The sequence below is a fragment of the Sphingomonas sp. genome (assembly GCF_039594485.1).
GTDB lineage: Bacteria > Pseudomonadota > Alphaproteobacteria > Sphingomonadales > Sphingomonadaceae > Sphingomonas.
In genome coordinates, this window is the sequence record NZ_JBCNNI010000013.1 from 55274 (window position 1) to 112944 (window position 57671).

Here is a 57671-nt window from a genome sequence, read left to right on the forward strand (position 1 = left end):
ATTGGGATCGCGCTGAGCCAGCCTCTCCGGCTTGACGCGCGAGGTGACGACGGAAAGCAGATCCGGCCAGTCCGCCGCTACGGGGTAGGGATAATTGTAAGCCACCACACCGTGCCGCAGTTCCGCGGCTCTTGTCTCTTCCGACTGCCGAAACCAGTCTTCGCCGGCTTCACGGCGCTGTAACGGAAATTCGGAAAAGTCGATTGTATAGCGGTGATGCGAAAATGTTGGTGAATTGTTGATCTCTTCCCCACCGAGATATGGCTTGATGCGATCGGCATTGCGGGGATCGGTGCGAATGAGCCGATGCATCTCACTGAGCGTGGATGCCTTGCCCTTGGCGGCATTCACATCATCGAAGGTGAATCCCATGCCCAGCAGGAAGGACCCGATGAACGCCTTGCCCGCATTCTCCCGCAACGCCGCCGGTGATCCGTCGAGGTCGCCCTCCATCAGATAGGCCGAAATCCGCCGCACCGGCCGCCCGTCCAGTATTACTGGCGTCTGCGTATCGCCCTTTCGCACGAACACCTGCGCGACGACCACCGCCGCTTCGCCTTCCCATGGGTGACGGCTGACCGCGCGGAAGATGGTGCCGCCGTCCGCGAGGATCCGGGTCAGCCCGGTATCGCGCGTATCGCCCTGGCGGATGGTGTTGGTCGCGATCAGGCCGAACGTGCCGCCTTGTCGCAACAGGCTGAACGCGCGGAGGAAGAAATGCGCCGCCAGATCGGCATTGCCATGGGCGCCCATGTGCAGCGTCTTCAGCCAATCGGGATAGGCGGCGCTATGCCCGGCCGCGATCGTGTTCTTGCCCGCGAAGGGCGGGTTGCCGATGATCGCGTCGAAACCGGGATTGGGACGGTTGAAGACGTCCTCGAACTCCAGTTCCCAGTGGAACGGCGTGATACCGATCGGGTCGCCGTGCAATTCGGTGCGCCACGCCGCCAGCCGCGCCCAGCCCTCGGGCGTTGGCGCGAGCACGCATTGCTGCACCTCCGCCAGCCGGGCTGCGCGGTCGCGGGCGCTGCTCCCGGTGAAATAGGCCCAGAGCACACCGTCTGCGACCCATTGTGCCCGCTCCAGCGCGGCGGCGGCGGCCCGGTGGCGATGGTCCTGCGTCGCATAGGAGGCGATCTCCGCCTCGACGCGCATCAGGCGGCGCAGTTGGGCGGCGGCGTCGATCCCCTCGCGCACGATCGCCTCGATAAAGCCGTGCTGCCCTGACACCTTGTCCCATGTCACCGCGACGATCTTCGGATTGGGCAGCCCGACCAGGCTGTCCCCGCAACGCAGCACCGCGTCGAGAAAGGTGAACTCATGCGCGCTCGCCAGGGTCTCCAGCCAGAGCGAGAGCTTGGCCAGGTCGATCGCCAGCGGATTGCGGTCCACCCCGCGCAGGCAATGCTGCGCCACCAGCCTTTTGGCATGGAGCAGTTCGTCCTCGTCGGCCGGAATGGTCGGGCGTTGCGCGGGCCAGCGGGCCCAGGCCGCGACCAGCCGCTCGCCGAGCTGGCGGCACGCCTCGACCAGGAAGGCGCCCGATCCGGCGGCGGGATCGCAGACCTTCAGGTCCAGCACCTCGCTGGGGCCGGCGTCCGGGCCGATCCGGGCAAAGGCGGGGGCCAGCGCATGCTCGACGATCGGACGGGTCAGCGTGGATGGGGTATAGTGGCTGCCGGTGCGCCGTCGTTCGTCGGTGGGTTGCAGGATCGGGGTGCCCGCCGCCACCGGTGCCCCGCGCGGGGCGGCGCGAACGTCCGCGATGGGGGAGAGCGCGGCGGCCACCGCCTCCACCCCGGTCGCGGTGCGCAACGCGCGCGAGACGGCGGCGGGATAGGCCCCGCGCCCCGTCCAGGCCTTGAGCTGCTTTTCGCGCTCGCTCGCTCCGGCCGCCGCCAAGGCTTCCAGGTCGACCCAGACGGGCACCCGGTTGGCCTTGCCCGCCCGGATCGCCAGCATCGTGGCGGGGGCGCACTGGGCGGTGAAGCCCATCACCGCCTCGTAGACCGAACCGATCTGCTCGACGCTGAGCGCGCGGTACGCGACCCGCTCGCCCTTCAGCATCAACAGGCTGTCGAGCACGCGCAGCACGCATCCGTCGCCGACCGGCAACACCTGTTCGGGGTCGTCCGGCGTGTCGCGGCCGAGCAGGAAGGGGAAGCTCCTCTCGTCGAACAATTGCCCGCCACGGGCCTGCATGAAGCCCGAAGGGTGGCCGCGATCGACCAGCCGGAACAGCGCCAGCAACCGGCCCCAACCGCCGCGCCGCTCGTCCATCATATCGGGATAGAGGGCGGCATCGTCGCGCAACCGGACATGCAGTCCGCCCAGGGCATAGCCCTGTTCGTAGAGCGCCGTCGCCATCCCGCCGCCGACCGAGGGCATCAGCCCGCGATCCTCGGCATAGAGGATGAAGATCAGGCGGAGGAGGACGGTCAGCAGCCCCTTGTAGAGATGGTCAGGATCGTTCGTCGCCAACGCGCGGATACGGGAAGGGTCGGCGGCGTCCAGCCCGCGCAGCAATTCGTGCAGGCCGGCGATCACCTGTCGCGCCAGATGGTTCGACACATCGGCCTGCGCGGCCTGGCTTTCGGCGAGGATGGCGGGCAGGCGGTGCGAGGGCGGCCCGCTGAACAGCGCATGGGCGTCGAGCAGCAGCTTCAATCCCGCCAGCATCCCGCGACCGCCGACTTCGGCCAGCGCGGCCAGCGGCCAGCTCATATGCCCCGACGCCGCGCCACGCGGGGCGACGACCAGGCGCAAGACCGGTTCGGTGGCCTGATCGCCCGATCGTCCGGTTTCCTGCGCGCCGATGATCAGTCCGGCGGAGACGCCGGTTTCGCGCAGCAGCCGCTCGAACCGCTGCTGCGCGGTCGCTTCCCATCCCGACAGCGTGCCGCGCCGGTCGAGGACCAGGCCGGGCCGTTCGATCCGCACCAGCAATTGCGTCGAGCCATCGGCGGCGGCGACGGCCCAGTGCGGCTCCAGCAGCGTATCCAGTTCGGGAAAGGCAACGCGCAGCCCGTCGGGAATCGCGTCGCCGCGCGACACCCGGTCGGCGGGCCAGCCCAGTATGTCGCGGAAGAAGGGCCAGGGATCATCGGCGAATCCCGCCAATGCGCGGGCTACGGCGTCATTGTCGGCGGGGCCCTGGGGTGTAGGCCAAAGGCCGATCCGGGCCAGGGCGGCGGGGGCGACGACCAGGCCCACCGGCTGGAGATAGCCGATCCAGTCATGCCGCCCGCCGACGATCGGGCCGCTCATGCGGCGGGCCAGAGATAGACGATGCCGATCGGCTCCAGCCGGGTGGCGTGGATCCGTGCGGCGGCGCGCAGGCGTTCGGGTTCGCGGATCAGTTCGTCGTCCAGCCGGGTTGCGGCGCGGTCCCAGGATCGCCGGTCGGCGGCGCGCTGCCGCGCCTCGGCGGGATCGAGCAGCAGCGCGAACTGGCGGTCGTCCTCGCCCCGCTCGCGGCGGATGCGTGCGATCCGCTGCTCGAGCAGCGTCTCCAGCCCGCGCGCCTCGGCGGCGGCCCGGCGGGTGAGTTCGGCGGCGACCCGCTCGGTCCGCGCGGCGGCCCGCTCCTCCAGCGCGGGGCGGAGGTCGGCGACATCGCGCGCGGCATGGGCGGTCGCGGCCCTCGCGGTATCCGCATCGGCATCCTGGGCGGTGCGCAGCGCCTCGATCAGTTCGTCAAGCACCCGCGCTTCGGCCTCGCGTCCCTCCGCCAACGGACGAAGCGGCGGCGTATCGCGCCAGTCTGCCGCGACGCTCAGCACCTCCTCATGCAGCCGGGCCGCCTGTTCGCCATAAAGGGCCAGCCGCCCCAGCAGGATGACGCGCGGGGCGGTGACCGCGGCGGTCCGAATGACGCAGGCGCGCTCCAGCCCCTGGCGGAATCCGGCTGACAGGAACCGTCCGAGCAGTCGGCGCACCAGCCGATGTTCGAGATGCAGTTGCACGACGTCGCCCGCATCGCGCCCATCGGGCAGGATGGCGGGGGCGAAGCTGATCCGCCGGACGGCGGCATCGGCGCTCATGCGCCATTCGCCGGGGCGTTCCTGCGGGCGTGGCGGCCGGGCGCGCAGATCGTCGAGCAGGGGTTGCCAGCTCGGATCGCTCGCCAGGGCCGCCTGGTCGAGGTCAAAGACGGGGATGCCGCCGACCGCCGCCGGGTTCGTCCAGCCGCCGCCCGCGCGGGCCAATGCCAGTCCAACGACCGATTGCAATTCGCCCGGATCGACGCCGACCCTTGCCCGCGCCTTTTCCAGGGTCGCGGCAAGATCGGCCTGTTCGCGGCGCAACCGGGCGATCCGTGCCTCTGCCCCATCGTCCATGTCGCGCATGGCCGCGCGGACGCGTTCATCGGCTTCCTCGTCCTCGATCCGCGCCGCCAGATCGCGCGCCGCCGCCCGGTCGATCCCGCCGCCGCCCAGGCGATCGGCGATCCGTGCCCCCAGCACCTGGCCCGCAGAGCCCAGTTGCCGTCGGATCAGTTCGGTCTTGCGCACCAGGGCGTCGAGCACGACGTCCTCGGGCCGCTGGGCATAGACGAAATAGCGGCAGGTGACGGTCGGGCTGGGTTGCAGCTTGCGGTCGATCCGCCCGTTGCGCTGTTCCAGCCGCGATGGGTTCCAAGGCAGGTCGACATGGATCAGGTCATGGCATTGCGCCTGAAGGTTGATCCCCTCGCGCGCGGCGTCGGTGCAGATCAGGATGCGCAGGGGCGCGGCGGGATCGTTGAACGCGCGCTTGATCGCGTCGCGCCGTTCGGTCGAGGTGATGCCGGTGAAGCTGTCGATCCGCCGATCCTCATGGGGGTCTTCCGGGTCGAGCAGGACCGACAATTGCCGCTTGAGCCAGCGGCGCGTATCCTCATATTCGGTGAACAGGATCAGCCGCCGTTCGCGCCAGGCCCCGCTTTCATCGATCAGGTTCGCGCGGGCCCAGTCGATGATCCAGTTCACCCGCGCATCCGGGGCGGTCCGGGTCCGCTCGGCGCGATCGAGCATCGCGGCCGCCAGGGCGCGTTCCTCCAGGAGCTGCGAACGGGACGATCCCATGGCCCCGGTCACGGCGCGCGATTCCGTGTCGGCGGCATCGGCGCGGTCGAGCAGGTCGGCTGCTGCCGCCTCATCCTCCGCGCGATCGGGGGCATCGGGCTCGGCGACGGACATGGGCGTGGCGGCTTCACCCGCGATCGCCCGGTCGAGCCCGGCGATATGCACGCGCAGCGTTTGGGCGAAGGCGGGGATCGAGGACAGCAGCCGCTGCTGCAACCCCACAAAGGCCAGTCGCGCGCGGGCCGCCTGTGCCCCCGACAGGTCGCCGATCCGCCGTTCGCGCAACCGTCGATACTCGGCCAGCATCCCGGCGAGGATGAGTTCGGGGGCGTCCTCGGGCAGGGCGTCGATGACGACCGGCTCGACCAGACGTTCGGGAAAGGCCTCGCCCAGCGCGCGCAGGTCGCTCTTCAGCCGCCGGACCATCACCGGCTCCAGATCGGCGGGGCGGACGGGCACGCCGCGCGTGAAACGCTGCGGGTCGAGCAGTTCGAGCAGCGTCGCGAAGCTGTTGGGGTGGCCGTTATGCGGTGTGGCGGACAGGAACAGCCGATGCTCGAACCGATCGGACAGGTCGCGCAGGCTTCGGGTGAACTGGCTTTCGATCGCATAGCGCCCGCCGCCTGCCGGGGCGGCATGATGCGCCTCGTCCAGGATCAGCAGCGAGCGGGCGCGAAAGTCCTCCAGGACGTCGCGTAGCCCCGCGACATAGTTCTCCTCGCCCAGCAACCGATGGGACAGGATGAAGCGCGATCCCGCTGCCCAGGGATTGGCGCCATAGCCGCGTCGCCGCCGCAGGTCCTCCAGATGGCGGGCGTCGATGATCTCGAAGGACAGGCCGAACTTGGTCTGAAGTTCGTCGCGCCACTGGCCGGTCATCGCCGCCGGGGCCAGCACGACGCTATAGTCGACCCGGCGGCGCAGCAGCAGTTCGCGCAGGACCAGTCCGGCCTCGACCGTCTTGCCCAGCCCCACATCGTCGGCGATCAGCAGGTTGACACGCGGCAGGCGCAACGCCTTTCGCAGGGGAAGCAGCTGATAGGGATCCAGCCGGATGCCCGCGCGGAACGGCGCCTGGAACAGGTCGCGTTCCGCGGCGGTCGCGGTGCGCCAGCGGACCGTGCGCAGATAGGCGGAGAAGGTCGCCGCATCGCCGCCATCGGTGCCCAGTGTCGCCCAGGCTTCCTCGTCATGGAGCCGCGCGTCGATCTCCGCGCCCCAGAGGATCTGCGCATCCTCGCCATTGGCGTCGTCGTCGATACAGGCCAGTCGATGCCCGGAAAACGGCCCGTCGGGCTGCGCCTCGACCATCCAGAGCCGGCCCCGCAGCGACACGAACTGGCCGACCGACGGTCCGGGCCCGTGCGACAGGGACATGCGATGGCGGCGCGTGTCGGTCATGCGATGTGATCGATCCTCCCGCCCGCGAGGATGCGGGGCGGGACGCGCGCTGCCAATCGGGGGACGGGGGTGTTGCATCCATTACGACGCAATCCCTTCGGTTGCGAACTTGCCCCGACGCGCTAGCCTGAGCCGGTACAGGGGAGCCTGAGCCGGTACAGGGACAGGGAAAAGCGCGATGTCGAAACAGGAGCCATGGGCCAAGCTGGAGCATGACATGTCGGGCGCGATCATCGCCGCCCTGCCGTTGCTCGACCATTGCCTCGATGTCGGTGCGGCGATGGAGGCGGTTCTTCCCGCCTGGCTGGCCAGCCTGTCCGCGGCGGCGGGGCGGCCATTGACGGACCAGGATATCGTGCGACTGATCGTGCTGGCGGCCCTCCATGACGTGGGTAAGGCCAATCATGGCTTCCAGGCGAGGAAGGATTCGGAACGGCCCAGGATCGGTCATACCGGGCCGGTCGCGGCGCTGCTGCGCCATCCCCCATTTCGTCAGAGTGAGGCGGGGCGAAGCCTGCTGGACCTGATCGTCCCATGGGGCGCGGTGGAGCTGTTCGCCGCCGTCATGGCCCATCACGGCAAGCCGCTGCGCGAGTTTCACAAATCAGCGGGGCAACAGACTGACATCTGGACCCGTCATATCGAACACTGGCTACCCTCTGGCGGCCATGACCCCAAGGCGGATGTCACGGCCCTGCTTGCCGCGCTTCGGGGGCGCTGGCCCCTGGCATGGGAAACCGGGCCGGGGCTTCCCGATGCGCCGCGTTTCGTGGCGTTGTTCGCGGGGTTGGTGACGCTCGCCGACTGGCTGGGGTCGGACACGCGGCGCTTTCCGGTGGCGGGGGGCCATGGCGCGGCGCGTGATGCCTGGCGCCTGTCCCAGGCCCGTGAAGCAGCGACGGTGCGTGGCCTGGTTCCGCTGGCGACACCGCCGGTCGATTTCGCGGCCGCGCTGGACCATGCCCCGCACGGCTTTCAGACAGAGGCCGCCGCCGAGGACCTGGGCCCGATCGCGCTGATCGAGGCGGAAACCGGATCGGGCAAGACCGAGGCGGCGTTGTGGCGCTGGCTGGCGCTTCGCGCGCGCGGCGAGGTCGACGGGCTGTTCTTCGCGCTGCCCACCCGCTCGGCGGCGGTCCAGTTGCACGGGCGGGTCAATGCCATGCTGGGCCGGGTCTGGGGTAGCGGGGCACCCGAAGCGGTGCTGGCCGTCCCCGGCTATCTCCGCGCGGGGGAGGCCGATGGGCAGGCGCTGCCGGGCTATGCCGTGCGCTGGGATGGTGGCGAGCCCGGCGGGGCGGAGGATGCGCGCTGGGCGGCGGAACGGGCGAACCGTTTCCTGGCGGCACGGGTGGCGGTGGGGACGATCGACCAGGCGTTGCTGGGCGTGTTGCCGGTCAAGCATGCATTGTTCCGCGCCGGGGTGCTGGCGCGCAGCCTGCTGGTCGTCGATGAGGTGCATTCGTCCGATGCCTATATGACCGGGCTGCTCGAACGGCTGCTGGTCCAGCATGTCGCGGTCGGCGGGCGGGCGCTGCTGCTGTCGGCGACGCTGGGCGCGCAGGCGCGGTCCCGGCTGCTTGGCCACCCTGCGCTTTCGCGAGTCGAGGCGGAGGCGCAGCCCTATCCGGCGCTGTCGGGCACGGATGCGGCCCCGCGACCCGCCACCGGCGCGGAGACGGGCGGCAAGCGGGTCGCGGTGGAGACGGCGGGGCTGATCCACGACGCGGATGCGATCGCCGCGCGCGCCGTGGCGGCCGCGCGGGCGGGGGCGGCGGTGCTGGTGGTGCGCAACAGCGTCGGCGGCGCGGTGGCGGTGGCGGAGGCCGTGGCGGCGCTCGCTCCCGAGCTCTGCTTTCGGGTGGGTGAGGTGGCGACACTGCACCATGGCCGCTTCGCGCCCGAGGACCGGCGGCGTCTGGACCGTGCGGTGGAGATGCAGTTCGGCAAGCGTCGGACGGGCGGCGGGCGCATCCTGGTGGGGACGCAGACGCTGGAGCAGTCGCTCGACATCGATGCCGATCTGCTCATCACCGATCTTGCGCCGATGGACGTGCTGCTCCAGCGGATCGGGCGGCTGCATCGCCACCGGCGGGACGATCGCGGGGCTTTTGCCCAGGCGCATGTCGTCGTGCTGCACCCGGCCGAGCGCGACCTGACCCCGCTGCTGGGGAAATATGGCGGTACGCGGCACGGGCTGGGCAATGTCTATCCCGACCTGCTCCAGATCGAAGCGACGCTGCGCCTGCTGGAGGGGGCACCGATCATCGCGATCCCCCGAGACAATCGACGGCTGGTCGAAGGCGCGGTCCACGGGGAGTCGCTGGCGGCCCTGGCGGGGGAACTCGGTGTCGAATGGACCAATCATGCGAACACGCTGGCCGGTGGCCTTCACAAGGATGGCCAGCAGGCGGCGACCGTCGCGCTCGACCTGTCGCGTCCCTTTTCGGAACTGGTCTTTACCGAGGCTAGCGAGGCGTTGGTCACCCGGCTGGGCGCGCGCGACCTGCTGGTCGATGTCGATCCGCCACTGGCCGGGCCGTTCGGCGGCACGGTCGGCCGGTTCGCCATGCCCGGCTGGATGACGCGCGGCGTGGCGGCGACCGAGCAGCCGGTGCGGCTGGACGATCGCCGGTTCCACCTGGGCGGCCGCGCCTATCGCTATGACCAATGGGGCCTGCGCGCGGATGACGGTGGCGCAGGCGCGTGATCCCGGTCCGTCTGGCCCGCGCCTGATCCGCATCGTCAGGGCCTGCTCGTCACGTGCGCTCAGGACGGCAGCATCGTTCCCGTTTCCATGAAGCGACGATGCCACGACAACGCCTCCGCCGGCAGCGAGGGGGCATGGAGGCCATAGGAGCCGCCTTGGGCGCGCATGGCATAGTCGGTGAGCATCGGGCGATAATCGGGATGCGCACAGCGGTCGATTACGGCCCTTGCCCGCTGTCGCGGGGACAGGCTGCGCAGATCGGCCAGCCCCTGTTCGGTGACGATCACCTGCACATCCTGCATGATGTGATCGACATGCGAGGCCTGCGGCACGATGGCAGAGATCTTGCCGCCCTTGGCGGTCGAGGGAGTCATGAAGATCGAGACATAGGCATTGCGCGCGAAATCGCCCGATCCGCCGATGCCGTTCTGGATGCGCGATCCCATCACCAGCGTCGAGTTGACGTTGCCGTAAATGTCCGCCTCGATCAGCCCGTTCATCGCGATGCACCCCAGGCGGCGGACCAGTTCGGGATGGTTGCTGATTTCCTGCGGCCGCAGGATCATGCGCTCGCGATAGCGGGTCATCTCGGCGTTGAGCCGTGCCGCGGCCTGTGGGCTGAGCGAAAAGGCGGTGGCGGAGGCCATGCGCAGCTTGCCCGAATCGAGCAGGTCGAGCATCCCGTCCTGGATCACCTCGGTATAGGCGGTCATCGGATCGAACGGCGCGTCGATCAGGCCCGACAGGACGGCATTGGCGATATTGCCCACCCCCGACTGGATCGGCAGCAGCGCCGGCGGCAGGCGGCCGCGTGAGACCTCATGGGTCAGGAACTCGATGATATGCCCGGCGATGGCGCGCGCGGTTTCGTCCGGCGCGGCGAAGGGCAGGTTGCGGTCGGGCGCGTCCGTCTCGACAATGGCGACGATCTTGTTCGGATCGCAGGCGAGATAGGGCGTGCCGATACGATCGTCGGGGCGGACCAGCGGGATCGGCACGCGATCGGGCGGCAGGCGGGTGCCGTAATAGATGTCGTGCATCCCCTCCAGTGCCGCATCCTGCCAGCGATTGACCTCCAGGATGACGCGCTTGGCCCGATCCGCCCAGGTCTTGTTGTTGCCGACCGAGGAGGAGGGGATCAGCGACCCGTCCGCGCGGATTCCCGATACCTCGATGATCGCGGTGTCGAGCGTGCCGAGCACACCTTCCCACGCCATCGGCGCGACCTGGCTGAGATGCATGTCGAGATAGTCGATCTCGCCGCGATTGATCTTCTCGCGCGCGACCGGATCGCCGCTATAGGGCAGGCGCTGCGCGATGCCGTCGACCGCGGCCAGCGCACCGTCCAGCTCCGGCCCGGTCGAGGCGCCGGTCCACAGATTGACGCGAAACGGCCGCCCGGCGGCGTGATCGGCCGCCATCCGCCGCGCCAGCGCCTGCGGCACGGCCTTGGGATAGCCCGAGCCGGTGAAGCCGCTCGTTGCCATCGTCTCGCCGGGGCGGATCAGGGCGGCGGCGGTATCGGCGTCGGTGATATGTGAACGCAGGGTCGGGCAGGCGATACGATCGGTCATTGTCACTCCCAAAGCGGCGGGCGGCGCCGAAACCGCCGCCCGCCCCGATATCAGGCGGCGAGGTCGAGGACGACGCGGCCCTCGATCTGGCCCCGGCGCATCCGGTCGAACACCTGATTGACCTCCGCGAGCGGTGCGGTGGCGACGGTCGCCCGAACCTTGCCGTCCGCCGCGAAGTCGAGCGACTCCTGAAGGTCGAGCCGGGTGCCGACGATCGATCCGCGCACCGTGATGCCGTTCAGCACCAGCCCGAAGATGTTGAGCGGAAAGTCGCCGGGCGGCAGGCCGTTCAACGCCACGGTACCGCCGCGCGCCATCATGCCGACCGCCTGCGCGAAGGCCTTTTCACTGACCGCGGTGACCAGCGCCCCTTGCGCGCCGCCGCCGGTCTCGCGCTTGATCGCCGCTGCCGGGTCCGGCTCGGTCCGGGCATTGACCGTCACCTTCGCGCCCAGGCGCCTGGCGAGGTCGAGCTTGGCATCGTCGACATCGACCGCCGCGACGTTCAGGCCCATGGCGACCGCATATTGCACCGCCATATGGCCAAGCCCGCCGATGCCGGAGATAACCACCGTATCGCCCGGCTTGGTGTCGGTCATCTTCAACCCCTTATAGACCGTGACCCCGGCGCAGAGCACCGGCGCGATCTCGGTGAAGCTGATATTGCCGGGCAGATGGCCGACGAAATTGGGGTCGGCGATGACATAATCGGCAAAGCCGCCATTGACCGAATAGCCGGTGTTGAGCTGGCTCTCGCACAAGGTTTCCCAGCCGCCCAGGCAATGCACGCAGTGGCCGCAGGCGGTGTAGAGCCACGGCACGCCGACCCGGTCGCCTTCCTTGATGTGGCGGACGCCCTTGCCGACCGCCGAGACATAGCCGACGCCTTCATGGCCCGGAATGAAGGGCGGGTTGGGCTTGACCGGCCAGTCGCCCTCGGCGGCGTGCAGGTCGGTGTGGCAGACGCCCGACGCCTGGATCGCGACCTGGATCAGGCCGTCGCCGACCTCGGGAACGGGGACTTCATCGATGGTGAGCGGGGCACCGAATTCGCGGACGACAGCTGCCTTCATGGTCTTGGCCATGGATATTCTCCTCTCGGATGATGATGGAGCGGGGATGGGCGTGATCGACCGTCCCCGCTTTGACGGGGATCAAAAGAAGCCGAGCTTCTTGGCGGAGTAGCTGACCAGCAGATTCTTGGTCTGCTGATAATGGTCGAGCATCATGCGGTGCGTCTCGCGCCCGATGCCGGAGCGCTTGTAGCCACCGAATGCCGCATGGGCCGGATAGGCGTGGTAGCAGTTGGTCCACACGCGGCCCGCCTGGATCGCGCGGCCCATGCGATAGGCGCGGGTGCCGTCGCGCGTCCACACGCCAGCCCCCAGGCCGTAAAGCGTGTCGTTGGCGATGCTCAACGCCTCCTCATCGGTCTTGAAGGTCGCGACCGAGACGACGGGGCCGAAAATCTCCTCCTGGAACACACGCATCTTGTTGTTGCCGCTGAGCACCGTGGGCTTCACGTAATAGCCCTCCAGACCCACCGGCCGGTTCCGTTCGCCGCCGGTCAGCACCTTGGCCCCTTCGTCGCGACCGATGTCGAGATAGCCGAGGATCTTGTCCATCTGCTCCTGCGAGGCTTGCGCGCCGACCATGGTGGCGGGGTCGAGCGGATCGCCCTGGATCATCGCCTCGACACGCGCGACCGCCTTTTCCATGAAGCGGTCATAGATGGACTCGTGCACCAGCGCCCGGCTGGGGCAGGTGCAGACCTCGCCCTGGTTGAGCGCGAACATGGCGAAACCCTCGATCGCCTTGTCGAAATAGTCGTCGTCCGCCGCCGCGACATCGGAAAAGAAGATGTTGGGGCTCTTGCCGCCCAGCTCCAGCGTGACCGGGATCAGGTTCTCCGAGGCATAGGACATGATGAGCTGCCCGGTCGTCGTCTCACCGGTAAAGGCGATCTTGGCGATGCGCGGGTTCTGCGCCAGCGGCTTGCCGGCCTCGACGCCAAATCCGTTGACGATGTTGAGTACGCCCTCGGGCAGCAGGTCGGCGATCAGTTCGGCCAGCACCATGATCGAGGCGGGGGTCTGCTCGGCGGGTTTCAGCACCACGCAATTGCCCGCCGCCAGCGCGGGCGCGAGCTTCCAGCAGGCCATGAGGAGCGGGAAGTTCCACGGGATGATCTGTCCCACCACGCCCAACGGCTCATGGAAATGATAGGCGACGGTGTCGTGGTCGATCTCCGAAATGCCGCCTTCCTGCGCGCGGATGCACCCGGCGAAATAGCGGAAGTGATCGATCGCAAGCGGCAGGTCGGCGGCGGTCGTCTCGCGGATCGGCTTGCCATTGTCCCAGGTCTCGGCGGTGGCGAGGAGCGACAGGTTCTCCTCCATCCGGTCGGCGATGCGGTGGAGGATCAGTGCGCGCTCGGCGACGCTGGTGCGGCCCCAGCCGTCCTTGGCCTTGTGCGCGGCGTCGAGCGCGAGCTCGATATCGGCCGTCTGGCTGCGCGCGACCTGGCAGATGACCTGCCCGTCGATCGGCGAGCGGTTGTCGAACCAGCGTCCGTCGACCGGATCGACCCAGCGGCCGCCGATGAAATTGGCGTAGCGTTGCTTGAACGGCGCGGTGCGTGCCTTGATGGCTTCCTGAATCGTCATCGGACCTCTCCTTCGTTTCGTATGAGACAAAGGCTCTGCCTGTGTTCGGCCGGGGACAAGCCGGTCCGCGACGAAGTGCGCGTGCGACGATGGACTTTCTCCGTACGAAGCGTAGCATGTGTCGCACGGCGCGACGCGCGATACGCGCCGGTGTCGCAATCTGCGACGGTCGGAGAAGGATGCGGCGATGGACGGCGCCGGAATAGAACAGGGGCGGCGAGCCTTTTTTGACGAGGGGCAATTGCCCCTCGAAACCGTGCGTCAGCCGGTGCTGCGATCCTGGCTGCGATGTACCGATATGGGCCTGGTGCAGGGACGTCGCCGGGATGGCGGCCCGCTGACGGAGGGCGAACTGGCCATCCTGCGTCAGCGTCGCGAGTCGCTGCGCCGTCTCTGCCGCCCCGAACTGGAGATGCTGGCGGGCGAGGCGCGCGACACGGGCAGCGTCGTGATCCTGGCCGATGCGGACGGCATGATCCTGGACAGTATCGGCGATACCGGCTTCCTGTCCCGTGCGGCGCAGGTGGCGCTCCGGCCCGGCGTGTCCTGGACCGAGGCGAGCACCGGCACCAACGCGATCGGCACCGCCATCGCGGAACGTCGTCCGATCGCGGTCCATGGCCCGGAGCATTTCTTCGCCGAACATGCGGTGCTGAGCTGCGCCGCGACGCCGATCCTCGACCCGCGCGGGGCGATCGTCGGCGCGCTCGACATCTCCGGTCCCTCCGCCGGTGGGCATGGCCATGCACTGGGGCTGATCCGGCTGGCGGTCGACCAGATCGAGCATCGGCTGTTCCGCTCCGGCTTTGCCGATTGCCGCGTGCTGCGTCTGCATGACGATGCGGCGATGCTGGGCACCGCGCGCGAGGGGATATTGGTGTTTCGCGAGGATCGCCTCGTCGCGGCCAACCGGCGGGGCCTCTCGCTGGTCGGTCGGAGCTGGGAAGCGCTGGACGAGACCGCGCTGGGCGAGGTGCTGGACATGCGGGGGCAGGAGATGCGGGGCCGCCTGCGCCTGACGAACGGCTCCACGCTGATCGGCGGCTGGGACTCGGAAAGTCGGGGCGGGGGTGTCGAACTTCCGGTCACGGCGCGTCCGCTGGCCGACGACCGGGCAGAGGCGATCGACGCGGCGCTGGCGGCGCATGGCGGCAATGTCACGGCGGCGGCACGCCAGCTCGGCGTCCACCGCAGCACGATCCACCGGCATCTCGCCCGCCAGCGCTGACCTACACCGCCCGCCTTTTGACCTTCGTCAATGCCGGGCGGTGTTCTCCTGCGTCACGAGAACGGCGAAGGAGACCAAGCGCGATGGATCGCAACCCGCTTCAAGGCAGCGTCGTGCCGTTCGCGCGTCGCTGGCACGTCATTCAGGAAATCGACCTGATCCGCCTGATGCAGGAATATCGCAACAGGCTGGCACTCTGCGACCAGGCGGAGGCGATCGCGGATGGCCTGCCCGCTCGCCCGAGCCAGCCGGTGATAACCGCATTCCTGACGGAATTGGCGGACCGGGTGACGAAGGGGGAGCGAGCCGATGGCGATTATCTGCGCGCGATGCTGCTCAACGGGCGTGACGACGCACTGGCCTGGATACTGCTCGACCATGTCCGCCATCGTCATATGGCCGATGGTGCGGCGGCCCGCGAACTGATCGCGGCCTTCGAGGAGGGACATGCGTTTTCGGCCCCCGAAACCCTGGGCCATATGCTGCGGTGCTTCTTCAGCAGTTGCCGCCGCGCGGTCGATTTCGAGCAGCTGACCATCATCGCGCTGGCGGGGCATCGCCTGACGGCGGAGGCGCGTGCGTTGCTGGTCGACGCGCTGGCGGATGGCGTAGCGGCTTGACCGATCAGGCCGCCTCGGCACGTGCGGCGAGCGCCTCGCGGTCGCTGATCGTAATGGCGCGGCCGCCGGGCAGCCCGATGACGCCGCTCTGTTTCATCCGGGTGAGCTGGCGGCTGACCGTCTCGATCGTCATGCCCAGCACGTCGGCGATCTGACCGCGCGTCAGCGGCAGGTCGAAGGTGACCGGCCCGTCGCGGCTGGCCCGGCATCCACTCGCCCCGGCACGTGCGGCCATGTCGAGCAGGAAACCGGCCAGCTTCTCCCCCGCCGACTTGCGCGCCAGCACGAGCATCCGCCCGCGCGCCTCCCTGAGTGACTCGAAGGTCCGCTGGAGCAACAGCCTTTCCATGCGCTGGTGATCCTCCAGCACCCGTTCGAAGGCGGCACGGGGAAAGACGCACAATTGTGCATCGGTCAGCGCGGTCAGCGTGAAGTCGACCTCGCCGGCATAGGGCTGGCCGAAGAAATCGGCCGGGTAGAGCAGCCCGACCGTCTGTTCCCGCCCGTCCGCGGTGGCCGCGACCAGTTTCAGCACGCCCGATAACAGGTTGCCGCAGATCACCGCCTCGTCGCCCGCCCAGATGATGGTCTGGCCTCGCGCGACGTTGCGACGCTGGCCGATCGCGTTCAGCGCCAGGAGTTCCTGGTCGTCCAGGCTGCCGCACAAGGCCCGGTCGCGCACCGCGCAATCGGCACAGATGTCGTTCGGGATCATGGCCTTGCCCGATAGCAGGGCCATGATCCCCTGTCGTCGGACCGATTGTCCTATCCGTCAGTGTGGTTGCGACACGTCATCCTCCTGCGGCAGGTGGAACTCGTGCCACATGCCGTTGAGGATGCCGAAGCCGACCGCGAGGCCGAGGCCGAGGACCCAGGAGAAATACCACATGGACGGGGCCTTTCAGTAAAAGTCGGGGTTGGTGCGCACCGCATCGCTGGTCACGCGTCCGAACATCACCCGGTATGCCCAGGCGGTGTAGGCGAGCACGATCGGCAGGAAGACGACGGTGACGAACAGCATGATGCCCAGCGTCCGTTGCGTGGACGAGGCGTTCCACACCGTCAGGCTGCTATGTGCGTCGATGCTGGATGGCAGGATGAAGGGGAACATCGAACAGCCGACCGTGGCGATGATGCCGGTCGCGGCCAGCGACGATCCGGCAAAGGCGATCGCCTCGCGCCCGCTCCTGATGCCGACCAGCGCCAGTGCGGCACCGACAAAGCCGATGATGGGCAGCGCCATCATCCAGGGATACACGGCATAGTTGTCCAGCCACGCGCCGCCCGCCTGCTGCGCCGTCATGTGCAGCGGATTGGACGGCCCGGACGGATCGACCGCACCGATGATCCGATAGCCCATGTCGCCCCAGGCCACGAAGGCGAAGCCGCCCGCGAAGAGCAGGATCGCGGCGACCGCCGCCACCATTCCGAACGTCCGCGCCCGGTCATGGACCGGCCCATGCTCGACCTTGATCGACAGCCATGCCGCGCCGTGCAGCACCAGCATCGCCACCGACAACAGGCCACAGAGCAGCGTGAAGGGAGTGAACAGTCCGATCAGGGTGCCGTCGTAAAAGGCACGCAGATCGTCATCGAGGCGGAAGGGCGCACCCAGCAGCACATTGCCGACCGCGACGCCGAACACCAGCGCGGGGACCAGCCCGCCGACGAACAGCGCCCAGTCCCAGCGCGAACGCCATGCCGGGTCGGGTCGCTTGCTGCGATATTTGAACCCCACCGGCCGCAGGATCAGCGCGGCCAGCACCAGGAACATCGCCAGGTAGAAGCCCGAAAAGCTGACCGCATAGACGAAGGGCCAGGCGGCGAAGATCGCACCGCCGCCGAGGATGAACCAGACCTGGTTTCCCTCCCAGGTCGGCCCGATGGCGTTGATGACCATCCGCCGCTCGGCATCGTTCCGTGCGACGAAGGGCAGGAGCGCGGCGACCCCCAGGTCGAACCCGTCGGTCAGCGCGAAGCCGATCAGGAGCACGCCAAGCAGCACCCACCAGATCAGCCGTAACATTTCATAATCGAACATGTCCCAGTCCTTATGTTCAGGCGGTGACGGCCAGGGCGGCGGGGATTTCGCCCGGCGCGGGCTGGTCGTTTCGCTCCTCCGGTCCATGGGCGATGGCGGCGAGGATCAATCGTACCTCGATCACCGCCAATGCGCCGTAGAGCAGGGTGAAACCGGCCAGGGTCGTCCACAGCGCGCCGCGCGACAGCGAACTGGTCGCCAGGAAGGTGGGCAACACGCCCTCGATCGCCCAGGGCTGTCGCCCCAGTTCGGCGACGAGCCAGCCCAGTTCGATCGCGACCCAGGGCAGCGGGATCGCGACCACCGCCAGTTTCAGGAACCAGCGCGCATTCATGTGCATGCGGAGCGAACACAGGGTGAAGGCGGTCGCGAACAGCGCGATCATCGCAAAGCCGATCGCTGCCATGATGCGGAAGCACCAGAAGAGCAGGCCGACATTGGGCACCGTATCCCAGGCCGCCGCCTCGATCTGCTTCGGCGTCGCGCTGCGCGGATCGGCCATGTGCCGCTTGAGCAGCAGGGCATAGCCCAGGTCGCGCTTGTGCGCCTCGAACCGTGCCCGCTGGGCCAGGTCCTGCGGGTCGGCCTTGAGCCGCTGGACCGCGTCATAGGCGATCATGCCCGAGGTGATGCGTTCCTGGGCCTTCAGGACCAGTTCGGATATGCCCGCGACCGTGCCGTCCAGGCTGCGCGTCGCGATCAGGCCGAGCACCCACGGGATTTCGACCTTGTAGCGTGTCTCCCGCGCCACCGTGTCGGGGAAACCGAACAGGGTTAGGCCCGACGGGCTGGGTTCGGTATGCCAGACCGCCTCGATCGCGGCGAGCTTCATCTTCTGGTTGTCGGTCAGGGCGTAGCCGCTCTCGTCACCCAGCACGACGACCGACAGCGAGGCGGCGAGGCCGAACGCCGCCGCGACCGTCATCGACCGGCGGGCGATGGGCAGGAAACGCCCCTTGAGCAACCAGCAGGCCGACACGCCCAGCACCACGACCGATGCGCAGACATAGCCCGCGCTGACCGTATGGACGAACTTGGCCTGGGCGACCGGATTGAACAGCACCGCGCCAAAGTCCGCGACCTCCATCCGCATGGTATCGGGATTGAATCTGGCGCCGACCGGGTTCTGCATCCAGCCATTGGCGATGAGGATCCACAGCGCCGACAAGTTGGTGCCCAGCGCCACCATGCAAGTGACGATCAGGTGTCCCAGCTTCGACAGGCGGTCCCAGCCGAAGAACATCAGCCCGACGAACGTCGCCTCCAGGAAGAAGGCCATCAGCCCTTCGATCGCCAGCGGCGCGCCGAAGATGTCGCCGACATAATGCGAGAAATAGGACCAGTTGGTGCCGAACTGGAACTCCATGGTCAGCCCGGTAGCGACGCCCAGCACGAAGTTGATGCCGAAGATCTTGCCCCAGAAGCGGGTGGTCACCCGCCAGACCGGGCGGTTGGTCATGACATAGACCGATTCCATGATGACCAGCATCATCGACAGGCCCAGCGTCAGCGGCACGAACAGGAAATGATACAAGGCGGTGGCCGCGAATTGCAGCCGCGACAGGTCTACGACCCCGGGGTCCATATGATGTCTCCATAGCAGGAGCCGCCCCCCGGCCCCTTGTCGGGCGACTCGCTACGCCCCCGCCGGACCCTCGACATTGACCGCGGTCAAAGACGCCGGGCGTGACCGCTGCGACGGTCGTGGCATGACCACGATCCCCCATGATCCCATCGCCGCCAGGGCGCGTACCCGCTGGTTGAAAAAGGCGGCCGGAGGGCGCGACGGGGCCGCCGCGCTGTTGCTGCTCGATACGGGGGCGGCGATCGGCTTCGCGGCGGCGATCGCGGGCGGGGTGACGGCGGTCGCGGCGCAGACGCCAGTGCTGCCCTGGGTCGTCCTTGCGGCGGCGACGGGCGCGTTGCGCGGCGCGTTCGCCACCATGGCGTTACGGCGAGGGGCGGTGCGGGCAGCGGTGGTCCGGCGTGCGCAGAGAGGGCGTGTCGTGGCCGCCGCGCTGCATCGAAACGCGGGCGAGCCGCTGGATAGCGGGCTGCTGGCGACGCAGGCCGTTGACGCGGTGGAGGCGCTGGACGGCCATGTCGCGCGCTTCCTGCCGGCGCGCAAGGCCGCCGCTCTGGCCCCGATGCTGGTGCTGGTCGCGACCGCCTGCGCCAGTTGGGTGGCGGCGCTCATCCTGGCCGCGACGCTGCTGCCCTTCGTCGCCGCCATGGTGCTGGCGGGGGGCGCTGCGGCGGACGAATCGCGCCGTCAGTTCGTGGCGCTGCATCGCCTGTCGGCCCGGTTCGCCGACCGGGTCCGCGCCTTGCCCGTCGTCCTGGCCTTTCGCGCCCAACGTCGCGAGACGGACGCCATTGGTGCGGCGGCACAGGAACTGGCCGAGCGCACGATGCGCGTCCTGCGAGTCGCCTTCCTGTCCTCCGCCGCGCTGGAGTTCTTCGCAGCTTTGTCGGTCGCGTTGGTGGCGGTCTATTGCGGCTTTTCGCTGCTCGGCCTGCTGCCCTTTGCCGTGCCCGAGACATTGACGCTGGGTCGGGCCTTTTTCGTGCTGGCACTGGCCCCCGAATTCTACGCGCCGATGCGTCGTCTGGCCGCCGCCTATCACGACAAGCAGGTGGCGGAGACGGCCGCCGACACGCTGATCCCCTTGCCGGAGCCCGTGCGCGCGGCTCCGGTTCCGGTGGTGGCGCCATTGGTCTTGCGCGACGTGACGATCCGGTATCCCGACAGCGATCGACCGGCGGTGTCGGGGCTGTCGTTCAGCATCGCGGATGGCGAGACGGTGGCGTTGCTCGGCCCCTCGGGCAGCGGCAAGAGCAGCGTCCTCCATCTGCTGCTGGGCCTGGCCCCGCTGTCCGCCGGAACGATCGAGGCGGGCGGGGTTCCGCTGATCTCGCTGGCCGGATATGCCAGTTGGGCGGGACAGCATCCCCTGCTGATCGCCGGGACGATCCGGGACAATGTGCGGCTGGCCTGTCCCCGGGCCGACGAGATGGCGATCCATCGTGCGGTGACGGCGGCGGGCCTCGCCCCGATGCTGGCGCGACGACCGGGCGGACTGGACGCGCCGCTCGACGCGCGGGGGAGTGGATTGTCCGGCGGCGAGCGGCAACGGATCGCGCTGGCCCGCGCCTTGCTGAATTCCGCGCCGTTCCTGCTGCTGGATGAACCGACAGCGCATCTCGACGCCGCTGCCGAGGCCGCCATGATCCCGACCATCGCGCAGGCGGCACGCGGGCGCACGACGCTGATCGCCACCCATAGTCCCGCGCTCGCCGCCATCGCGACGCGCATCGTCCGTCTGGGAGCCGACGCATGACGCTGCAGACCCTGATCGCCGCCGAGCGCCGGAACGAGCGTCGCCTCCTGCGACGGGCGGGTATGTGCGCCGCACTCGTCGCCGCTGCCTCGGTGGCGCTGCTGGCGCTGTCGGGCTGGTTCCTGACCGCCGCCGCGCTGGCGGGGGGCGCGGGGATCGTGGCGGCGCAGGCGTTCAACTATATGCTGCCCTCCGCCGCGATCCGCCTGCTGGCGATCGTGCGGACAGGCGCGCGCTATGGCGAGCGGCTGGCGGGGCATGCCGCGGCCTTCGGCGCGCTCGCGCGGTTGCGTCCGGCCCTTTACCGCGCCGTTGCCGCCGCGCCCCCCGCCGTCGCACTGGCCCTTGGCAGGGGCGAGGCGACCGCGCGGCTGATCGGCGATGTCGATGCAGTGGAATGGCGGTTCGTGCGCCTGTCCGGCCCCTGGGGCGTCGTCGCCGCGCTGGTGTCGGGCGGGGCGCTGACATGGCTCGGTGGATGGCCTGCCATGGCCGCGACCTTGGCGTGCGCGGGGGGCACGCTGCTCGTCGGGCGTCGCTGGGCGGGGCGGCTGGAGGAACCCGGACGGGCGGTGCAGCGAGCGACCGGAGCCCTGCGCGAGGAGGTGGCCATGCTGGGCGGTGCGGCCGCCGAGCTGCGCTGCTTCGCCCTGGAGGATTGGGCGGCGGCCCGGATCGCGGCGGCGGGCGATCGGCTGGCGGAGGCGCAGATCCGTCAGGTCGCGGCGGCCGCGCGGTTCGAGGCGCTTCACGCGACCAGTATCGCCGTTGCGTCCGCCTTGGCGCTGGCGCTGTCGTCCGGCAGGGGCGCGCCGGTCGCCGCGCTGGTGGCGCTGGCGGCGGCGATGACCCTTGATGCGATCGCGCCGGTGCTGCGCGCCTGGACCGAGGCCGGGCGACTGCGCGAGGCGGAGGCGCGGCTCGACGCCATCTTCGATGCCGTGCGGGAGGGGGGACAGACGCCGTGCGTCGCGCCACGCGGCGATGTGACCCTTACGATCGATGGCGATGGCTTCGTCCCCGCAGCCCGGATTGCCCTGACGGGGCCTTCGGGGTCCGGTAAGACGACGCTGGTCGAAGGTCTGCTGGGGCTGCGTCCGCTGGAGGCCGGCCGGATCGCCATCGACGGACAGGATGCGGCGACCCTGGCGCCCGCGACGCTCCGCGCGACATTCGCCTGGGCCCCCCAGGATGCCGCGCTCATCATGGGCACGGTGCGCGACAATCTGCGTCTTGCCGATCCTGACTGTGACGAGGGGCGCATGTGGCGGGCGCTGGAGGATGCAGCGCTGGATGCCGTGGTGCGCGCCTTGCCGCAGGGGCTCGACACCTGGCTGGGCGACGACGGCGCGCGGTTGTCGGGTGGTGAGCGGCGGCGTTTGTCGCTGGCGCGGGCCTATCTGGACGACGCGCCATGGTTGCTGCTCGACGAACCGGGCGAGGGGCTGGACGCCCAGGTCGCCGCCGAGGTCGCCCGTCGCCTGGATGCGCGCCTGAAACGAACCGGGCAGGGGATGATCGTCGTCAGCCATCGTCCGGTGCTGACCGCGCTGTGCCAGTGTCAATGGACGGCGCAGGGTGGTCACCACCGCTCCGCCGCCTGAGATCAGCTCGCGATGGCGGTGAGGCGGATCGGGGCGATCAGGCGGACGCCGCGCAGGCCCGATATCGCGATCAGCCCTTCATCCTGGAATGCGGTCATGTTGCGGCTGACCGTCTCGACCGCGAGGCCCAGCGCCTCCGCCATCGCGCCGCGCGACAGCGGCAGTTGGAATCCGCCTTGCGCATCCGCGTCGCAGCGCCGCGCCAGGTCGATCAGCAGCGCGGCGACCCGGGCCTCCGCGCGGGCGCGGGCCAGCATCGGCATCCAGCGTCGCGCCTCGGCCAGCGTCGCCAGCGTGCGCCGCAACAATAGTCGCCCGGTGGCGGGATGCCGGACCAGCAGTTCCTCCAGCGTCTGGCGCGGATAGACGCACAGATCGGCATCACTCAGCGCCGTGATCGTATCGACCGAGCGTTCGGCAAAGAGGGTGCCGACAAAATCGCCCGGATAAAGAAGACCGACGATCTGCACGCGTCCGTCCGTCTCCATGCGGGAAACCTTGAGCACGCCCGAGACGAGATTGGCGCAACTGGTCGCGGGATCGCCCGCCCAGCCCAGCGCCTGTCCGGCGCTCAGCCGCCGACGACGTCCGATCCGGTGCAGCGCCGCCAGTTCCCGCTCGCCCAGTCCGCCGCACAAGGCCATGCCGCGCGCGACACAGGCGGCGCAGCGTGGCGGCAGGTCAGACGGCATGGCTGAACTGCCTGTCCTCCGCCGTACGCCATGCGTCGAAGGCAGCGGCGATGCTGCGGGCATAGGGCAGGGCATCGGCCGCCAGGCGCAGACGCGTGCCCTGCCAGTCGATCAGGCCCGCCTGCTCGAACGGGTGCAGGCGCAGGCGTATCGCGTCCCGTTCGGGCAGGTCGTCGAGTTCTGCCTGGCCATGGCACAGCACCGCCGCGATCGCCCGGCCGCGCCGCTGCTCCACCGCATCGCGCGCCACGCCACGCGCGGTCGCGAACCGACCGGCCTCGATCGCGCGGTGCCATTCCCCGGCATTCTTGGCGTTCTGAAGCAGACGGTCGGGAAACTCGCTGATCGCACTGGCGCCCAGTCCGATCAGGATGGCGGCGGGATCTTCGGTAAAACCCTGGAAATTGCGGCGGAGTGTTCCGTCGCGGGCGGCCTGGGCCAGCGGGTCCCGGGCCAGCGCGAAATGGTCGAAGCCGACCGCCTGATAGCCCGCCATGGTCAGGCGGCCATGCGCCAGCGCGGCCTGACCGAAGCGGTCGGCCGCACCGGGCAGGGCGCGCGCATCGATCCGGCGCTGGCGCGGGATGAGATGGGGGACATGGGCATAGCCGAATACCGCGAGACGGTCCGGGGCGAGCGCGATGCTCTGCTCCAGGGTCGCCATCAACGCGGCATTGTCCTGACCGGGCAGGCCGTACATCAGGTCGAAGTTGATCGATCCGACCCCGGCGGCACGCAGCAGGTCGACCGTGCGGGCCACCTCCCCATGGGGCTGGACGCGGCCGATCGCGGCCTGAAGCGCGGGGTCGAAGGTCTGCACGCCCAGGCTGACGCGCGTGACGCCGGTCTCCCCGATCACCGTCGCCCAGTCCGCATCGAACCCGCGTGGATCGACCTCCAGCGACAGGATGGCATCGTCGCACGCGAAGCGGGTGCGAAGGCGGGCGACCAGTGCGGCGAACGCGGCGGGCGGGATCGCATTGGGACTCCCCCCGCCAAAGGCGATCCGCCCGACCCGGCCCCTTCCGTCCAGCCGTGCCGCGACCAGATCGATCTCATCATGCAGCCGCGCCAGATAGGCGTCGAGCCGTGCCGTGCGGTTCGCGGCCCCGGTGTTGCAGCCGCAATACCAGCAGATCGCCCGGCAATAGGGAATGTGCAGATAGAGCGAGATCGGCATGTGCGCGCCGATGGCGTCCAGCGCGGCGGCCATGTCGGCATGGCCCACCGCATCGCCGAACTCCGCGGCGGTGGGATAGCTGGTGTAGCGCGGCACGGGCCGGGCGAGGAGATCGGGATGATAGGGCCACATGCCGAACGCTGTGCCGCGGCGATGCCGCCCGGCCTTTGACCGCCGTCAAACCAGCGCTTGTCCCGCGTCAAGGCGTGGCTGGGGCGGGACTTCTACCCGGTCCTGCATAGACCGAGCAGGAGACCAGAAATGACCATCATCAGGACCGCCGCCATGCTGATCGCGATCGCCGCGACGGGCGTCGGCACATCGGCCTGGGCGCAAGGGACCGAACAGGCCGATCCACGGGTCGGCATTCGCGCCGGGGACGTGCTGGTCCGCGCCCGCGCCATCCTCGTCGCGCCCAACGAGAAATCGGACAGTGTCCTGCCCGCTTTCCCCGGCGAGACCGTGAAGGTCAACGATCGCGTCATGCCGGAGGTCGATGCGACCTATATGGCGACGGACCATATCGGCTTTGAACTGATCGCCTCGACCACCAGGCATTCGGTGTCCGGGGTGCGGGGCACGACCGGCGGCATCGGCGACCTCGCCTCCACCTGGGTCTTGCCGCCGACCCTGACGGTCCAATATCACTTCGCGCCGACCCGCCATGTCCGCCCCTATGTCGGGGTGGGGATCAACTATACGATCCTCTGGAACGAGAAGGCGTCGGACGGGCTGCAAGGCGCGGCGGGCAAGACCAGGGTCCATCTCACCGACAGCGTGGGCTGGGCCGAACAGGCGGGTGTCGATGTCGATATCACGCGCAAGGTCTTCCTGAACCTCGACGTCAAGTACATCGATATCGACACCAAGGCGCGGCTCGACAGTGCCGCGCTCGGGCGGCAGCGGGTGGACGTGTCGCTCGACCCGTTCGTGTTCGGCATCGGGGTCGGAATGCGATTGTGACGCCTCGGCCGATCAAGGCCTGATGGGGGCGGCCGGCCCGACCCGTCGGACACACATTCGGCAGACGCCGATGCCTGTTTCCGACAGGTCATGTTTCCCTGCCGTGACGGGTGTCTTCACCGGAAACTCTTGCTAACGCTAGTGACTCTCATTAACGGGCGTCGCAGCAAAGGGGATTTCCATGAAGCTTGTTCATCTGCGTCTTGGTGTGGCGTTGGCCGGAATTGTCGCATCGGCGGGATCGGCTTCGGCGCGCTTGCCGGGGCTGGCGGCGGCCGAACCGTCGCCCGGCCAGACCGTCGTCCAGCCCGTGGCGGGTGAGGGCGATGAGGCGAACCTGATCACCGTCACCGCGACGCGCGGGGAAAAGCGGGTCGAGGACGTGCCGCAGACCGTGTCGGTGATCGATGCGAAGACGATCGACGACCGATTGATCACGGACATCAAGGATCTGGTCCGCTACGAACCGGGCGTCGCGGTCCGTCGTGCGCCCGCGCGTTTCACGGCGGCGGGCACTTCGACGGGGCGTGACCGGGACAGCGGCTTCAACATCCGGGGTCTGGAGAGCAATAGGGTCCTGATCACGGTCGACGGGGTTCGCGTGCCGGACGGCTTTTCCTTCGGCGCGCAATCGGTGGGACGCGGCGACTATGTCGATCTCGACCTTGTCCGCTCGGTCGAAATCCTGCGCGGCCCCGCCTCGGCCCTGTACGGCAGCGATGGCGTCGCAGGCGCAGTCAGCTTCATCACCAAGGACCCGCAGGATTTTCTGCGCGACGGCCAGTTGGTCGGCGGCGGCGTTCGCCTGGGCTATGACGGCGCGGACGATAGCTGGACCAAGGGGCTGATCGTCGCCGGGCAGCAGGGCGATGTGCAGGCGATGCTTGCCTATACCCGCCGCGACGGTCATGCGATCGACAACAAGGGCGAGAATGACAGCGCCAATAGCGATCGCACCAGGCCCAATCCGCAGGACATCGCGTCCGACGCCCTGCTGGCGCGGCTGGTCTGGACGCCCGGCACCGGCAACCGCCTGCGCCTGACCTATGAGCGTTTCGCCTCGGTCGTCGAAACCGACGTGCTCAGCGCGATCGCGAAGCCGCCGCTGGCCGCCTCTTCGGTGCTGGGCTTGCAGGCCCGCGACACGGTGGCGCGGACGCGGGGCACGCTCGATTATCGCTACACCGGCACCGGCGTCATCAGCGGTATCCGCGCGGCGGCCTATTACCAGGACAGCGGCACCGTCCAGACCGGATGGGAGGACCGCAACACGGCCGCCGATCGCATCCGCATCAACCGGTTCGACAACCGCGTCTATGGCGGCACGCTGCAACTCGAAAGCCGTGCCGTCACCGGGCCGGTCAGCCACCTTTTCGCCTATGGCGCCGATTACTCGCACACCCGCCAGACGGGTGTGCGAGACGGAACGGTGCCGCCCTCGGGGGAAACCTATCCGACCCGCGCCTTTCCGACGACCGATTACGAGCTGATCGGCGTGTTCGCACAGGACGAGATCGCCATCGCCGACGGTCTGCTGACGCTGTTCCCGGCGGTTCGTTGGGACCATTACCGGCTGACGCCGCGGCCCGACCCGCTGTTCACCACCTTCACGCCGCGCGCCCAGTCCGGCGAGCGGGTGACCCCCCGCCTTGGCGCGGTGGCGAAGCTGACCGAAGGCGTCCGGCTGTTCGCCAATTACGGACAGGGCTTCAAGCCGCCAGAGCCCAACCAGATCAACAATGGCTTTGCGAACCTCATCGCCAATTATCGCTCGGTCCCCAACCCCGATCTGCGCCCGGAAAAGAGCAACAGCATCGAAGGCGGTATCCGGCTGAACGGCGCGGGATGGTCGCTGTCGGGTACCGCGTTCCGCAGCCGTTTCCGTGACTTCATCGACCAGATCCAGGTGTCCGGTGCGTTCACGGCGGCCAATCCGGCGGTCTATCAATATGTCAATCGGGGGCGGGTGACGATCGAGGGGCTGGAGGCACGGGGCGAATATCGCCTGCCGATCGGCCTCGGAATCCGCGCGGCGGCTTCCTACGCCAAGGGACGGATGCGGACCGCCGGCGTTTCCGGCACCCAGCCGCTCGACAGCATCGAGCCCGTGAAGCTGGTCGCGGGGCTTTTCTACCAGCCCGAAGATGGTCCGCTGCGCGCGGAGATCGTCGCGACCCATTCGGCGGGGAAGAAGGCCGGCGATACCAACAATAGCTGCAACACCAACGCGACCCGCTGCTTCACGCCGCCGGGATTCTGGGTGTTCGACGCGACCGCCTCGATGAAGCTGATGGAGCAGGCGACGGTTCGGGTCGGCGTGTTCAACATCACCGACCGCAAATATTTCTGGTGGAGCGACGTGCGCGGCCTGACCGCCACGTCGGCCATTCGCGACGCCTATTCGCAGCCCGGCCGCAATGCCGGTGCCTCGCTCAGCCTGCGCTTCTGAAAGGAATCCTGATGACCCGCAAACTCCTTGCCCTCGCGCTGGCCGTCTCGCCGGTGGCGCTTCTCGTGTCGCAGCCGGCGGTCGCGCAACAGGCGCAATATGGCGACCAGGCGCGCGATCATGCCGCGATCCTGAAAATGGCCGGAACGTACAAGGTAACGTTCGACATGCGCGAAACCACGCCGCTGGTTGCGGGCTATACCCCCTATCCCGCCAAGCTGAGCGGCGGGCATGAGGTGGTGCGGGCGATCGTCGACACGCCCGATCATGTCGTGCTCCAGCACCTGCTGGTGGTGGACGCCGGTGGCCACCCGATGGTCATCAAGCATTGGCGGCAGGACTGGACCTATCAGCCGGCAACCGTCCTGACCTATATTGCGCCGGGGCGCTGGGCGCTGCGTCCGGTGCCGGAGGCGGAGCGTCGGGGCGCCTGGTCCCAGACCGTGTGGCAGACGGATGATTCCCCGCGTTATGGCGGGGTGGGGCGCTGGCGATATGATGACGGTGCGACCCGCTGGACCAGCGACGAGACGCGCCGTCCGCTCGCCCGGCGCGATGCGACGCGGCATCCCCCTTACGACCATTATGTCGGGACCAATCGCCACGTCCTGACCCCCGAAGGGTGGGTTCACGAACAGGACAATGCCAAGATCGGGACGAAGGACGGCAGGCCCGTCACCTTCGTCCACGAATATGTCATCAACAGCTATGTCCCGGCGAGCGACTTCCCGGTCGCGGCCGCCGATGACTATTGGACGAAGACGGCGCCCTATTGGGCCAAGGTGCGCATCGCCTGGGATGCGGCCATCACGAAGAACAAGGGGCTGACGCTGGGCGAGGTGGCGGATACGGGGTCCACCACCGGGCATGACCTGATGCGCCTCGCCGACGATATCGTCAGCGGCAAGGCGACGACCGCCACCGCGGAACGCGAGGCCGAGGCGCTTATCGGCAAGGCGACGAACCCCTGAGGCGACGAACCCCCGGGGCATGGGGGGACCTCGGCATCGGCCGGGGTTCCCGCGTGGCGGCGGGCCGGTGGAAAGCCAGGCGAGCATCCCGACCCGATCCAGGATAGCGGGAGGTCGCTGTGCAACCGATGCTCCTCGCTCTCAGGGCTGGATTGTTCCCGCACCACCGCCCTGGCGATAGGCGCGGGGCGACAGGCCGGTATGGCGGGTGAAGAACCGCGTGAAATAGGCCGGGTCGGCAAAGCCGATCGCATAGCCCACCTCCGCCACCGACAAATGGGTGTAGAGGAGCGCGCGCTTGGCATCGAGTATGGCGCGTTGGTCGAGCATCGCGGCGGGTGACAGGGCAGCGACCCGTGCGCAGGCGACGCGCAACCGGCTCTCGCTGGTGCCCAGCGCTTCGGCGTGGACGGAGATCGGCTCGCGCAGCCGGAAGCGTTCGTCGATCCGCGCACGGAAGCGGGCGACCAGGCTGTGGTAATGGCCGGGCGTGGCGGGTGCGCCGTCCCGCATCACGCCCGCGGCCCGAAATGTCTCGACCAATATGGTCAGCAGCGCGGCATCGACCGCCGCGCCGTGACCCGGCGCGGACCAGCCCAGTTCGCGCATCAGCGCCGCGACCCCCGCGCCGATCACCGCCATGGCCGCGTCGTCGGGATGGACCACGCCTGCCCGATCGAAGATCGCGCTCAGCCCCGGATAGCGGCTGTCGAGCAGCGCCAGATGCCGCACGGACAGGGTGACGACCGCCCCTTCGGATTCGTGATGCCACTCGAAGCCATGAACGATCCCGGCGGGCACGATCAGCAGCGCAGGGGCGGTGACGGCGAAGCTCTCCGCCTCCGCACGCATCACGCCGCCACCCTGTTCCAGCAGGAAAAGCTGCACCAGATCGGCATGGGCATGGGGCAGGATCGTCCATTCATGCGGACGGGAGCGATCGTCCAGCCGCTCGGCATGGACGAAGCCGTCTCCCACGGCGCGATGCGGCTCGCCATAGAGATAGAAGCTGGGAATCGCCGTCGCGGCCATGGCGACGGGGTAATCCAGGGCAAGCGGATCGTCCAACTTTTTGCGTGGAGCGTCCATCGCCTGCCGCGCCGGGGAGCGGCATGATGCCGGCGATACGGCGAACAGCGCCGGGTAGAGAGGATGACATGAGGCACCGGACACAGGTGGCGATCATCGGGGCAGGGCCTGCGGGCATGTTCCTGGCGCATCTGCTGCACGCCGAAGGAATCGACGCGGTCGTCATCGAGCGGCGCGATCGCGAATATGTCGAGGGCCGCGTGCGCGCGGGCGTGCTGGAACAGGGCACGGTCGCCTTGATGCGGCGGCTCGGCGTCTCCTCGCGGCTGGAGCGTGAAGGCCTAGTGCATGGTGGCACCAATGTCGCGCTGGATGGCGAGGTCTTCCGCATCGACATGGCGGCGCTGACCGGCGGATCGACCGTCACCGTCTATGGCCAGCAGGAGGTGATGCGCGATCTGTTCGATGCGGCGGAGGATCGGGGCCTTTCGATCGTCTGGAACGCGGAGGATGTCGTCCTGTCCGGGCTGGACGGCGACCGGCCGGTCGTGACCTGGCGGCGCGGCGGCATGGAGCAGCGGATCGACTGCGACTTCGTGGTGGGCTGCGACGGCTATCACGGGGTCAGCCGTGCGGCGATCCCAGCCGACGTGCTGCGGGTGTTCGAGCGGGTCTATCCCTTTGGCTGGCTGGGCGTGCTGGCCGATGTGCCGCCCGCCGATCACGAACTGATCTATGCCAATCACGAACGCGGCTTCGCGCTCGCCTCGATGCGGTCGCCGACGCGCAGCCGCTATTATATCCAGTGCGCGCTGGACGAGGATCTGGCCGACTGGTCCGACGATCGCTTCTGGGACGAATTGTGTCTGCGCCTCGGGCCGGACACGGCGGCGAAGGTGACGCGCGGGGCCTCGTTCGAAAAGGCGATCGCGCCGCTACGCTCGTTCGTGGCCGAGCCGATGCGCTGGGGGCGGCTGTTCCTGGCCGGGGACGCGGCGCACATTGTCCCGCCCACGGGGGCCAAGGGCATGAACCTGGCGGTGTCCGACGTGACGATGCTGGGCGCGGCGCTGACCGAACATTATCGCGAGCGTTCGGACGCGGGGATCGACCATTACTCGGCGCGCGCCCTGTCGCGGGTGTGGAAGGCGGAGCGCTTCTCCTGGTGGTTCACCTCGGTGACGCACCGTTTTCCGACCATGGATGGATTCGACCGGCGCATCCAGATGGCCGAACTTGATTATCTGCGCGGCTCGCCCGCCGCTCAACGCACGCTCGCCGAGAATTATGTCGGCCTGCCCTTGGAGATGGCATGAAAAGCAAGATCTATGACAGCCCTGCGGCGGCGCTCGACGGGCTGCTGTTCGATGGCATGACGATCATGTCGGGCGGCTTCGGCCTGTCTGGCAATCCCGAAAGCCTGATCCCCGAAATCCGCGCGAGTGGGGTGAAGGGGCTGACCGTCATCTCCAACAATGCCGGGGCGGACGGCTTTGGCCTGTGGATGCTGCTCGAAAGCCGCCAGGTCGCCAGGATGATCTCCTCCTATGTCGGCGAGAACAAGCTGTTCGAGCAGCAATACCTCTCAGGCGAGCTGGAACTGGAACTCAACCCGCAAGGCACGCTGGCTGAGCGCATCCGGGCGGGCGGTGCGGGCATTCCGGCCTTCTATACCAAGACCGGCGTCGGCACCGTCGTCGCCGAGGGCAAGCCTGTCGAGACGTTCGACGGGCAGGACTATGTCCGCGAAACCTGGCTGCGCGCCGACCTGTCGATCATCAAGGCGTGGAAGGCCGATCCGGCGGGCAATCTGATGTTCCGCAAGACCGCGCGCAACTTCAACCCGAACATGGCGACCGCCGGAAAAATGACGGTGGTCGAGGTGGAGGAGATCGTTCCGGCGGGCGCGCTCGACCCCGACTGCATCCACACGCCCGGCATCTATGTGGACCGGATCGTCCGTTCGACCATCAACGAGAAGCGGATCGAGAAGCTGACGACCCGCGCCCGGGAGGATGCGGCATGAGCTGGACGCGCGACGAGATGGCGGCGCGAGCGGCGCGCGAGCTTCAGGACGGTTTTTACGTCAATCTCGGCATCGGCATCCCGACGCTGGTCGCCAACCATGTGCCCGCCGGGATCGACGTGACGCTGCAATCGGAAAACGGTCTGCTCGGCATCGGCCCCTTTCCCTATGACGGAGAGGCGGACCCCGACCTGATCAACGCAGGGAAACAGACGGTCACGACGCTGCCTACCTCCAGCTTCTTCTCAAGCGCCGACAGCTTCGCGATGATCCGTGGCGGCCATATCGACATGGCGGTGCTGGGCGCGATGGAGGTGAGCGAGGGCGGCGACATCGCCAACTGGACCATTCCGGGCAAGATGGTGAAGGGCATGGGCGGCGCGATGGATCTGGTCGCAGGCGTCAAGCGCATCGTCGTCGTGATGGATCATGCCAGCAAGACCGGCAGCCCCAAGATCCTGCCCGAATGCACATTGCCGCTGACCGGCAAGGCCTGTGTCGATCTGATCGTCACCGACCTGTGCGTGATGGCCTGCGACAAGCCGGGCCTGCGGCTGATCGAACTGGCGCCCGGCGTCACGCTGGACGAGGTGCGCGCGAAGACGGGTGCACCATTCGAGGAGCGACTGGCATGATCCGCTATGCACATGACGATGCGGGCGCGCCGCCCTCGCTGGTGCCCGATTACCGCTCGACGGTAACGCGCGCACCGCTCCAGCCGCCGCTCGCCATTCCGCAGACGCTGACCGAGACGACCGGGCCGGGTGGCTGCTGGGACCGGCTGATGGGCGCGTCACTCGCCGACCTGACGAAGCAGCACAAGGCCGAGCCGCTGGGCCAGCGGATCATCGTCGAGGGCCAGGTGCTGGATGAGCAGGACAGGGCGGTGCCCGATACGGTGATGGAGATCTGGCAGGCCAATGCCGCCGGGCGCTATATCCACGCCAAGGACCAGTGGGACGCACCGCATGATCCCAACTTCACGGGCGCGGGGCGTGTGGTGACCGATGCGGAGGGGCGGTATCGCTTCGTCACCGTCCGGCCGGGGGCCTATCCCTGGGGCAATCACAAGAATGCCTGGCGGCCCGCGCATATCCATCTGTCGTTGTTGGGTCCCGCTTTCGCGACGCGGCTGGTGACGCAACTCTACTTCCCCGACGATCCGCTGATCGAGATCGATCCGATCGCCAACGCCGTGCCGATGCCCTATCGCCAGCGGCTGGTCGCGCGGCTCGACATGGACGTGACTGAGCCGAACTGGGCGCTCGGTTACCGCTTCGACGTGGTGCTGAAGGGGCGCGAGCAGACGCCGTTCGAGGACGATCATCATGACCATTGATCCCGCCGACCTGCGCCCCGAAGCGCGGACCGACAATCAGGATCCCGCGCTGTTCGGCCAGACGCCCAGCCAGACGGTCGGCCCGTTCTTTCATTACGGCCTGCCATGGAAGGGCGGCGCGGACCTGGTCGGCCAGTCCGACATGGGCGCGCGCCCCGAACTGATGCCCGAGGCGCATTATGTGCTGAACCTGTCCGCGCCCACCGGCACGCCCATGGGGGAGGTCATCGAGGTGACCGGCCGCGTCCTCGATGGACAGGGTGCCCCCATCCCCGATGCGATGATCGAGATCTGGCAGGCGAATGCGGCGGGGCGCTATCGCAGCATGGACGACAGCCGGGAGGATGTGCCCATCGACCCGCACTTCATCGGCTTCGGACGCGCCGCGACCGATGAGGACGGGCGCTACCGCTTTCGCACGATCATGCCCGGCCGGGTGCCGGGGCCGGGCAACAGCCTCCAGGCGCCGCATCTGGCGGTGTCGATCTTTGCGCGCGGGGTCGTCAAGCGGCTGGCGACGCGGCTCTATTTCGATGGGGCGGACGGGAACGACACCGATCCGGTTCTCGGCCTTGTCCCGCCCGAGCGGCGTGCGACACTGATCGCGGTGCAGGGGGAACCCGGCATCTGGTCGCTCGACCTCGTCTTGCAGGGCGCGTGCGAAACGGTGATGTTCGACCTGTGACGGACCTGCTGCGCCTCCGCCCCGCCGCGACGCCGGAGATGATGGCGGTGTTCGACGATGTCGCCACCATCGCCCATGCCTGTGCCTTCGAGGTCGCGCTGGCCCGCGCGCAGGCGGCTCATGGCCTGATCCCCGATGCGGTGGCGCGGACCATTGCCGAGGGCGTCGAGTCCGCCCGGATCGATCCGGCCGCACTGGCGGAGGAGGCGGCGCTGGCGGGTACGCTGGCCATCCCGCTCGTCCGGCGATTGCGCGCGCAACTGACAGGCGAGGCGGCGCAGGTGCTGCATCGCGGCGCGACCAGCCAGGACGTGGCGGACAGCGTGTTGATGATGCAGGTGCGCGCGGCGCATCCCGTGCTGGTGATCGACGCACGCCGGGTCGTCGCGGCGCTGGTGCGACAGGCCGAAACCTATCGGGCGACCCCGGCGGTCGGGCGCACGCTGCTCCAGGACGCCATGCCGGTCGCCTTCGGACTGCGACTGGCCCAGGCGGCGGCGGGGATCGCCGATGCGCTGGAGCATCTGGAGGCGGCGGTCGCACGCCATGCGGTCATCCAGTTCGGCGGGGCGGCGGGCACGCGCGCCGGGCTGAACGGGCAGGGGGCCGCCGTTGCTGCGCATATGGCCGATGCGATGGGGCTGGGGACCGGCGCGCCATGGCATGCCAGGCGGACCGGCATCGCGGCGATCGGTGCCGGACTGGGCCTGCTGATCGGCGCGCTCGGCAAGCTGGCGCGCGATGTGTCGCTGCTCGCCCAGAACCGCATCGGCGAGGCGCAGGAGCCGGTCGTCGCGGGACGCGGAGGCTCCTCGGCGATGGCGCATAAGCGCAATCCCACCGGATGCCAGGTCGCCCTGTCCGCCGCCGTCCGTGCACCGGGCCTGGTCGCTTCGCTGCTGGCCGGAATGCCGCAGGAGCAGGAACGCGGCCTAGGCGGCTGGCAGGCCGAAGGGCCGGTGATCGCCGAACTGTTCCTGCTCGCCTCGGGCAGCGCGGCCGCGATGGCGGTGGTGGCCGAGGGACTCGCGATCGACGGCGCGGCGATCGCCCGCAACCTCGCCGCAGCCGGGATGGGCGAGGAGATCGGCGAGAGCGCGGCGATCATTGCCGAGCTTCTGGGTATCGAAGGGGACTGACATGGCCTTCACACTACGCGACGGCGTGCGCCTGCATTGGCGCTTGGAGGGCGCGGCAGCGCGGCCGGTGCTGGTGCTGCTCAATTCGATCGGGACGGACATCGGACTGTGGGACCGGACGGTGCCGTTGCTGCTGCCCGCGTTCCGCCTGCTGCGCATCGACGCGCGGGGGCATGGCGGGTCGGACGCGCCGGACGGCGACTATAGCCTTGCGATGCTCGCCGCCGATGTCGCCGCGATCATGGACGATGCGGGCATCGGGCAGGCGGCGGTCGCGGGTGTGTCGCTGGGCGGGATGGTCGCGATGCAACTGGCGCTGGATCACCCGGCGCGGGTCTCCGCCCTGGCGCTGGTCTGCACCTCGGCGACGATGGACCCGGCGGCGTGGAACACCCGGATCGAGACGGTTCGCGCGCAGGGAACCGAAGCAATCGCCGCCATGGCGGTCGGGCGCTTCCTGTCGCCCGGTTTCACCGCGCAGCATCCCGAGATCGTGGACTCGCTTCGCGACGGCATCGCTCGGCAAGCGGATGCGGGCTATGCCGGGGCGGGAGCGGCGATCCGCGATATGCAACTCGCCGACCGGATCGCGGACATCGCCGTGCCGACGCTGGTGGTCACCGCGATGCTCGACATCTCCACGCCCTATGCCGGACATGGCGAGCATCTGGTATCGGCCATCCCGGGCGCGCGTCATGTCGGCGTCGAGGGCGCGCATCTGCCCCCGATCGAGGCGCCCGGAGGACTCGCCACCGCGCTGCGCCGGTTCCTGGGCGGTACAAAGGCTGTCGAGGCCGCGAACGACACGCTGTTCGAGGCGGGACTGCTCAACCGCCGCCGCGTGCTGGGTGATGAATGGGTCGAACGGAGCCTGGCGAGGCGAACCCCGCTGACCGCCGATTTCCAGGCGATGATCACCCGCATCGCCTGGGGCGAGATCTGGAGCCGCCCGGGGCTGGACGACCGCACCCGCCGCCTGCTGGTCCTCGCCATCACCTGCGCGCTGGGTCGCTGGGAGGAGTTCGCCCTGCATGTCCGCGCCGGGCTGACCCAGGGCGGATTCACCCGCGACGACCTCAAGGAAGTGCTGATGCAGGCCGCCATCTATGCGGGCGTGCCCGCCGCCAATACCGGCTTTGCTGAAGCGCAGAAGATCATCGACATGCTGGAACAGGACGCCTGATGCCCCACGCCTTTATCTGTGACGCGATCCGCACTCCCATCGGCAAGCTGAACGGCGCGCTGGCGAGCGTGCGGGCCGACGATCTCGCCGCCATCCCCCTTCGCGCGCTGATGGAGCGGAACGGCAAGGTGGATTGGTCGGCGGTCGACGACGTGTTGCTGGGATGCGCCAACCAGGCGGGCGAGGACAATCGCAACGTGGCGCGCATGGCGGTGCTGCTCGCCGGGCTTCCCGATGTCGTGCCGGGCGCGACCATCAACCGGCTGTGCGGATCGGGGCTGAACGCGGTCGGCGGCGCGGCGCAGGCGATCCGCAGCGGTGACGCCGAACTGATGATCGCGGGCGGTGTCGAGAGCATGACCCGCGCGCCCTATGTGCTGGGCAAGGCGAACACCGCTTTCGACCGGAGCCAGCAGATCGAGGATACGACCCTTGGCTGGCGCTTCGTCAACCCGGCGATGCGCGCAGGCTATGGCGTCGACACCATGCCGCAGACGGCGGAGAATGTCGCCGATCAATGGGGTATCCCCCGCGAGGACCAGGACCGATTCGCGCTCGCCAGCCAGGAAAAGGCGGCAGCGGCCATCGCGAGCGGCCGGATGGCGGTGGAGATCGTGCCGGTCACCATCCCGCAGCGCAAGGGTGATCCCCTGATCGTCGATCGTGACGAACATCCTCGTGCGACCAGTCTGGACGCGCTGGCCAGGCTGAAGCCCGTGGTGCGCGCCGACGGCACCGTCACGGCGGGCAATGCGTCGGGCCTGAATGACGGGGCCGCCGCAATGCTGGTCGCAAGCGAGGCCGCCGCCGCGCGGCATGGCCTGGCGCCGCGTGCGCGCGTCCTCGGCATGGCGGCGGCGGGCATCGCGCCGCGCATCATGGGCGTTGGCCCGATCGAGGCGGCCCGCAAGCTCTGCCGGATCACGGGTATAGCCCTCGACCAGCTCGACGTGATCGAGCTGAACGAGGCCTTTGCCGCGCAGGCGATCGCGACCTTGCGCGATCTGGGCATCGCGCCTGACGATAGCCGGGTGAACCGCAATGGCGGCGCGATTGCCTTTGGTCATCCGCTGGGCATGTCCGGGGCGCGGATCACTATGACCGCGGTGGAGGAACTGCACCGCACCGGCGGCCGCTATGCCATGGCGTTCATGTGCATCGGCGTCGGACAGGGCATCGCGCTGATGCTGGAGCGGGTCTGACCAGCGCGGCCCCTTATCCGCTGGCGGGAACGCACTGGAAGGCCGCCGCCTTTTCGGTGTCGGTGGCCCCGGCAATGGGGCGGGCGATCAGCGGATAGGGGCAGAGCGGGCGGGTACGCCCCGGCCAGGGCGTCATCGGGCCGGCTGCCGCCTCGATCCGGTTGGGGGCGTTGTCCTTTTCGACCCAATCGACCAGCGCGGCGAAGGCGTCGAACTCGTCGGTCGCGGGCCCACCCGTACAATGCGCCATGCCGGGGACCGGAAAGACCCGGACGAACGACGAAGCCTGCCCGCCGCTGCGCCGGTCGACGTCATTCCACCATGCGAGCGTGTCGTTGATCGAGAAGACCGGGTCGGACACGCCGTGCGGAACGATCATCCGCCCGCCTCGCGCACGGAACCGGCTGAGGTCGCTCGACCGCGCCGCGATGTCCTCCCATGCCGATCGCGGAAATCCCGGCCCGGTGGCGTGGATCGCCGCCGGATCGCGATCAAAGTCATAGGCGAGTTGATAGTCCATGCCCGCCTGTGGCGTCGGTCCCAGGGCATGTGGCGGGGTCGAGAAGATGGTGGCCAGCGCAGGCGCCCCCATCGCCGCGTTGATCGCTGGCACCGCCGGCGTCGCCAGCCCCAGCATCCATATCCGCCAGCCATTGTCGGCCAGGCCGGCATCCCAGGGGAAGCTGGCGTACAGCGCCTTTCCCTGGCTGTCATGCGGACCGCCAAAACCTGTCACCAGCGCCTCGATCTGGCCGGGAGCGAGGCAGCTTTGCAGCTTCTGTCCGTGGCATTGCCGGGCGCGCAGTTCGCGGACGACCTCCGCCGTGCCGCATTGCGCGAAGTTGCCGACCAGCCCGTCGGCCAGGCCGTCCTTCGCATCGCAGGCCGCCAGCACCGCCGCGCGCGCGAGTTGCAGATCGGCGTCGGTGAATGCCTGGGCCAGCCGCGCGATCGGTATGCTGGCTTCGCCCGGCGTACGCACCAGCGCGGCATAGGTCTTGGTATTCCAGGCCTCGGCGATGGCCGCCTTGGGCAGCGCAAAGCCGGGTGCGGCGGCCAGGATGCCGTCGAACGCCTCCGGGTAGCGCTGGGCGAAGGCCATGCCTTCCTGCCCGCCCTTCGAGCATCCGGTGAAATAGCTGCGCGCCGGATCGCCGTGATAATAGCGCCGCAGGATCGCGCGGGCGGTGTCGTAACTGGCCTTCAGCGATGTATGGCCATAATCGGCCCGTGCCTGGGCATCGAAGCCGAACGACACCGTTCCGCCGCGCGTCGGGTCGGCATTGGTCGCGTTGGAATGCCCCGAATCCTGGCTGATGACGGCATAACCCTCCGCCAGCGCGCTCGCGCCGCCGGTCGCCGGGCCGATCGCATCGCCGATATCGCCATTGGTCCCGCCGCCGCCCTGGAACACGAACCGCCGGTTCCAGGCATCGGGCAGGCGCATGCGAAAGCGGATCGCATAAGCCTGTCCGTCCTGCCCGGTACGTTCGTGCAACACGCCGGTCACCTCGCAATGGGCGGGCAGCGGCGCAGACTTCGCGCCGAACCCCGTATTGACCGTAAGGCCGGCATCCCGTTCGTCGGCGGTCAGGATGCGCAGTGTCGGATCGCCCCATCGGGTCGCCGTCAACAGCGCGGCGCAGCCTCGCGGTGCGGCCTGCGCCGTAGTGATCGCTGGCGTGACCGGCTGCGCGCATCCCACCAGCCCCGATCCTGCCAGCGCGGACCCTGCCAGCATCGTGGCCATGGTGATCGACCGTCGCATCCTGCTCGCCTCCTTCGTCATGCCATCCGATTCGCCATCCCGGTTTCGGGGGTGACGGGCATCGTCGCCGTTCGGGTCGCCATCGCGGCCGATGGCAGCATCGCGCCGAATCCCGTCACCGCCGCCCCCGTAGTACGTCTCGCCTTTGCGGCGTCATCGCAATCCTCTCTCGGGTCGGCGCACGATTTCCGTCCGGCACCTGGCCAATTCATACGCATGGAATATGGCTATGCTCAATAGCTATACTATCCGCCGCAGGGACTTGGACATCCAATCCGTTTCGCAAGCGAAGATCCGCCGATAGCAAATCTTTCATTTGCGGCCGTTCGCGAGTTTAGTTATGTCTCATTGCAGTTGGAGAAAATGCCAACCGAGGAGAGAAGCCATGACGGAAACGTCCCCGGCCGGCGTTCGCCAGGCAGCGAATTTGGTCGTGTGTCGTGCCGCCGCATCAAAGGCCCACCTTCCCCCCGGGTCGAAACGGCGACCGACATGGGGAGGACCATCATGCGTAGATTGACGTTACGGCTGACGGGGGCCGCATTCATCGCCTGTGCCGGGGCGGCGTCTGCGCGCAGAGCCTGCGCGACGCCTATACCAAGACAGACCTGAACCCGCGGTTCTAGGATGCCGAAGGCCGCTACTCGATCACCGCCTTCGTCAACAATGTCGAGGACAGCCGCGTTCCCAACACGCTGGTCACGGTGTGGAGTTCGACAACCGCCAATTACGACCCGCAGCGGACCTATGGTGTCCGGCTTGGCATGAACCCGCACTGATCGACGGGAGAGAAGGATGACCGCCATGGATCGCGAAACCGCCGCACGGCGAACCACCTGGCCGCTCGACGCCTGGTATGTCGCCGCCAGCGCCGACGAGGTGGGGACGAAGCCGCTGGGGCGCCAGATCACCGGGTTCCGCATGGTGTTCTTCCGCTCCGAAAGCGGCGATGTGGTCGCGCTGGAGGATTTCTGTCCCCATCGCGGCGCGCCCCTGTCGCTCGGCTTCGTGCGGGGCGAGACGCTCGTGTGCGGCTATCATGGCCTCGCGCTCGATTGTCGCGGCCGTCCCGACACCATGCCGGGGCAACAGGTCGGCAAGTTTCCGTCGGCGCGTCATTTTCCGGTGATCGAGCGCTATGGCTTCATCTGGGTGTGGCCGGGCGACCCGGCGGAGGCCAGCGCGGACAAGCTGCATCCGCTCCCCTGGGCGGAGAGTCCCGACTGGGCCTATGGCGGCGGGCTGTTCCATATCGCGTGCGATTATCGGCTGATGATCGACAATCTGATGGACCTGACCCACGAAACCTATGTCCATGCCAGCAGCATCGGGCAAAAGGAGATCGACGAAGCGCCGGTCACGACCGAGGCGACCGCGCAGGAGGTCGTCACCAGCCGCCATATGGACAATGTTTCGGCGCCGCCCTTCTGGCGGATGGCGCTGCGGGGCGCGAACCTGCCGGAGGACGCGCCGGTCGATCGGTGGCAGAGGTGCCGCTTCTCCCTGCCCAGCCATGTGATGATCGAGGTTGGCGTCGCGCTGGCGGGGGAGGGGGGCTATCACGCCGACCCCGCGAAGAAGGCGTCGAGCATCGTGGTCGACTTCATCACGCCGGAAACCGAGACCTCGCACTGGTATTTCTGGGGCATGGCCCGGCAATTCTCGGTCGAGGACAGTGCCCTGACCGATCAGATCCGCGAAGGACAGGCCAAGATCTTCTCGGAGGATCTGGAGATGCTGGAGCAGCAGCAACGCAACCTGTCGCAATATCCCGACCGCCGGTTGCTCAAGCTCAACATCGATGCGGGCGGCGTGCGGTCGCGGTTGATGATCGATCGTGCGATCGCCCGGGAACAGGCGGCGGCCGAATGAGCGGACCGGCGCGTCGTATCGGCATGTCGCGATCGCACCGAAGGGCCGACCGGCCCGAAGACCATCCCCGAACCGGAAAGGCAGCATAGCCGATGGAAGACCCGCGCGCGATCATCGACCGCGAAAGCATGTCGCGATTCCAATGGGGCATCGTCGCGACGATGGTCGGGCTGAATGCGCTCGACGGGTTCGACGTCTTGTCGATCAGCTTCGCGTCCCCCGGCATCGCCGCCGACTGGGGCATTGATCGTGCCGCGCTGGGCATCGTCCTGTCGATGGAACTGGTCGGCATGGCGATCGGCTCGCTGTTGCTCGGCGGGGTGGCGGATCGGATCGGGCGGCGTGCGACGATCCTCGCATGCCTCTGCGTCATGGCGATCGGCATGCTGGGCGCGGCGAGCGCGGGCGGTGTCATGCCGTTGTCGCTATGGCGGGTGACGACCGGGCTCGGCATCGGGGGCATGCTGGCCGCGACCAATGCGGCGGTGGCGGAGGCGGCCAATGCCCGTCATCGATCGCTGGCGGTGGTGTTGATGGCGGCGGGATATCCTGTCGGCACGATCATCGGCGGATCCGCCTCCGCGCTGCTGCTGGGCTGGTATGACTGGCGCGCGGTGTTCGTCTTCGGGGCGGTGTGCAGCGTCCTCTTCGTGCCGCTGGTCCTGTGGCGCGCACCGGAATCGGTCGCCTTCCTGATGCACCGCCGCCCGCCCGATGCGCTTGCGCGGATCAATGCCACGCTCGCGCGGATGGGACATGCCCCGGTCGATGCGCTGCCCCCCGCCGAGGCGCGGCGTGCGAAAGTGCCGGTCATGGCGTTGTTCGCGCCCGAACTGGTGCGCACCACGCTGTTGCTGACGCTTGCCTATCTCGCGCACATCATGACCTTCTACTTCATCCTGAAATGGATACCGAAGATCGTCGTGGAGATGGGTTTCCCTCCATCGCAGGCGGCGGGGGTGCTCGTCTGGGCCAGTATCGGCGGCGCGACCGGCTCGCTGATCCTGGGGCTGCTGACGGGGCGGATGCGGCTGCTCGGGCTGACGATCGCGGCGATGCTGTTGTCGACCGCGCTGGTGATCCTGTTCGGCCGGACGCAGGGCGGCCTGGCAACGCTGTCGGTCGTCGCGGCGGCCGCCGGTTTCGCGACCAATGCCGGGGTCGTCGGCCTCTATGCGCTGATCGCGCGCAGCTTTCCAACCGGGGTGCGGGCGTCCGCGACCGGCTTCGTCATCGGCGTGGGGCGCGGCGGATCGGCGCTCGCCCCGGCGCTGGCGGGGCTGCTTTTCGCCGCCGGGCATGGCCTTTCGTTCGTAGCGGTCCTGATGAGCCTGGGCTCGCTGATCGCCGCCATCGCGCTCTTCGCCCTGCGCGATCGACGGAGCGGTTGACCAAGTCCTTCTTGCAGATTATGCTATGTAACATAACAAATGGAGAGGCATGGTGACTGCGACAGTTGCGTCAACATCGGGCAGGACCTTCACCCGCAACAATCCCGTGACCGGCGCGATCGCGACGACCGCGCCCGCCTTCGGCCCGGCAGAGGCCATCGCCGCCGTCGAAGCCGCCGCCGCCGCCTTTCCGCAATGGTCCGCGCTGGGCCCCAATGCCCGCCGTGCCGCGCTGGACAAGGCCGCGGATGCGCTGGCGGCAAAGGCCGACCAGTTCGTCGACGCGATGATGGGGGAAATCGGCGCGACCGAGGGATGGGCGCGCTTCAACCTGATGCTGGCCGTCTCGATGGTCCGCGAGGCCGCCGCCCTCACCACCCAGATCGGTGGGGAGGTCATCCCGTCCGACAAGCCCGGCTGCATCGCGATGGCGTTGCGCGAACCGGTCGGGGTGATGCTGGGTATCGCGCCATGGAATGCCCCGATCATCCTCGGTGTCCGCGCGGTCGCGGTCCCGCTGGCCTGCGGCAATACGGTGGTGCTGAAGGCCAGCGAGCAATGCCCGCGCACGCATGGCCTGATCGTCGAGGCCTTTGCCGAAGCGCTGCCCGCCGGTGCGCTGTCGATCGTCACCAACGCGCCCCAGGATGCGGGCGATGTTGTCGGTGCGCTGATCGATCACCCGCAGGTCCGCCGGATCAATTTCACTGGATCGACCCATGTCGGGCGCATCATCGCCAAGCGCGCCGCCGAACATCTGAAGCCGGTGCTGCTCGAACTGGGCGGCAAGGCGCCGCTGATCGTGCTGGAGGACGCCGATCTCGACGAGGCGGTGAAGGCCGCCGCGTTCGGCGCGTTCATGAACCAGGGGCAGATCTGCATGTCGACCGAGCGGATCATCGTCGTCGATGCCGTCGCCGATGCCTTTGTCGAGAAATTCGCCGCGAAGGTCGACACGATGGCGGTCGGCGACCCGCGTGCCGGCACCACGCCACTGGGCGCGGTGGTCGATCGCAAGACCGTCGATCATGTCCGGTCGTTGATCGACGACGCGCTCGCCGCAGGTGCGGTGCAGGTGAATGGCGGCGCGGCCGATGGCGTGCTGATGCCGGCCCATGTCATCGATCGGGTGACGCCCGCCATGAAGCTGTTCCGCGACGAAAGTTTCGGTCCCGTCGTCGGCGTCATCCGCGCCCGCGACGAAACCCATGCGATCGCGCTGGCCAATGATAGCGAATATGGCCTGTCCGCCTCGGTCTTCACCCGCGACACCGCACGCGGCCTGCGCGTCGCGCGGCGTATCCAGTCGGGCATCTGCCACGTCAACGGCCCCACGGTGCATGACGAGGCGCAGATGCCCTTCGGCGGGGTCCGGGCGTCGGGCTATGGCCGGTTCGGTGGGAAGGCCGGGATCGACGCCTTCACCGAGCTGCGCTGGATCACCATCGAAACCCAGCCCAGCCATTATCCGATCTGACGAACACGGGCGCCGCGACGCCAGGACAAGCCAAGGGACCATATGATGACCGAGATGAGCAGCAACGGCGTCGTCGCCTATGACGTCGAAGGCGGGATCGCCTGGGTGCGGTTCAACCGCCCCGAAAAGCGCAACGCGATGAGCCCGGCGCTCAACCGCGACATGATGGAGGTGCTCGACGCGCTCGAATTCCGCGACGATGTCGGCGTCCTGGTCCTTTCCGGCGAGGGCACCGCCTGGACCGCGGGCATGGACCTGAAGGAATATTTCCGCGAGACCGAGGCACAGGGGCTGGCGGGCACGCGCAAGGCGCAGCGCGAGAGCTATGGCTGGTGGCGGCGGCTGCGCTGGTATCAGAAGCCGACCATCGCGATGGTCAATGGCTGGTGCTTCGGCGGTGGCTATGGTCCGCTCTTCGCCTGCGACCTCGCCTTTGCGGCGGAGGAGGCGAAGTTCGGCCTGTCCGAGATCAACTGGGGCATCCTGCCCGGCGGTGGCGCGACCAAGGTGGCGCAGGAACTGCTGCCGTTCCGCAAGGCGATGTACCATGCGATGATGGGCGAGAATATCGATGGCAGGACCGCCGCCGAATGGGGCCTCGTCAACGAAGCGTTGCCGCTCGCCGCGCTCAAGGATCGCGTGAAGGAGGTCGCCGGGGTGCTGCTGCAGAAGAATCCCGTCGCGCTGAAGGCGACCAAGGACGCGATGCGCCGGGTCGTCACGATGAGCTATGACGATGCCGAGGACTATCTGGTCCGCGCGCAGGAGGCCGCCAACTCCTACGACAATGACGGTCGCAAGGAAGGCATCCGCCAGTTCATCGACGAGAAGAGCTACAAGCCGGGCCTCGGTGCCTATGACAAGGACCGTGCCTGATCCGAAACCCTCCCCCGCACGGGGAGGGTGACCATGCGCGATGGGACGGAGGGGCGCGGGAAACACCGCCCGCGTCCGCCTCCCGTCCGTCCGCGCGTTCGCGCCGCCATGACCCCGCCTCGGGGAGGATATTGGAACACGCCATGCCCGACCTGTCTCGCCTGCTCACGCCCCGCTCGGTCGCGATCGTCGGCGCGTCGCCTACACCAGGCGCGCTCGGCAATGCGGTGCTGCGCAACCTCGATCGCCATGGCTATGCGGGCGACATCCACCTGATCAATCCGAAGCGCGACACGATCGACGGACGTCCCTGCCTGAGGACGATCGCCGATCTGCCCGATGGGGTCGATGTGGCGGTCCTGGCCATTCCCGGCCCTGCGGTCCTGGACGCGGTACGGGCGCTGGCCGCGCGCGGCGTCGGGGCCGCGATCATCTTCTCCGCCGGTTTCGCCGAGGGGGGCGAGGAGGGACTGGCCGCGCAGGCCGAAGTCGCACGTATCGCCGCCGCGCACGACATGATCGTCGAGGGGCCGAACTGCCTCGGCCTCGTGAATCATGTCGCCGGGGTGTCGTTGACCTTCGTGGAGACGCCGGTGATCGACCTGGCGGGCAAGCCCGCGGTCGGCATCGTCAGCCAGTCGGGGGCGATGGCGGTGGTGCTGACCACCACGCTGATGGCCAAGGGGCTGGGCATCACTTTGTCGGTATCGACCGGCAATGAAGCGGCGTCCGGTGTCGAGGATTATGTCGAGCATCTGATCGACGATCCCGCGACGCCCGCCATCGCGATGATCGTCGAACATTTCCGTCGGCCCGCGCGCTTCCTCGCGCTCGCCGAACGGGCGGTGGTGGCGGGCAAGCGGATCATCCTGCTCCATCCCGGCACGTCCAATGCCGCACGCCAGAGCGCCGCGACCCATACCGGCGCGATGGCGGGCGACTGGTCGTTGATGCGCGCCAAGGTCGAGCGTGCCGGTGTGGTGCTGGTCGACAGTCTGGAGGCGCTGGGCGACGTCACGGAGTTGGTGGTGCGGGCGCGGCCGGTGCGTGACGGCGGAGCCGCCGTGCTGACCGAAAGCGGGGCGTTCAAGGCGTTGGTCCTCGACCTTGCCGAACGGATCGGGCTCGACCTGCCAGCGATCGACGGGGCGGCGGCGGCGGCGATGCGCGCGGCGATCCCCGATTTCATCCCGGTGTCCAACCCGATGGACCTGACCGCGCAGGCGCTGGTCGATCCCGACCTCTACCGTCGCACGATGATCCCGCTGCTCGACGACGACCGTTATGCCGCGCTCGTACTCGGGATCATCCAGACCGATCCGGCCACCGCCGCGCGCAAATTCCCCGCCATCATCGATGCGGTCGCCGCGCTGAACCCGCAAAAGCCGGTGATCTTCGCGGGCATCGACGACGGAGCGGACGTGCCGCCCGACTATATCGCGGGCCTGCGCGCGCTCGGCATACCCTATTTCCCCTCCGCCGACCGCGCGTTCCGGGCGTTGCGGCATCTGGTCCGTGCCGCCGCACGCGACAGGACGCGGGCCGAGACGGCCCCGATCGCGCTCGACCTGCCGAGCGGCGTGGTCCCCGAATATCGTGCCAAGCGGGCATTGGCGCCGATCGGCATCCCGTTCCCGCCGGGCGATTTTGCCACGACCCTGGCCGAGGCCCGGTCGATCGCCGATCGGATCGGCTATCCCGTCGCGCTCAAGGCGCAGGCCGCGGCGCTCAGTCACAAGAGCGATGCGGGTGGCGTCCTGTTGAACATCGCCGATCCGGCCGCGCTTGGGAAAGCATGGGATCGGCTCCACGCCAATGTCGCGGACTATGACGCGAGCATTCGGCTGGACGGTGCGCAGGTCGAGGCGATGGGCCGGCGCGGCGTCGAGGTGATCGTCGGCGCGCGCAACGACCCGGATTGGGGGCCGGTGCTGCTGATCGGGTTCGGCGGCGTGACGGCGGAACTGCTTCATGACGTCCGCCTGCTCCCGATTGATCTGACCCGCGACGCCATCGTCGCCGAATGCCGCGCCTTGCAGCAGGGCGCGCTGTTCGACGGCTATCGCGGCAGTCCCGCACTGGATGTCGAAGCGCTGGCCGATCTGGTCGCGACGCTGGGACGGGTGCTTGCCGGATCGCCCTCCCTTCGTGAGATCGACCTCAATCCGGTCATCGTCCATCGGCGCGGGGAGGGGGTGGTGGCGCTCGACGCGCTGATCCTGACCGACGCGCGATAGGTCAGTCGGCCGTCGCGCCGCGCTGTTCGATCCGTTCCAGCAGGTCGATCAGCATGGCCTTCTCCGCCTTGGTGAAGCCCGCGAGCAGCCGTTCCTCATGCTCCTCGATCCGGTACAGGCAGTCGTCGAGCATCGCGGCCCCCTCCGATGACATGGTCAGGGTGAAGGCGCGGCGGTCGGCGGGATCGGTTTCGCGCAGGATCAGGCCGTTTTCGATCAGTTCGTTGATCAGCGGCACCATATTGGCGCGCTTGATCCCGAGCAGACGTCCGACCGCCCCCTGATTGATGCCCGGATTGTCCGCCACGACCGACAGGATGCCGAGCGGAATCTGGCGTATCCCGGTGCCGTCCAGCGTGATCGCAAAGTCGGTCGCGAACACTGCGGACGCGCGGCGCAGGCGATATCCGACCAACCGGCCGAGGGTCCGGGCTTGGGGGTAGGGTTCGGTCATGCGCCTTGCGAAGCCATTTTCTCCCGGCGGCGTCAAATCCAAATCGCGTCGGAATGGTCGCGGGGTGATCCGATCTGCCGGCACCCGGCACGATCAATGCACGGTGGATCGCGCCCTCAGGCATAGATGTCGGCGACATAGCGTATCCCCTCCCGCTCGATCCTTTCCGCCCAGGCGAGCGCATCGGCCTGGCTGGCATGGGTCTCGGCCTGATAGATTCGGATGAAGGTGTCGCGCACCGCCGGAGCCATGTGTTCGCCATCGCCGCACAGCAGCACACGCGCGCCGGCGCGGAACAGCGCGGCGATGTCGGCGCGATCGCGCCAGATGGCATCCTGGACATAGGCGACGCCCTCCTCCACCGTTGCGGAAAAGGCCATGCGCAGGCGCACCACGTCGGCGGCCTGCCAGCGCTCCAGTTCGTCCCGATACAGAAAGTCGGTGTCTGGATCACGGACGCCGAAGAACAGCAGGGCTGGGCCCAGCGTTTCGCCACCCGCCTTGCGCGCTTCGCGCTCCTGAAGAAAGCCGCGGAACGGCGCGATGCCGCTTCCCGCGCACACCATGATCACCGGCGCGGTCGGATCGGGGGGCAGATGGAACCCCGCCTGGCTCGGCCGTACCGCCACGCCGAGCGTATCGCCTTCTTTCAGACGGGCGAGGAAGGAGGAGGCCACCCCCTGGTGCAGCCGGTCGGCTCCCATCGCGGGGGCCGCCAGCACCGATACCGTCAGCGCGCATCGCCTGGGGTCGATCATCGGCGAAGAGGCGATCGAATATTGCCGCGCCCGCATCGGCGGAAGCGCCGCGATGAAGGCGCCCAGCGCCATGTCGGCCGACGCGAAGCGCTCGAGCAGGTCGAGCAGCGTCACCCGGCGCGCCGCGACCTCGGCGGCATGGACATCCTCCTGCGCCAGCCGCTCGGCCGCCTGGCGTTCCGGCGGGCAGGCGATGGCGGCGGCCAGCGCCGCGACCTGTCCGCGCGTCGCGGGCTGTTGCAACTCCAGATAGTCGGCGAACAGCGTCTCCGCCGCGACAGGCTGGTCGACCGGCAGCGCCGAGGGCACGCCGGGGCCGCCACGCACGATCACCTCTGCATCCGGCGCAAGGCCAAATCGCGCGAGCGCCCGCCGCACCGTCTCTGGTGGATTGCTCGGCAGGACCGCAAGATAATCGCCGGACCGATAGGTCATGCCCGCGGGCAGTGCGATCTCGATATGCCGTTTCGACCGGGCACCGGGTTTGCGCATGTCGACCAGTTCGCGATTGACCAGCACCGTGCCGCGTTGCAGTTCATCGAGCTTGAGCGTGCGTTCGCGCGTGCCGCGTCGCACCTCGACGTCAATCCGGGGCTGCGCCTGGATCAGCGGTTGCCGGCCCTGGGACGCCGCGAGCGAGGGCCAGAGATCGGCGTACCAGCTCTCGAAAGCACCGAACAGGTCGCCGGCGGCATCGCCTTCGCCACGCGGCAGCAGCGGCTGCGCTCCGGCTTTGGCCAGCCCCGCATCGACCCGCTTGGGGATGGCCTGCCAGGTGCGGGCCCATTGGCGATTGCCGCACCCGAATACCGCATAGCGTCGTCCCGCCAGTGCATCGCCGGACAGGCGCTCCAGCCAGGCGACGAAACGCGTGGCATTGTCGGGCGGTCGCCCCTCATAGGAGGCGGTGGTGACGATCAGGGGGACGCCGTCGGGAAGGCCGGAGGCATAATCGTCCAGCGGCGCGACGGTCGCCGCATAGCCTTGCGCGGCGGCATCCGCGCCGATCCGCTGCGCAAAGGCCTCGCAGGTGCCGGTGTTGCTGCCATAGAGGATCAGCAGCGGGCCATTGTCGCCGGAATCCGGCATGGATGGCGAGGAAAGGGGACGCACTGCGGTGCTCGGCGCGCCGCTGACGATGTGCCGGATCGGACGTTCCCGCCGCCGCGCATGGATATGAAGGTTGGCGGGTTTCAGCGTCAGCGTCTCGCTGACCACCAGTTTATAGTCGCGGTCGGCGAGGCTTAAGTCGAAACGCTGGAGCATCATCGCCATGACAAGGATCGCTTCCTGCATGGCGAAACTGCGCCCTATGCACGCGCGCTGGCCGTTGCCGAACGGCTTCCACGCATGGGGCGGCAGCTTGGCGGCGGCGTCGGGCGCGAACCGCTCCGGCCGGAACGCCTCCGGCTCGTCCCATACGCTCGGGTCCCGGTGGAGTACCGGCGTCAGGATCAGCAGCGTGTCGTCCGGCGTGACCCGGTAGCGGCCACCGATCGTCGTCGCCGCGCGCGGGTGAACGCCGAAAGCGGGCGCGGTCGGCCAGAGCCGCAGCGTCTCCTGCAAGACCTGCTCGACATAGGTCAGCCGCCCGATATCGTCGACCGTCGCTACGCCATCGCCGAGCACCTCGTCGACCTGCGCCCGTGCCCTGGCGAGCACCTCTGGATGGGTGAGCAGCAGCCAGGTCGCGAAGCTGAGCAGGCCGCTGGTCGTCTCATGCCCGGCGACCAGGAAGGTGATCATCTGATAGCCGATATTCTCGCGGCTCAGCATCTCGCCGGTTTCGGGGTCGCTGGCGGTCAGCATACGATCCAGCAGATCGCCGCGTTCGCCCAGGCGCGGGTCGCGATGGCGATCCTCGATCAATCGGTCCGAGACGTCGCGCAGGATCTTGATATCGGCCTCGAACCGGCGGTTGCGCAGCAGCATCAACTTGCCCGCGCCCGGCGGAAGACGCGACCGCCGCCCCGATTCCTCGAGCGCGCCCACCATCGCCGCGACAAAGGGGTGCATCGCGTCCTGGTAGAAGCTGTTGAAGCGATAATCGAAGGCGCACAGCGCGATGGTGTCGAGCGTCAGCCGGGTCATGTTGTCGGCCACGTCGATGGTCGCGCTCTCGCCGAAACGCTCCCACCGCACCATCATCTGTTCCGCGATGTCGGACATGCGGTCGAACATCGCGCGAAGCCCGAGCGGCCCGAAGGCGGGCATCAGCAGGCGGTGTGCCTTGCCCCAATTGGGCTCTTCGTCATGGGCGGTGAACAAGCCGTCCCCGCCGACATAGCGTGCCTCCTGCAACGGTCGGTGCAGCGCTTTCTGGAAACGGCTCTCGTCGCACAATTCTTCCGTGAGAGCCTGGCTGCCCACGATCACCAGGCCGCGCCCGAACATCTCGATGCGGAACAGCGAGCCATGCTCGCGGGCGAGGCGCATCAGGCTTTGGACGGGGGCCTTGGGATCAAGCTCGGCGATGTTGCCGATCAGGGGATAGCCTTTGGGTTGCGGAATGGTGGCCATGGTTCAGCGCCTCCGGGTCATGATGGCGACATCGACGATCGACCGGCCGCGCATTTTCTGCCTCGCGGGGCCGATCTGCGGCACCGCGGCAATGGCGGGCGGGCGGTTATGTCGATGACCCATCGGTTTGCTCCTCATGCGAGATGTAGGAACGGGAAACGAAAATGGAAACCCATTGGTTTCCGGGGGTGCGTTTTCCTTTGGAATCGGCGTATTCGACGAGGATGAACGAAGCGCTTTCCACCGACTGCCTTCCACCGCGCCTCCTGGAAAGCGCACGGGCCGAATTCGGACGTCATGGCTTCGCCAAGGCCAATGTCGGGCGGATCGCGGCGGCGGCGATGATGTCGAAGAAGACGATCTATCGCCACGTGGCGTCGAAGGAGGCGCTGCTGTTCGCGGTCATCCGCGCGGTCGTGGGGGAGCTTGCGGCGGCGGCCGGGCCGCCCGCGCCCCAGGCGCCGCCGAGGGTCTGGCTGACCGGATATCTGACGGCCTTTGCGGGGCTCGCCTTCTCCGATGAAGGCATAACATCCTACAGGCTGGTGATGAGCGAAGGCGCGCAGTTTCCCGATGTCGCGCGCATCTATATCGAGACGGTCAAGACCTATGGGATCAGGCCGCTGGCCGACCAGCTCGCCGCCTATGCCTCGGTCGGGCGGATGGCCATCGACGAACCGGAGGGCACGGCGATGATGCTGGTATCCATGGTCGTGGCCGACGCACTGCGCGACGCCGCTCTCGGCTTGTCGTCGCCGCCGGTTGGCGCGGCCTTGCGAACGCTCATCGACCGCGCGGTCACGATCTTTCTTGGCGGTGTCGTCTCGAACGTGGTTTGATCCCAGGGTGGAAGATGGCGGGCGGGATGGCTTATGACGGGCGATGTGAAGTCCATCAGGATGGAGTGATGAACGCCCCTATGTCCCCTGACGCTGCGCATGACCGGATCGCGGCACGGCTGTTCCGCCTGTCGCTGGGTGTATTCTTCATCGGTGGTTTCGTGGCGTCGTCGGTCAGCTTGCTGGTGCCGCGCGTCCGTCTGGCCTGGGGGCTGGGATATGGGGAGGCGGGGGCGATACAATTCGCGTCCTTTTCGAGCTATCTGGTGTTCGCCATTCCGGTGGCCGCCTTTGTCGGGCGGCGCGGCTATATGCGGGCCAGCGCGGTGGGGCTGGCCGTCATGGCGATGGGCTGCGCGCTGCTGATCGTCGGGCTGGGGGGGCAGCGTTATGCGACCTTGCTGAGCGCGCTGCTCTGCATCGCGACGGGTGCCACCTTTCTTCAGATCGCGGGCAATAACGTCATGGCGATGGTCGGCGATCCGCGCCGGGCGGCGGCGCGCCTGAACCTGTTGCAGGGGTTCAACTCGCTGGGCACGGTCGTCGGCCCGCTGATTGGTGCGACGACGCTGATCCCCGCCACGCCCGGCGGTCGAGACAGCGCCGCCTCGCCGGCGCTCTCCTTCGGCTTTGCCGCATTGGTGCTGGCGGCGCTCGCCTGGGGTTTCGCGCGTGATCGGGATCTGTTGCGCGGGCTGGATTCGGGCGCGCCCGCCAGTCTCGGCGGAGCATGGCGCTTCGCCTTGCGCGACCGCCGTTTGCAGGGAGGCGCGATCGCCATCTTCGCCTATGTCGGCGCGGAGGTGACGATCGGCGCGTTGCTGACCGATTTCCTGATGACGCCACATGCGGCGGGCTGGCCGCCGGTCGTCGCGGCGCGGCTCGTCGCGCTTTATTGGGGTGGGGCGATGGTGGGGCGCTTCGTCGGCGCCGCGCTGCTCCGCCATGTGCCCCCGGCGCGGCTGCTGGCCATGGCGGCGGCGATCGCGCCGGGCCTGGTGCTGTGCGCCGTGATGGGAAGCGGCTGGCCCGCCGCCGCCGCCCTGCTGGCGGTCGGGCTGGTCAATTCGATCATGTATCCGACCATCTATGTGCTCGCCCTGCCGCCCCAGGCCGATCGCGCCCCGGCGGGTGGGATGGTGCTGTGCGTCGCAGTCGTAGGGGGGGCGATCGTGCCGCTGCTGACGGGGCTGCTCGCCGATCGCCTGGGACTGGTGCCCGCCCTGCTGCTGCCCGGACTATGTTATCTGCCAGTGCTGGGATTCGCGCTCATCAGCCGTCAATCGGCACACGAACTGGCCCTGACGATCAGTTCATAGGGCAGTTCCAGCGCGGCCATTCCACCTTCTTGATCAGGGTGGCGATCCGCCAGCAGGCTGACGGCCGCGGCGGCCATCTCGGCATTGGGTTGCCGGATGGTGGTCAGTTGCGGCCAGGCCATGCGCGCGAGCTGGGCGTCGTCGAACCCGGCGATGGCCAGCGCCTGCGGCACCGCGACCTGGGCCCGCATCGCGGCGACCATCACGCCCAGCGCCATTTCGTCGTTGCTGGCGAAGATCGCGCTGGGGCGGCGGGGCGCGCCGAGCAGGGCCTCGGCGGCGACGATGCCCGACCGAAAGGTGAAATCCCCCTGGACCACCATGGAGTCGTCGCAGTCGATACCGGCGGCATGCAGCGCATCCTGGAAGCCCAGCCAGCGACGCTGCGCGGAAGTATGGCCGGGATTGCCCTTGATGAAGGCGATGTCGCGGTGGCCGATCGCCAGCAGATGCTCGGTCATGGTTCGCGCCGCCGCCCGATCGTCCATCCAGACGCGCGGCGTGCGGTCGACATCGGTGCCCGGCGCGACCCGGACCACGGGGACGCCATGCCGCTCGAATATCGCGATCAGGGCTTCGCAGTCGCAGATCGGCGGCGTCAGGATCGCGCCGCCGAGCTTCAGGCCACGCAGGCTTTCGTCCAGCCGCTCCTGCCAGTCTGCAAGGTCGAGCGCCACCGTCTCGATGACCACATGGCGGCCGAGCCCCCGCGCGCGTTCGAGGGCGCCGAGCAACACGTCATTGGCATAGCTGCACGCCGGGTCGTCGAAGAACAGCCCGATTAGGAAAGACCGGGCGCTCGACAGGCCGCGCGCAAAGGCATTGGGCTGGTAATTCATCTCCGCCACGACGCGGGTCACCGTTTCGCGCACCTCGGGCCGGACATGGGCTTCGCCATTGATGACGCGCGAAACGGTCTTGGGGGAAACGCCGGCCTTCCGAGCCACGTCTTTGATGGTAAGCGCCTTCATGGGGAGACATCCGGTCGACAGACAAAGGGCGGCAAGGCGGAACGGCCCTACCGGGGACATGCGCGAAACGAGGACGGGATCGTCGCATATCGTCTATCTTACGCGATCCGGGTCGGTCCACAATGTCCGGCTTCGGCTACGCCGCTGACTGTCAGGTGGGTGAGGGGCTTCCCCGCCGAATGACCGTTGACACCGATGTCATCCTCGCTGAACATGCAAGGCGAAAACGGGATAACCGGGAGAGGATCATCATGCCGATTCAGCATGTTGCGCAGCATGTCGTGCCTGACGCACCCAACCGCTGTCCCAAACCGTCTGTTCGGAGGATGTCATGACCCGTCGCCTCGCCCTTATCGTGGCGCTTCTCGCCGGAGCCACCCCTGTTGCTTTATCGGCCCAGCAAGCGGCCACGCAGCCCGTCGACGGCGCATGGCGCGACAGGCAGGCATCCGCCGTGGACCGAGCACGCGCGCTGGTGAAGGCGATGACGCGGGAGGAGAAGCTGCGCTACGTGCACGGCCTGTTCCCGCCGATGACCAAGGAGCGTCATGCCGACATGATCCCTTCGGCGGGCTATGTGCCCGGCGTGCCGCGCCTCGGCATCCCGACGCTGCGCGAAAGCGATGCGAGCCTGGGCGTCGCCAATCAGGTCGAACAGCGCAAGGGCGACACCGCCACCGCGCTGCCCTCCAGCCTGGCGACGGCGGCCAGCTTCGATCCCGCCATCGCCTATGCGGGGGGCGCGATGATCGGGGCGGAGGCGCGTGCCAAGACCTTCAACGTGCTGCTGGCGGGCGGCGTGAACCTGACGCGCGATGCGTGGAACGGGCGCAACTTCGAATATCTGGGCGAGGATCCGCTGCTGGCCGGGATCATGGCGGGGGAATCGATCCGGGGCGTCGAATCCAACCACATCGTCTCCACGGTCAAACACTATGCGCTGAATTCCCAGGAGACGGGACGCAATATCCTGGATGCGCGGATCGACGAGAAGGCGTTGCGCGAAAGCGATCTGCTCGCCTTCAAGATCGCGATCGACGGCGGCAAGCCGGGATCGGTCATGTGCGCCTATAACAAGGTCAATGGCGACTATGCCTGCGAGAACCGCTTCCTGCTGACCGACGTGTTGCGTGACGAATGGCGCTATCCCGGTTTCGTCATGAGCGATTGGGGCGGGGTGCATTCGACCGAAAAGGCGGCGCTGGCTGGGCTGGACCAGGAATCCGGGCAGGAACTCGACAAGCAGATCTTCTTCGGACGGCCGCTCGCCGATGCGGTGGCGGCCGGGCGCGTGCCCGAGGCGCGACTGGACGAGATGGTCACGAGGATCCTGACCGGCGTGATCGCCAGCGGGCTTTACGACAATCCGACGCCCGCCACCGCGCGGCCGATCGACTATGCCGCCCATGCGGAGGTGGCCCAGCGCGCGGCCGAGGCGGGAATCGTCCTGCTGAAGAACGATCGTGACATATTACCGCTGGCGGCGACGGCGAAGCGCATCGTCCTGATCGGCGGCCATGCCGATGTCGGCGTGCTGTCGGGCGGCGGATCGAGCCAGGTGCGATCGGTCGGCGGCGCGCCGATCGAAATTCCGCTGACCAAGGGGGCGGCGGCCTCGTTCGCCCGCATCACCTATCACGCCTCCTCGCCGCTGCGTGCGATCCGGGCACTGGCACCGGGCGCGCAGGTGACGTTCGTCGATGGCCGCGATCCGGCCGCTGCCGCCGCCGCTGCCAAAGCGGCGGATGTCGCGATCGTCTTCGCCACCCAGTGGCAGACCGAGGCGCAGGATGCGGTTTCCCTGTCGCTGCCCGATGGCCAGGACGCGCTGATCGCCGCGGTCGCCAGGGCCAATCCGCGCAGTGTCGTGGTGCTGGAGACGGGCGGGCCGGTGTTGATGCCCTGGATGGGCGAGGTCGCCGGGATCGTCCAGGCCTGGTATCCCGGGCAGCGCGGCGGCGAGGCGATCGCGCGCGTCTTGTTCGGTCAGGTCGATGCCTCAGGCCGCCTGCCGATCAGTTTCCCGCGCACGCCCACGCAACTTCCCCGACCGCATCCGGTGCTGCCCGCCGGCGTCACCGCACTGACCGACGCGTCGAGCAATGCGGGCGTGGTCGACACCGGCGATCTCGCCCCCTTTCCAGTCGACTATTCGGAAGGAAGCAATGTCGGCTATCGCTGGTACGCCGCGCGGGGCGACCGCCCGCTTTTCCCCTTTGGCTATGGCCTCAGCTATTCCCGGTTCCGCTTTGGCGCCGCGCGCTTCACCGGCGGCGCGAGCCCGGCGGTGGAGGTGCCCGTCACCAATGTCGGCAAGCGTCGGGCCGTCGTCGTGCCGCAGCTTTATGTGACCGGCACCGGGCAGGGGCCGCTTCGCCTCGTGGGGTTCCAGCGCCTGACGCTGGCACCCGGCGAGACGCGGCGCGTGGCGATCGCGGCCGATCCGCGCATCATGGCGCGGTGGACCGCGGGCAGCGGCTGGGCGACCGCGCCGGGCCGCTATCGCCTGACGCTCGCCACCGATGCGCAAAGCCCGGTCGCGAGCGGCGAGGTGAGTGTGGCGGCGGGAGCACAGTCGCCCGGTTGATTGACCGGGCACCACCCCGGCGCGGCATTTTGATTGACACCGATGTCGGTCGGTATAGCAATGACATACGAGAACATAATCGACCGACGCGATCGGTGAAAACGCGGCGCAAATACGCCGCAAAGGGAGAGGTGGGATGAAAGGGAAGACGCTTGCGCGCGTGCTTGTGCGCTCGACATCGGTATGGGGCCTGACGGCGGGATTGCTGATGGCCTCGCAGGGCCAGGCGCAGACCGCGCCGATGGATCCGCAACAGGGCACGCCCCAGGCCGATACGGCCGGCCAGACCCCGCCGCCGGGCGAAGCCAGCCCCTCCAATCCCCAGCCGGACGCCACCCCCGCCGACATCGTCGTGACCGGCGTTCGTGCCTCTCTGGAACGCTCCATCGCGATCAAGCGCGATGCCAATGGCGTGGTCGATGCGATCAGCGCCGAGGATATCGGCAAGTTCGCCAACACCAATCTGGCGGAATCGCTTCAGCGGATCACCGGCGTTTCGATCGACCGACGCAATGGCGAAGGCTCGACCGTCACGGTGCGCGGCTTTGGCGCGCAATATAACCTTGTCACGCTCAACGGTCGCCAGTTGGCGACGTCCAACATCGTCGCGGTCGGCGGCGACCAGGGCGGCGACGGCGCGGGCGGGTTCGGGCGCTCGTTCGACTTCTCCAACCTGGCCTCGGAGGGGGTGAAGACGCTGGAGGTCTACAAGACCGGCCGCGCGGCCATCCCGTCGGGGGGCATCGGCGCGACGATCAACGTCGTCAGCCGCCGTCCGCTCGACGCCGCCGAAAGCGGGCTGGTCGGGTCGCTGGGCGTCAAGGGCAGCTATGACAACAGTTCGGCCGACTGCATCGATTGCGGCGCGCGCGTCACGCCCGAGGCGTCGGGCACGGCAAGCTGGTCCGACAGCGAACAGCGGTTCGGCGTGTCGGTGTTCGGCAGCTATCAGAAGCGCAATTTCAGCTTCGCCAGCGTCGCGCCGGACAATTGGAACATCCGCTCGCTCAATGACTTTCTGAACCCCGCCAACGGGTTCGTGAACGCGGCGACCAAGATCAACAACCGGCCGACCGGCAATCCGCTGGTGTCGGTGCCCAACGACTTCCGCTATCACTTCTCCGAGGCGAGCCGCGAGCGGATCAACGGGCAGGCGATCCTGCAATTCCGCCCGACCGACACGCTGACCTTCACCGCCGACGGCCTTTATGCGCAGCTTCGCCAGTCGGAACGCCGGTCGAGCCAGTCCAACTGGTTCAACCGCCCGTTCAGCGAGGTGACATTCGACGATGCCAGCAACGGCATCGCGACCACCCAGTTCCTGGCCGAGACGATCAACGGCGTGAAGGACGCCGCCTATGAACAGGCGTATCGCGCGCAGAAGAACAAGCTGTACGATGTCGGCGGCAATATTGAATGGAAGCCGAGCGACCGCTTCACCCTGTCGGTCGACGGCCATTTCGGCGAGGCGCAAAGCTCGCCCGACAATCCCA

Annotated in this window: 41 protein-coding genes (2 of these 41 running past the window's edge); 25 read left to right on the forward strand and 16 right to left on the reverse strand. The window is 68.4% G+C overall.

Annotated elements, in window-relative coordinates:
- Positions 1-3267, reverse strand: the 5' portion of a protein-coding gene (locus tag ABDV78_RS08605) for a DNA methyltransferase (protein ID WP_343526973.1). 666 nt of this gene lie to the left of the window's left edge; only the first 3267 of its 3933 coding nucleotides appear in the window; the start codon lies at positions 3265-3267; the stop codon falls past the left edge of the window.
- Positions 3264-6467: a DISARM system SNF2-like helicase DrmD gene (drmD, locus tag ABDV78_RS08610; RefSeq protein ID WP_343526974.1), complete on the reverse strand. Its 3204-nt coding sequence runs from the start codon at positions 6465-6467 to the stop codon at positions 3264-3266. The genes ABDV78_RS08605 and drmD overlap by 4 nt, the downstream gene beginning before the upstream one ends.
- Before the next feature lie 178 nt (positions 6468-6645).
- On the opposite strand from drmD, the gene cas3 reads away from it, so the two are divergent.
- A complete protein-coding gene (cas3, locus tag ABDV78_RS08615) occupies positions 6646-9177 on the forward strand; it encodes a CRISPR-associated helicase Cas3' (RefSeq protein ID WP_343526975.1) in 2532 nt (843 codons plus the stop codon).
- Between the two features lie 59 nt (positions 9178-9236).
- Here cas3 and ABDV78_RS08620 read toward each other — a convergent pair whose 3' ends face one another.
- The 3 genes from ABDV78_RS08620 to adh form a co-directional block, all read right to left on the reverse strand.
- Positions 9237-10751, reverse strand: coding sequence for an acetyl-CoA hydrolase/transferase family protein (locus tag ABDV78_RS08620; protein WP_343526976.1), 1515 nt, complete (start codon positions 10749-10751; stop codon positions 9237-9239).
- Positions 10752-10801: 50 nt separating this feature from the next.
- Entirely contained in the window at positions 10802-11836 is a 1035-nt protein-coding gene (locus tag ABDV78_RS08625) for a zinc-dependent alcohol dehydrogenase (protein WP_343526977.1), read from the reverse strand.
- Between the two features lie 69 nt (positions 11837-11905).
- Positions 11906-13417 (reverse strand): aldehyde dehydrogenase, encoded by a 1512-nt coding sequence (adh, locus tag ABDV78_RS08630; RefSeq protein WP_343526978.1) that lies wholly within the window; start codon positions 13415-13417, stop codon positions 11906-11908.
- Positions 13418-13604: 187 nt separating this feature from the next.
- Here adh and ABDV78_RS08635 point away from each other — a divergent pair, with 187 nt between their 5' ends.
- Positions 13605-14645, forward strand: a complete 1041-nt coding sequence (locus ABDV78_RS08635) for a GAF domain-containing protein (RefSeq protein WP_343526980.1) — start codon at positions 13605-13607, stop codon at positions 14643-14645.
- An 83-nt stretch (positions 14646-14728) separates the two neighbouring features.
- Entirely contained in the window at positions 14729-15265 is a 537-nt protein-coding gene (locus ABDV78_RS08640; protein WP_343526981.1) for a hypothetical protein, read from the forward strand.
- Positions 15266-15269: 4 nt separating this feature from the next.
- On the opposite strand, the gene ABDV78_RS08645 is transcribed toward ABDV78_RS08640, so the two are convergent.
- The 4 genes from ABDV78_RS08645 to ABDV78_RS08660 are packed head-to-tail and all read right to left on the reverse strand — an operon-like array spanning position 15270 to position 18891.
- Positions 15270-15980 carry a Crp/Fnr family transcriptional regulator gene (locus tag ABDV78_RS08645; protein WP_343527023.1) on the reverse strand — a complete coding sequence of 237 codons (711 nt, stop codon included), beginning with the start codon at positions 15978-15980 and terminating at the stop codon, positions 15270-15272.
- 57 nt (positions 15981-16037) lie between these two features.
- Positions 16038-16154 (reverse strand): cytochrome bd-I oxidase subunit CydX, encoded by a 117-nt coding sequence (gene cydX, locus ABDV78_RS08650; protein WP_343526983.1) that lies wholly within the window; start codon positions 16152-16154, stop codon positions 16038-16040.
- Positions 16155-16166: 12 nt separating this feature from the next.
- Positions 16167-17306: a cytochrome d ubiquinol oxidase subunit II gene (gene cydB / locus ABDV78_RS08655; RefSeq protein ID WP_343526984.1), complete on the reverse strand. Its 1140-nt coding sequence runs from the start codon at positions 17304-17306 to the stop codon at positions 16167-16169.
- Positions 17307-17322: 16 nt separating this feature from the next.
- On the reverse strand, positions 17323-18891 hold the full coding sequence (locus ABDV78_RS08660; RefSeq protein ID WP_343526985.1) for a cytochrome ubiquinol oxidase subunit I: 1569 nt from the start codon (positions 18889-18891) through the stop codon (positions 17323-17325).
- A 124-nt stretch (positions 18892-19015) separates the two neighbouring features.
- Between ABDV78_RS08660 and cydD the strand changes: the two genes are divergently transcribed.
- Together cydD and ABDV78_RS08670 are read left to right on the forward strand one after the other, a co-directional pair.
- Entirely contained in the window at positions 19016-20647 is a 1632-nt protein-coding gene (cydD, locus tag ABDV78_RS08665; protein ID WP_343526986.1) for a thiol reductant ABC exporter subunit CydD, read from the forward strand.
- Positions 20644-22251 carry an ATP-binding cassette domain-containing protein gene (locus ABDV78_RS08670; RefSeq protein WP_343526987.1) on the forward strand — a complete coding sequence of 536 codons (1608 nt, stop codon included), beginning with the start codon at positions 20644-20646 and terminating at the stop codon, positions 22249-22251. The genes cydD and ABDV78_RS08670 overlap by 4 nt, the downstream gene beginning before the upstream one ends.
- 2 nt (positions 22252-22253) lie before the next feature.
- On the opposite strand, the gene ABDV78_RS08675 is transcribed toward ABDV78_RS08670, so the two are convergent.
- Positions 22254-22943: a Crp/Fnr family transcriptional regulator gene (locus ABDV78_RS08675; RefSeq protein ID WP_343526988.1), complete on the reverse strand. Its 690-nt coding sequence runs from the start codon at positions 22941-22943 to the stop codon at positions 22254-22256.
- The gene (gene hemN / locus ABDV78_RS08680; protein ID WP_343526989.1) at positions 22933-24255 is read right to left on the reverse strand and encodes an oxygen-independent coproporphyrinogen III oxidase; all 1323 of its coding nucleotides are present in this window, start codon (positions 24253-24255) and stop codon (positions 22933-22935) included. The genes ABDV78_RS08675 and hemN overlap by 11 nt, the downstream gene beginning before the upstream one ends.
- A gap of 129 nt (positions 24256-24384) precedes the next feature.
- On the opposite strand from hemN, the gene ABDV78_RS08685 reads away from it, so the two are divergent.
- The 3 genes from ABDV78_RS08685 (at position 24385) to ABDV78_RS08695 (ending at position 28506) form a co-directional block, all read left to right on the forward strand.
- Complete coding sequence (locus ABDV78_RS08685; protein WP_343526990.1) at positions 24385-25086, forward strand: OmpW family outer membrane protein; 702 nt, start codon at positions 24385-24387, stop codon at positions 25084-25086.
- A gap of 181 nt (positions 25087-25267) precedes the next feature.
- Entirely contained in the window at positions 25268-27535 is a 2268-nt protein-coding gene (locus ABDV78_RS08690; protein ID WP_343526991.1) for a TonB-dependent hemoglobin/transferrin/lactoferrin family receptor, read from the forward strand.
- An 11-nt stretch (positions 27536-27546) separates the two neighbouring features.
- Positions 27547-28506, forward strand: coding sequence for a DUF6607 family protein (locus ABDV78_RS08695; protein WP_343526992.1), 960 nt, complete (start codon positions 27547-27549; stop codon positions 28504-28506).
- Between the two features lie 141 nt (positions 28507-28647).
- On the opposite strand, the gene ABDV78_RS08700 is transcribed toward ABDV78_RS08695, so the two are convergent.
- The gene (locus ABDV78_RS08700; RefSeq protein ID WP_343527024.1) at positions 28648-29538 is read right to left on the reverse strand and encodes a helix-turn-helix domain-containing protein; all 891 of its coding nucleotides are present in this window, start codon (positions 29536-29538) and stop codon (positions 28648-28650) included.
- A 125-nt stretch (positions 29539-29663) separates the two neighbouring features.
- Between ABDV78_RS08700 and pobA the strand changes: the two genes are divergently transcribed.
- From pobA to pcaF, 8 genes are read left to right on the forward strand one after another with little or no spacing between them, the layout of a single operon-like run.
- Entirely contained in the window at positions 29664-30851 is a 1188-nt protein-coding gene (gene pobA, locus ABDV78_RS08705; RefSeq protein ID WP_343526993.1) for a 4-hydroxybenzoate 3-monooxygenase, read from the forward strand.
- On the forward strand, positions 30848-31561 hold the full coding sequence (locus ABDV78_RS08710; protein WP_343526994.1) for a CoA transferase subunit A: 714 nt from the start codon (positions 30848-30850) through the stop codon (positions 31559-31561). Before pobA ends, ABDV78_RS08710 begins: the two co-directional genes overlap by 4 nt.
- Entirely contained in the window at positions 31558-32196 is a 639-nt protein-coding gene (locus ABDV78_RS08715) for a 3-oxoacid CoA-transferase subunit B (RefSeq protein ID WP_343526995.1), read from the forward strand. Before ABDV78_RS08710 ends, ABDV78_RS08715 begins: the two co-directional genes overlap by 4 nt.
- A complete protein-coding gene (gene pcaH, locus ABDV78_RS08720; protein ID WP_343526997.1) occupies positions 32193-32900 on the forward strand; it encodes a protocatechuate 3,4-dioxygenase subunit beta in 708 nt (235 codons plus the stop codon). The genes ABDV78_RS08715 and pcaH overlap by 4 nt, the downstream gene beginning before the upstream one ends.
- Entirely contained in the window at positions 32890-33585 is a 696-nt protein-coding gene (gene pcaG / locus ABDV78_RS08725) for a protocatechuate 3,4-dioxygenase subunit alpha (protein ID WP_343526998.1), read from the forward strand. Before pcaH ends, pcaG begins: the two co-directional genes overlap by 11 nt.
- The gene (locus tag ABDV78_RS08730; protein WP_343526999.1) at positions 33582-34724 is read left to right on the forward strand and encodes a lyase family protein; all 1143 of its coding nucleotides are present in this window, start codon (positions 33582-33584) and stop codon (positions 34722-34724) included. The genes pcaG and ABDV78_RS08730 overlap by 4 nt, the downstream gene beginning before the upstream one ends.
- A gap of 1 nt (position 34725) precedes the next feature.
- Positions 34726-35907, forward strand: a complete 1182-nt coding sequence (gene pcaD, locus ABDV78_RS08735; protein WP_343527000.1) for a 3-oxoadipate enol-lactonase — start codon at positions 34726-34728, stop codon at positions 35905-35907.
- Positions 35907-37109: a 3-oxoadipyl-CoA thiolase gene (gene pcaF, locus ABDV78_RS08740; RefSeq protein WP_343527001.1), complete on the forward strand. Its 1203-nt coding sequence runs from the start codon at positions 35907-35909 to the stop codon at positions 37107-37109. The genes pcaD and pcaF overlap by 1 nt, the downstream gene beginning before the upstream one ends.
- Positions 37110-37122: 13 nt before the next feature.
- On the opposite strand, the gene ABDV78_RS08745 is transcribed toward pcaF, so the two are convergent.
- Positions 37123-38877, reverse strand: coding sequence for a tannase/feruloyl esterase family alpha/beta hydrolase (locus ABDV78_RS08745; protein WP_343527002.1), 1755 nt, complete (start codon positions 38875-38877; stop codon positions 37123-37125).
- Between the two features lie 804 nt (positions 38878-39681).
- Between ABDV78_RS08745 and ABDV78_RS08750 the strand changes: the two genes are divergently transcribed.
- From ABDV78_RS08750 to ABDV78_RS08770, 5 genes are all read left to right on the forward strand, one after another.
- Positions 39682-40749, forward strand: coding sequence for an aromatic ring-hydroxylating dioxygenase subunit alpha (locus ABDV78_RS08750; protein ID WP_343527003.1), 1068 nt, complete (start codon positions 39682-39684; stop codon positions 40747-40749).
- A 92-nt stretch (positions 40750-40841) separates the two neighbouring features.
- Positions 40842-42140, forward strand: a complete 1299-nt coding sequence (locus ABDV78_RS08755) for an MFS transporter (RefSeq protein ID WP_343527005.1) — start codon at positions 40842-40844, stop codon at positions 42138-42140.
- 49 nt (positions 42141-42189) lie between these two features.
- Positions 42190-43617 (forward strand): aldehyde dehydrogenase, encoded by a 1428-nt coding sequence (locus tag ABDV78_RS08760; protein ID WP_343527006.1) that lies wholly within the window; start codon positions 42190-42192, stop codon positions 43615-43617.
- 45 nt (positions 43618-43662) lie between these two features.
- Complete coding sequence (locus tag ABDV78_RS08765) at positions 43663-44493, forward strand: p-hydroxycinnamoyl CoA hydratase/lyase (protein WP_343527025.1); 831 nt, start codon at positions 43663-43665, stop codon at positions 44491-44493.
- A 143-nt stretch (positions 44494-44636) separates the two neighbouring features.
- Entirely contained in the window at positions 44637-46730 is a 2094-nt protein-coding gene (locus tag ABDV78_RS08770) for an acetate--CoA ligase family protein (RefSeq protein WP_343527007.1), read from the forward strand.
- A gap of 1 nt (position 46731) precedes the next feature.
- Here ABDV78_RS08770 and ABDV78_RS08775 read toward each other — a convergent pair whose 3' ends face one another.
- Positions 46732-47184: a MarR family transcriptional regulator gene (locus tag ABDV78_RS08775; protein ID WP_343527008.1), complete on the reverse strand. Its 453-nt coding sequence runs from the start codon at positions 47182-47184 to the stop codon at positions 46732-46734.
- A 116-nt stretch (positions 47185-47300) separates the two neighbouring features.
- Positions 47301-50462, reverse strand: coding sequence for a cytochrome P450 (locus ABDV78_RS08780; protein ID WP_343527009.1), 3162 nt, complete (start codon positions 50460-50462; stop codon positions 47301-47303).
- Positions 50463-50686: 224 nt separating this feature from the next.
- Here ABDV78_RS08780 and ABDV78_RS08785 point away from each other — a divergent pair, with 224 nt between their 5' ends.
- On the forward strand, positions 50687-51301 hold the full coding sequence (locus ABDV78_RS08785; protein WP_343527010.1) for a TetR/AcrR family transcriptional regulator: 615 nt from the start codon (positions 50687-50689) through the stop codon (positions 51299-51301).
- Positions 51302-51381: 80 nt separating this feature from the next.
- Positions 51382-52620, forward strand: a complete 1239-nt coding sequence (locus ABDV78_RS08790) for an MFS transporter (RefSeq protein ID WP_343527011.1) — start codon at positions 51382-51384, stop codon at positions 52618-52620.
- Here ABDV78_RS08790 and ABDV78_RS08795 read toward each other — a convergent pair.
- Positions 52581-53651, reverse strand: a complete 1071-nt coding sequence (locus ABDV78_RS08795; RefSeq protein WP_343527012.1) for a LacI family DNA-binding transcriptional regulator — start codon at positions 53649-53651, stop codon at positions 52581-52583. The two genes, ABDV78_RS08790 and ABDV78_RS08795, sit on opposite strands and share 40 nt — an antisense overlap.
- 271 nt (positions 53652-53922) lie before the next feature.
- Between ABDV78_RS08795 and ABDV78_RS08800 the strand changes: the two genes are divergently transcribed.
- Positions 53923-56178, forward strand: a complete 2256-nt coding sequence (locus ABDV78_RS08800) for a beta-glucosidase (RefSeq protein WP_343527013.1) — start codon at positions 53923-53925, stop codon at positions 56176-56178.
- Positions 56179-56314: 136 nt separating this feature from the next.
- Positions 56315-57671, forward strand: the 5' portion of a protein-coding gene (locus ABDV78_RS08805; RefSeq protein WP_343527014.1) for a TonB-dependent receptor. The gene runs 1895 nt beyond the window's last position; 1357 of the gene's 3252 nt are visible here — the first part of the coding sequence; it begins with the start codon at positions 56315-56317; its stop codon lies off the right edge, out of view.

What these genes read in the sequence shown, in the direction of transcription:
- drmD (WP_343526974.1), bottom strand. Translation starts at nt 6,467, where the DNA reads ATGACCGACACGCGCCGCCATCGCATGTCCCTGTCGCACGGGCCCGGA.
- cas3 (WP_343526975.1), top strand. Translation starts at nt 6,646, where the DNA reads ATGTCGAAACAGGAGCCATGGGCCAAGCTGGAGCATGACATGTCGGGC.
- ABDV78_RS08620 (WP_343526976.1), bottom strand. Translation starts at nt 10,751, where the DNA reads ATGACCGATCGTATCGCCTGCCCGACCCTGCGTTCACATATCACCGAC.
- ABDV78_RS08625 (WP_343526977.1), bottom strand. Translation starts at nt 11,836, where the DNA reads ATGGCCAAGACCATGAAGGCAGCTGTCGTCCGCGAATTCGGTGCCCCG.
- adh (WP_343526978.1), bottom strand. Translation starts at nt 13,417, where the DNA reads ATGACGATTCAGGAAGCCATCAAGGCACGCACCGCGCCGTTCAAGCAA.
- ABDV78_RS08635 (WP_343526980.1), top strand. Translation starts at nt 13,605, where the DNA reads ATGGACGGCGCCGGAATAGAACAGGGGCGGCGAGCCTTTTTTGACGAG.
- ABDV78_RS08640 (WP_343526981.1), top strand. Translation starts at nt 14,729, where the DNA reads ATGGATCGCAACCCGCTTCAAGGCAGCGTCGTGCCGTTCGCGCGTCGC.
- ABDV78_RS08645 (WP_343527023.1), bottom strand. Translation starts at nt 15,980, where the DNA reads ATGATCCCGAACGACATCTGTGCCGATTGCGCGGTGCGCGACCGGGCC.
- cydX (WP_343526983.1), bottom strand. Translation starts at nt 16,154, where the DNA reads ATGTGGTATTTCTCCTGGGTCCTCGGCCTCGGCCTCGCGGTCGGCTTC.
- cydB (WP_343526984.1), bottom strand. Translation starts at nt 17,306, where the DNA reads ATGTTCGATTATGAAATGTTACGGCTGATCTGGTGGGTGCTGCTTGGC.
- ABDV78_RS08660 (WP_343526985.1), bottom strand. Translation starts at nt 18,891, where the DNA reads ATGGACCCCGGGGTCGTAGACCTGTCGCGGCTGCAATTCGCGGCCACC.
- cydD (WP_343526986.1), top strand. Translation starts at nt 19,016, where the DNA reads ATGACCACGATCCCCCATGATCCCATCGCCGCCAGGGCGCGTACCCGC.
- ABDV78_RS08670 (WP_343526987.1), top strand. Translation starts at nt 20,644, where the DNA reads ATGACGCTGCAGACCCTGATCGCCGCCGAGCGCCGGAACGAGCGTCGC.
- ABDV78_RS08675 (WP_343526988.1), bottom strand. Translation starts at nt 22,943, where the DNA reads ATGCCGTCTGACCTGCCGCCACGCTGCGCCGCCTGTGTCGCGCGCGGC.
- hemN (WP_343526989.1), bottom strand. Translation starts at nt 24,255, where the DNA reads ATGTGGCCCTATCATCCCGATCTCCTCGCCCGGCCCGTGCCGCGCTAC.
- ABDV78_RS08685 (WP_343526990.1), top strand. Translation starts at nt 24,385, where the DNA reads ATGACCATCATCAGGACCGCCGCCATGCTGATCGCGATCGCCGCGACG.
- ABDV78_RS08690 (WP_343526991.1), top strand. Translation starts at nt 25,268, where the DNA reads ATGAAGCTTGTTCATCTGCGTCTTGGTGTGGCGTTGGCCGGAATTGTC.
- ABDV78_RS08695 (WP_343526992.1), top strand. Translation starts at nt 27,547, where the DNA reads ATGACCCGCAAACTCCTTGCCCTCGCGCTGGCCGTCTCGCCGGTGGCG.
- ABDV78_RS08700 (WP_343527024.1), bottom strand. Translation starts at nt 29,538, where the DNA reads ATGGCCGCGACGGCGATTCCCAGCTTCTATCTCTATGGCGAGCCGCAT.
- pobA (WP_343526993.1), top strand. Translation starts at nt 29,664, where the DNA reads ATGAGGCACCGGACACAGGTGGCGATCATCGGGGCAGGGCCTGCGGGC.
- ABDV78_RS08710 (WP_343526994.1), top strand. Translation starts at nt 30,848, where the DNA reads ATGAAAAGCAAGATCTATGACAGCCCTGCGGCGGCGCTCGACGGGCTG.
- ABDV78_RS08715 (WP_343526995.1), top strand. Translation starts at nt 31,558, where the DNA reads ATGAGCTGGACGCGCGACGAGATGGCGGCGCGAGCGGCGCGCGAGCTT.
- pcaH (WP_343526997.1), top strand. Translation starts at nt 32,193, where the DNA reads ATGATCCGCTATGCACATGACGATGCGGGCGCGCCGCCCTCGCTGGTG.
- pcaG (WP_343526998.1), top strand. Translation starts at nt 32,890, where the DNA reads ATGACCATTGATCCCGCCGACCTGCGCCCCGAAGCGCGGACCGACAAT.
- pcaD (WP_343527000.1), top strand. Translation starts at nt 34,726, where the DNA reads ATGGCCTTCACACTACGCGACGGCGTGCGCCTGCATTGGCGCTTGGAG.
- pcaF (WP_343527001.1), top strand. Translation starts at nt 35,907, where the DNA reads ATGCCCCACGCCTTTATCTGTGACGCGATCCGCACTCCCATCGGCAAG.
- ABDV78_RS08745 (WP_343527002.1), bottom strand. Translation starts at nt 38,877, where the DNA reads ATGCGACGGTCGATCACCATGGCCACGATGCTGGCAGGGTCCGCGCTG.
- ABDV78_RS08750 (WP_343527003.1), top strand. Translation starts at nt 39,682, where the DNA reads ATGGATCGCGAAACCGCCGCACGGCGAACCACCTGGCCGCTCGACGCC.
- ABDV78_RS08755 (WP_343527005.1), top strand. Translation starts at nt 40,842, where the DNA reads ATGGAAGACCCGCGCGCGATCATCGACCGCGAAAGCATGTCGCGATTC.
- ABDV78_RS08760 (WP_343527006.1), top strand. Translation starts at nt 42,190, where the DNA reads ATGGTGACTGCGACAGTTGCGTCAACATCGGGCAGGACCTTCACCCGC.
- ABDV78_RS08765 (WP_343527025.1), top strand. Translation starts at nt 43,663, where the DNA reads ATGACCGAGATGAGCAGCAACGGCGTCGTCGCCTATGACGTCGAAGGC.
- ABDV78_RS08770 (WP_343527007.1), top strand. Translation starts at nt 44,637, where the DNA reads ATGCCCGACCTGTCTCGCCTGCTCACGCCCCGCTCGGTCGCGATCGTC.
- ABDV78_RS08775 (WP_343527008.1), bottom strand. Translation starts at nt 47,184, where the DNA reads ATGACCGAACCCTACCCCCAAGCCCGGACCCTCGGCCGGTTGGTCGGA.
- ABDV78_RS08780 (WP_343527009.1), bottom strand. Translation starts at nt 50,462, where the DNA reads ATGGCCACCATTCCGCAACCCAAAGGCTATCCCCTGATCGGCAACATC.
- ABDV78_RS08785 (WP_343527010.1), top strand. Translation starts at nt 50,687, where the DNA reads ATGAACGAAGCGCTTTCCACCGACTGCCTTCCACCGCGCCTCCTGGAA.
- ABDV78_RS08790 (WP_343527011.1), top strand. Translation starts at nt 51,382, where the DNA reads ATGTCCCCTGACGCTGCGCATGACCGGATCGCGGCACGGCTGTTCCGC.
- ABDV78_RS08795 (WP_343527012.1), bottom strand. Translation starts at nt 53,651, where the DNA reads ATGTCCCCGGTAGGGCCGTTCCGCCTTGCCGCCCTTTGTCTGTCGACC.
- ABDV78_RS08800 (WP_343527013.1), top strand. Translation starts at nt 53,923, where the DNA reads ATGACCCGTCGCCTCGCCCTTATCGTGGCGCTTCTCGCCGGAGCCACC.